Raw genomic sequence first — 57671 nt, 5'->3', positions numbered from 1 at the left:
TCCTGGTTTTATCAACCGATAATCGTGCGGTCAGCCTCCCGTAACGGCGGCCCCCCCAAAGCTGGGGACATCACTGTGGGCTTTAGGCTCGCCAAGAGCGATTAACCCTTGGGCCGCTTGCCGCCGGGACCAAGCAGTAGCTCGCTGCGTTTATTCGCATTTCTCGTCATCCGCGGTATCACCGACGGCCGGGCGGCGCGCAGGGGCATGGACCCCATCCCGATAACTCAGATTATTCAGGATCGTACTTCGGGATGGGTTGATGATGGACAAATGCCTTTGGGCGGCGGTGCTCTCGCTGGGTCTGCTGCTGCCATTCGGCGCGCAGGCTTCGCAGCGCGTGGCGCTGGTGATTGGCAACGACAACTACCCGACCATGGGCCGGCTCAGCAATGCCGGTAATGACGCGCGGGCAGTGGCGGGCAAGCTCAAGGAGCTGGATTTCAAGCTGGTGGGCGGACAGGCGCACCTGGACGTGACCCAGAGCCGCGCCAACGTGCTGATCAAACAGTTTGGCGAGGCGCTATCCCCGGGTGATGTCGCCTTCTTCTACTTTGCCGGCCACGGCGTGGGCGGCGATGACACCAACTACTTGATTCCGGTGGACGACCAGAACATCTCCTTTCTGGAAGACGTTCCGGACTTCTCCGTTGACGCGCAATCGGTGCTGCGGCGCATGGAACAGCGGGGCGACGGCATCAACATCGTCATTCTCGATGCTTGCCGAGACAAGCCGCTCCCCAGCCGCACCCGCGGCGGCATGGCGCGCGGCCTCTCCCGCATGGTGGCGCCCTCCGGCAGCTTCATCGGCTATGCCGCCAGCCCCGGGCAAAAGTCATTTGACGGCAGGGGCAGCAACGGCGTCTTCACTGAGCAGTTGCTGGGCCTGCTCGGCAAACCCGGCTACACCATGGACGATGTCTTTGCTGACCTCACCGGTGCGGTGGAACGCGTCACCAGCCGGCAGCAGACCCCGATACGCGAAAGTAACCTGCGCGGGCGGTTTATCCTGGTACCCGGGCCGCGGGACACGGCTGGCCTTGCCGCGTCGGCCCCCGACCCTGAGCAGCTGGCATTTCAAGCCGCCCAGCGTGCGGGCAGTGAGGCCGCCTGGCGGCAGCTTGTGCAGAGCTACCCCAACAGCCCCTATGCCGCGACGGCCAACATTGAGCTGGCGGCGCTGACGCGGCCAAGGCCACCGCCCGCGCAGGCCCCCTCTGGCGGCAGTGCCCCCGCACCGGTCACCAGCAGCCAATACGGCGCGGGCGGCGTGTTGCTGCGGCCTGGGAGCCTCGGCGGCCTGAGCGCCGGCACGGTGTTCCGCGACTGCGAGGATTGTCCGGAAATGGTTCGGGTGCCGACCGGCCGTTTCCAGATGGGCAGCCCCAGCCAAGAGGCTCACCGGAAAACCAACGAAGGCCCGGTGCACGAGGTGCGCATTGACTACGCGCTGGCGGTAGGCAAGTTTGAGGTGACACGGGGGCAGTGGCGGCAGTTTCTGAGTGAGAGCGGCAAGACTTATCCGAACGGGTGTTTCGTTTTTGACACCGATCAGCGCAAGTTTGTAAAGGCGAACGACAAAAGCTGGCGGGACCCGGGTTATGCGCAAGACGACAGCCATCCAGTGGTGTGCATGACTTGGCAATGGGCCAATGACTACACGGCTTGGCTCAGTGACAAGACGGGCAAGCGTTACCGGCTTCTGAGCGAAGCTGAATTTGAGTATGTCAATCGTGCCGGCACGAGCACGCCGTGGTTTTGGGGCAGTGATCCACAACAAGCCTGTCGCTATGCCAACAACGCCGACACGAAGTATGCCCAGTGGCGCGGCTTTACGACGGGCGTCAAAGATGGCGCCAAGTGTGACGACGGCTATGCCAACACCGCGCCCGTGGGGCGCTACCCACCCAACGCCTTCGGGCTTTACGACACGACCGGCAACGTCTGGGAATGGACCGAGGACTGCTGGAACGAGGGCTTTGTCGGTGCACCTACTAATGGCGCGGTGTGGGCCGCTGGTGATTGCACCCTTCGCGTGGGGCGCGGCGGCGCTTGGCGCGAAATTCCCGCGTACCTGCGGGCTGCGAGCCGTGGCCCGAACACCGCCACCTCCGGGAACTTCCATACGGGCTTTCGTCTCGCCAGGACCGATTGACCCTGTGCCCTGTGCCCTGTGGCCTTTGCCCCTTCGCCCTGTGTTTTTGCGGAGCAAAAACGCGCGCCACAGGCGCGTGCCGTGGCTTTGTGCTTCGGGGGTGCAGGGGGCGTAGCCTCCTTCGGACGCAAAAATGAGCACGCCCCTCGCCTTGCCGCTGGCTGTGGATGCCTGCCGCGAGCTGATCGTGTGGATGGTGAACGAGCTCTACCAGTTTCCGCGTTCGCAGCGTTACACCCTCGGCACTCGCATCGAGACCCTACTCCTCGAGGTGCTGGAGCGGCTGCTGCTGTCGACCTGCGCGCGCCCATCGGAACAGGCGCGGCATCTGGAACCGGCCAACGCCAAACTGGACCTGTTGCGCCACCTCTGGCGCGTGGCGCTGGAGGTCAAGGCCGTGGCCCCCAAGACGCACAGCCATGCAGCGGAGCGGCTGCTGGATATTGCCAAGCAGGTGGGCGGCTGGCGCCGCGCGCGGGGCGCCCCATGAAGCGCATTGGCGGCCTCTGGCCGCAGATCATCGCACCAGAAAATCTGGAAGCGGCCTTTCGTGCTGCCCGGCGCGGCAAGCGCAACCGCGACGCGGTGGCGCGCTTTGCGCTGAATCAGGAAGGCGAGCTGCGGCGCCTGCGCGAGCAGTTGGCGGCCGGCACCTGGCGGCCCGGTGCCTACCGCCAGTTCACGGTCTACGACCGCAAACCACGACTGATCTCGGCCGCGCCCTTTGCCGACCGCGTGGTGCACCACGCGCTGATGCGGGTGGTGGAGCCGCGTGTGACCTCAAGCCCCACTCGTGTCGAATTCAACTCGATTAGCTTCTGATGGGGGCCAAGGTGGTCTCGCGCAGGACTTATGTGCTGTACGGCACATTGCCTTGGAGGAGCTCATCCCGATAGGTGGAACAGTGCCCGAATCCCGGGTGGTCAATAGGAGCGTTTCCATGCCTTGTTTCAAGCCCGCTGCGGCCTTGGCTTCTTACAGTGTGGCGATGCTGCTGGCGGTGGCCAGCTTGGCGAGCCCGATGGCGGTTGCCAGCGAACAGCGTGCCATGACGGCGGAGCAGGTGACGATCACGTCGCTTGCGGTGCCGCAGTCGGACCTCAAAGTGGATGTATGGACCGATCGCCCCAACGGGGTCTATGCCGATGGCGATCGGGCGCGGGTGTTTCTCAAGGTGAACCAGGCGGCGCGCGTGGAACTGGTGGAAGTGAACAGCAGGGGCGTGAAGACGGTTTTATTCCCCAATGCGTGTCAGCCGAATAAAGCGCTTGGCGCCGGGCAGACGGTTGAGGTGGGCGTGGGGCAGCGTGGTTCGGCCAGTTGCCCTGGTATCCGGGTTTCCCAACCTTACGGTCTGAGCGTGCTGAAGGCTGTCGCCACTACCGATCCCAATGCTCGTTTCCAGACCGGGCGCGTGATGACGGGGGCAGCCCCCTTCGCATTGATTGGAGATAGCGCAGATGTGTATGCGCGCACGATGACGGTCATGGTCAACCAGGCGCCTCCGCAGACCAAGTGGGCGACGGCTAACGTGCACTACAGCGTGGCACCGAGTGCGTCAGCAACGGCTTCGGTCCCTTCCAGCCGAACCACCATGGCTGCAGCACCCGCGGCGGCGATTCCGGCGGCATATCCGCTGCCGGCGTTCAAGTCGGATTTCGGCCTCAACGTCCGCACGGGTGAAGCCAGCTACCGGGCTGGCGACGCCTTGACTTTTTCGGTGACCGCAGAGCGTCGTTGTGACCTGCGGGTGGTTAACGTGGATCACAATGGTGATTACAGCGTGCTATCTCCCAATGCAATGAACGAATCGCTGACCTTGCAGGCCGGCCGCGCTCAGTTCCTTCCCCGTTCCTCGGGCGATGTCCAGGTTCGGCTGTCGGGTGAGGCGGGAACCCAAACCCTGTTGGCGGTCTGCGCGCAAAATAAGAGCTTCTGGGAAGTCATGACGGGCCGGTCTGCGATCACGGAGGTCAAGCCCACGATGACGCTGGAAGAGATCCTCGCCGATCGAGTTGATGGCTTGGTGGCCCGCAAGGCCGTGACCTACCAGTTGCTGCCCTGAGAGTCTGGGCCAGCCAAAAAGGAGTGTTGACATGATGATCTGAGTCGCTGCATGGGGTGGCTGGTTTGTGCCTTTCGGGCATGTCGGCTTCAAACGCTTGTTTTGCCGGGCAAGGTCGCGTTTAATCCAGATACCGATAAAAAAATCAGGTAACAAACGTGTCAGCGACGTTAGATCGCCTGGCGGCGCACATTGCACATCTGTTAAATCAGCCTGATGGTCAGTCGGTTTGGCTCGATCCCGGCGTAATTTATGCGGACCTGCTTCACCATCTGGCCAACCGTTATGCCGGCCCTTTGCTATCGCACGCTCGCTATCAATGGCGTATGGAGGCCGACGAGGCCGCCAGCAGATACTTTGACGCCACACTCGCCAGAAAACTCAAGCTTTCGGGCAAGGTGCCCTACTCCATCGCGCATCAGGTCTTCCTTGCGCTTGTGCGTCGCCTGCCGGCGCCGGGCTGGCGGTGTGCGGAGCTTGTTCGCACCCGGCAGCCATTGTCAGACCGTGCTCAAGTGCTCATCCCGGCTGCCAGCGAGCTGGCTTTAAAGCAGCGGGTGGACAAACTTGATCGCGCCATCTCAGACGGCAACGCGGCCCGTCCGCTACGTGAACGTGACGGACTGCTCTGGATTGTGGCCGGGCATGTCCAGATGGAGTTGCCTGAAGAGATGAGCCTCTGGGATGCAATCATCACCATCCCCCCCCGGCTCACCACGTTGCAGAGTGGCGAAGAATTCAACCGATTCTGTAGCCGAGTGATCGACGCCCTGCGCACCGCAAACCGCCCGGTGCAGGAGGTGCTCGGACTAGGGCACAACCTATGCCCGTTCGACTGGCTGGACACCCTTAGCACCAACCAGGTGCGCAGCCTAAGGCGATACCTTGCTGGTCTACCCGAGGGCGCCAGCCTTGCAGACTGGAGTCAGGACACGGCACTTCAGCACTGGCAGCGTCAACCTGTGGCGGGGTTTAGTAACTTTGAAGCGTTCTGGGCCTCCGACATCGTCTGTGCGCTTCGGGAACCTCGGCAGCGGGACTATCGTGGAGAACTGGACGACCTCGACATCGGTGACGACATTGAGGACGAGCGCGAGGACGTATCCCTACTTGACGCAAGCGAATGGCAACTCCTGCTCACAGAGCGAGTCGAGCAGGGTCAACTGAGCTCAATCGAAGCGGCCATGTTGGAAAGGCTTTACGCCGGCGACAGCTTTGATGACCTTAATAACGACCCCCGTTTTGCGCTGATATTGAAAGCGAGCGGCAGCGAAGAATGGGCCGAGTCGATAAGGCTTCGTCTGCTTTCGTGATGCCCGATAGGCCTACCCAGAAAAGCAATCCTGTGCGTCACCTTCTGGCAAAAAGAGCCGTGGAACAGGTTTCGTAAGCTGCTACGGCGTCAGGATGGAGCAACTCACGCAGGGCATCATAAAACGCGCCTGTGGCGCGCGTTTTTGCTCCGCAAAAACAGGGCAAAGGGACAAAGGCCATAGGCCAAAGGGTCAATCGGTCCTGGCGAGACGGAAGCCCCGGTCGTTGAGCGCAGCCGTGGCGGAGGTCCAGTTGCGGGGCGCCGCCCGCAGGTTCGCGGGAAGAGTGACCCAGGAGCCGCCGCGCACCACGCGCCGGGTGCAGTCCCCAGCGGCCCACACCGCGCCATTCGTTGGTGCGCCCACATAGCCCTCGTTCCAGCAGTCTTCGGTCCATTCCCAGACATTGCCGGTGGTGTCGTAAAGCCCGAAGACGTTGGGCTGGTAGCGGCCCACCGGGCCGGTGTTGGCATAGCCGTCGTCACACTTGGCGCCGCCGGTCACGCCCGGCCAGCCCCGCCACTGGGCATACTGCGTGTCGGCGTTATTGGCATAGCGACACGCCTGTTGTGGATCACTGCCCCAAAACCACGGCGTGCTCGTGCCGGCACGATTGACATACTCAAATTCAGCTTCGCTCAGCAGCCGATAGCGCTTACCCGTCTTGCGACCCAGCCACTCCGCATACGCCTTGACCTCGTTCCACTTCACGCACACGACAGGGTGCTTATCGTCCTGCGCAAAGCCAGGATCGCGCCAGCTCTTGTCGTTCTGCAGCACCCACTTATTCTGGCTGGTGTCGAACACCGTGCAGCCCGTGCTGCCGCTGCGGCCGCTCTCACTCAGAAACTGCCGCCACTGCCCGCGTGTCACCTCGAACTTGCCCACCGCGAGGGCATAGTCGATCCGCACCTCGTGCATCGGGCCTTCGTTGGTTTTCCGGTCAGCCTCATGGCTGGGGCTGCCCATCTGGAAACGTCCCGTGGGCACACGCAGCATCTCGGGGCAGTCTTCGCAGTCCCGGAACACCGTGCCCGCGCTCAGGCCGCCGAGGCTCCCAGGCCGCAGCAACACGCCGCCCGCGCCATATTGGCTCTGCGTCACCGGGGCAGGCGCACTGCCGCCAGACGAGGGCGGCGGTGCGGCGGGCCGTGGGCGGGTGAGGGAGGCCAACTGGATGTCGGCCTGCCCCACAAACTGACCTTGCGGGTATTGACGCTTGTAGTCCTGAAACGCTTCTACCGATCCGGCCGCGACGGCGCTTTGCCATTAGGCGAGTTCTACCGAGCGGGGATCAAACGCTGGCACGCTCTGCGCGGTGGCGGTGCTGCCACTACCGGGCAGGAGGTAAATCTCTGATCGCAGCGATTCTTCCGTCCACGGTTCTTGGGCGTTGCGGGTGAGTTCCAGGACGCGGTTGCGAACGCGGGTGAGCAGGATGCGAAGTTCAATCCCCGGCGTTTCAAGGTGCTGCAACAGGGCGCTGGTGAAGGGGCTGTTGCGGCCGGCACCGTCTGCTGCAATGGCGCCAGGGCGGGTGGCAAAGGCAATGAGGGTGCCGCCGTCGGTGGAATCGATACGCCCTAGCCCTCGGCTGACGTTGCGTCCTTCACTGGCCCATTGATTGGCCAGTGGGTTGTCGCGGCAGGCATCCACCAGCAAGACTTTGGTCCGGGCGCCGCTGGTGGCGGCCATGACGTCGGACATGGCGATGCCCTGAAAGCGCAGCGATAAGGGGGTGTCGAGCTTTGCATCGACAGGAATGAGGTAGTTGGTCCCTTCGGCCTGGATGCCGTGACCGGCGTAGAACACCAACGCCAGTTCTGCGCCGTTGGCGGCCCCGGCGAAGCTTTGCAAACGGCTGCGCATGCTGTTGGCGTCGAGGTTGTTGCCGCTGTGAACTTCGAAGCCCAATTTACGCAAGGCAGCGCTGATGTCCGATGCGTCGTTCACTGGGTTGGTCAGCCGCTGGGTGTGCTGATAGGCGCCATTACCAATCACCAGTGCCACGCGCTGGGAGGCTTGGGCCCCAAGCGTGGCGAACGCCATGACCAGCACTGACAACACCCTGAAACGCTTCAACCCGACCATACCGATCCCCGATCACTAACGGTGCCAATTCCTGCCTGTATCGGGATGGGGGCCATCCCGATAGGTCAGCGAGCATTTTGTGCGGGGACGAGAAGCATGGTTGGCATATGGCGACGAGGGGCAAGCGGCTTTGTATTGGCACTGGGATTGGCGCTGCCGGTGCACGCCGTGGAGCGCCCGGTAGACTGCGAAAATGTCGCGGAGCGGGCTCAAGCCATCCGTCAGGCGCGCGATGTTGCGGGCCTGCAGCGGCTGGCACGGGGCGCCAGCGCCTGTGACAGCGCGGTGCTGGAATACGTGGGCCAACTGACAGCCCAGGCGATGTGGAATGCCTTGCTGGATCGCGCTGCGACAGCGACTGATCCTGCCGTTTTCGAACCTGATTTGCGGGCAATCCTGGAGTTCGGCCAAGTCTGGCAGGCGCATGAGGTGCTGGGCGACATCGCCGCCGCCCGCAAGCAGCACGCCGAGGCCACGCTTGCATACCAGTCCGCACTTACGGCGATTGACGATGAAACTTGGACCCCCCGCCCTCCTGAAGAAGCGCGCATTGCCACGCTCTTCAGAAAAGCGGAGACCCAGCGGTTGCTGGCACCGACTTACGTGGCCAATACCCGCAGCCGAAATGATCAACCGTCTGGACTGGGCGCCGCGCAGGTTTCTCGGTTTGCGGTGAAGCGCACCGCCATTCCGGTGCAGTTCGAGTTCGGGAAAGCCAACTTCACGCTGGAGGGAGAAAAAGCAGCCGATGATCTGCTGTTCATGGTGCGCGCCCAGGGGCCGAAGCGGATCACCCTGGTGGGCCACACCGACCCTGTCGGCTCCGAAGCTGCCAATCAGGTGCTCTCAGAACGGCGCGCCAAGGCGGTGGCGGACTATCTGCGCCGAAACGGCTACACCGGCGAGATCGTCACTCTGGGCAAAGGTAAGTCGCAGCCGCATGAGCCCGATGATCCCGATGCCTACACGGTACCCGAGCGACACCAAATGGACCGACGAGTGGAGCTAATTCGCTGAGATGAAAGACGTGTTCGCCCCCGCTGTCGGCGTGCTCCTGATGATGGGTCTCTTGGTGACCCCTGCCGTGCAGGCGGGCGACCTGCATGCGCTCATTGTGGGAATTGACCGTTACGCCACCCTCACGCCGCTGCGGGGTGCGGTGAATGATGCCCGTGATATCGAGCAAACCATCGCATCGTTCAAACCCAAGACGATGAAGGTATTGGTGGACGATCAGGCTCATCGCCGGGCAACCCTGTCTGCCTGGGACGAAATTGAGGCGAAGGCTAAGCCGGGCGACACCATTTTCGTTTCGTACGCAGGCCATGGGGCGCAAGTTGCCGAGGCCGTTCCAGGGCAGGAAGACGATGGCTACGACGAGATCTGGGCGCTTGGAGGCTTCTCTGACTCAGGGCCCGGAAGTTTCGAGCGCATCGTGGACGATGAGTGGGGCGAGCGGATTTCGAGGGTCAAGGGCATCAAGGTGATCATGCTGCTGGATGCCTGCCACAGCGGCACCATGACCCGCAGCGCGTACTCCGAAGCGCCTTTGTGGCCATCACGCTTTGGTGGCCGATTCGAGAAAATTGAGGACGATGCGCTGCCCCCTCCCCCACCACGGCCAGATGACCAGACGGGCGCGCGGCCCAACGAGATCTACATTGGCGGCGTGGCCGATGACCGAAAAGTGCCCGAGATCGATATTGGTGGCCAGCCCCGTGGGGCGCTGAGTTATTACTTTTCACGCGGCCTTCGGGGCCCGGCAGACCTGAATCAAGACGGCCAGATCACCTTTTCCGAACTGCAACAGTATCTGGTCGAAAACGTGCGCCAGCGCACTGAAAGCCAGCAAACACCGGTTATCCAAAGCGGTGGTTCGCCGGAGCAACCCATCTTCAGGGTTTCGCCCCTTCAGGCTTCTGCGATACCGCTGAGACCGGTTCGAGTCGCAGTGCGTGGCGCTTCAGCCAGTGAAGCTGAGCGGATGACCCAACAACTTACCCGCGTGCAATCAACCCGTTTAAGTGACGCCGAACTGGTTTGGGATCTCGGTAGGGGGAGGGTCTTATCGCAGGCCGGCGATTGGGTGGCCAACGCGCGGAGTGCCGCTGAGATGCAGGGCGAAGTGGACAAATCAACGGCCCTCATGCGTTTGCGCGCACTTGCCGAAAGCCGGCACTTTGGCGCACGCCTGGCAGGTGGGGACCACCGGCGTGGGGCTGGAGAACGGGTGACACTGACTTTTGAACCGCGAAAAGAGCCCTATCTGACCATCATCAATCTGGCCGGGACGGGTGTGGTGAACCTGCTTTACCCCATCTACACGGCTGAATCGCAGCCGCTCACACCCAATCGGCTTTTCACATTGCCTCCTTTGCGGGTGCAACCGCCATATGGCGCCGATCACGTGATCGCGATTGCCAGCCGCAATGAACCTACCCGACTTCGCGCCGCGCTAGCCGCACTGGAGGGTCATCGTGCTGCAGACCAGGCGGTCAATCTGATTGAGCAGGCCGTCACCCAGGGCGGGCAGCAAATCGCCATCGTTGGCTTGTTTACCGGGGATCAGAAATGAAAAACAGCAAGGGTCGATGGACCACCGCTATCGCCGCTCACCTGCTGATGGCCATTTCAGCATTGAATCCAGCATTGGCGGAAAATCGGGCGCTGGTTATTGCCATTGGTGACTACCGCACCGATCCGGCGATTCGCCCCCTCGGCGGCCCGACGGAGGACGCCCGCCTAGTGCACTCGATGCTCAGTGACCCCCTGCAGTACAAGGCTGAGAACATCAAAGTTCTGTTGGATGCTGAGGCCACGCGTGCGGGCATCCTGAATGCCATCGACGACTGGTTGATCAAAGGGACGCAATCCGGAGACCGCGTGTTCCTGCACTTCAGCGGGCACGGGGCGCAAACCCCCGATTTGAATGGCGATGAAGAAGATGGGCTTGATGAGGTTCTCGTTGCCTACGACGCCCGGGTCAATCGTGCAGAGCGCCGTCTCGAGAACGTCATCCTCGACGACGAAATTGAAGTCATATTGAAACGGCTTGAGGGGCGCATCGTCACGGTGGTGATTGATGCCTGCCATAGCGGAACGATTACCCGCTCGGTGCTGGGTCTCCATGACGATGAAGCCCCAACACGCACCCCAATGGGCGTTGCCTCACTGATCGAAGCCTCAGCTCGCAGTCTTGTCGTAACGGCTCACCGCGAGGAGGAGGCACTGGTCGCGGGCGGGCAGAATCAAACCGTCTGGACAGCGGTGAGTTCATTTCAGGAGGCGCTGGACGACGTGGAAACGCGGCCCCGTACGGGGCATTTCACGAACCGCTTTGTGCAGGGTGTCACCACGATGGTGGCAAACGCCAATCGTGACGGACAGATCGCGCATTCGGAGTTGCTGGCGTGGCTGCGAAGCGAAGCTCAAAGCTACTGCAAGCGCGTTCCACAGCATTGCAGAACCGGCTTGCTGCCGACGCTGGAGATCGACGCCGCTCTGCTGACGCAGCCGATACAGACCACGCTGCTAGGGCGCAAACCGATGGATCAGGACACCGTCACTGCCACAGAAATAGCCTTGACGCCCCCGACCAATACGCCGGATGAAACCACGCTCAGCGTCGTCACCGAGGTTGTGGCAAATCAACAACCATGCAGAGTCCCAGGCTGCTCACTACAGTCCGGGCAGACCGTCAGCTTTCGAACCCAAAGCAACTTTGACGGCTACCTGACCCTCCTGAATATCGACCCGGCCGGCCAGTTCATCCAGCTCTTCCCCAACAGCCTGAGCGTTGCCCGCAATCGGGAGGGACGCATCCAGCGCGACCAGCCTCTGAACGTCCCTGACGCGTACTACGGCTTCGAGTTCACTGCCGAGCCGCCTTTGGGCAACGGGCGGCTCATTGCCCTCGTGACCCAAGACCCGGTAGATCTATCGGACATCGTGGACGCGACCCGTAGCCTCAGCGTGGTGCCCGAAGAGGAGGCCACCGACATCCTCGGCAAGCTCGCGGAGCGACTTCGCAAACCGTGGACGGGCGGCGAGCTCAATCGTGAAGCTCGGTGGGCGGTTGGGGTCGTGGATTACCGGGTTGAATGAGAATTCGAGGGGCATCCAAACGGTCGCCGAAAACATGCGACCAAACCCGACCTGAATTAACGGGCAAATGTCTCGTAATTGCCTAAGGTTTTTCCCACAATGATTCCGCATTCGGGATAAGCGACCATCGCTGGCCGCACACCCATCCCGATTGAGTCCATTTAAGAACCGCAAGTTGGGGAACGAAGCCAAATGAGGCGCTTGAGCGGCATATCAGTTTTTCTGCTTCTGGCCCTGGTCGCGGGGCAGGCCACGGCTGCAAAGCGGGTGGCGCTGGTGATCGGCAACGATAGCTACCAGACCTCCCCCAAGCTGCAGAACGCGCGCAATGATGCCCGCGCGGTGGCGGGTGCGCTGTCGGAAATCGGCTTCACCCTATCGGGAGGGCAAGCCCACCTGGATGTCAGTCGCGGCGATTTGCTGCGGCTGGTGCGGGATTTCACGGGCAGCCTGTCGTCGGACGACATCGCCCTGTTCTACTTTGCCGGCCACGGCGTGGCCGGCGGCGGTGAAAACTGGCTGCTGCCGGTCAACGATGGCGAAATCCGGTTTCAGGAGGACGTGCCGGACTATGCCGTTTCGGCGCAATCCGTGCTGCAGCGGCTGGAGGTGCGGGGTGGCGGCATCAATCTGGTGATTCTGGACGCCTGCCGCAACAACCCGCTACCGGATCGCAGGCGCAGCGTCGGCGCAACGCGTGGCCTGCAGCGCATGCAGGCGCCTTTCGGCTCGTTCATCGTTTATGCCGCCGGTCTGGGCGAGGCGGCCTTGGATGGCCGGGGCAGCAACGGCCTGTTCACGCAAGAGCTGCTGACGCGGATCAGGACGCCGGGTTTGCGGGTGGACGACCTCTTCACCCAGGTGCGCAACGCCGTGCGCAGCGCCTCGGGCAGTCAGCAGACACCGTGGTCGGAGAGCTCCCTGCCCGACGTGTTCTACCTGGTACCGGGCGCCCAGCCCCCAGCGTTGGCCGCCGCACCCGCGCTTGATCCGCGACTGGCGGAAGAAGCCGCCTTCAAGGCCGCACAGGCCGCCAATAGCGTGGAAGGCTGGCAGATTTTCCAGCGTCGCTACCCCAACAGCGCCTACGCCGCCACGGCTGAGATCCAGTTGGCGGCGCTGACGCGCCCTCGGCCACAACCGCAACCAACGCAGCCCCAATCACGGCCCCAGCTTCAGACACCCTCCCAAGCCCCGGCTGTGGCCGCGACGGGCTGGGCCGCCAAGGACTGCCCGGACTGCCCCGAGATGGTCAAGATTCCGGGCCGTAACTACAGCATGGGCAAGTTTGAAGTGACCTTTGATGAATGGGACGCCTGCCATGCGGCGGGTGGGTGCAGCAAGCGTCCGGATGATGAGGGCTGGGGCCGTGGCCGTCGCCCGGTGATCAACGTGAGCTGGGAGCAGGTGACCCAGCAGTACATTCCTTGGCTGAACCACAAGACCGGCAAGACCTACCGGCTGCCGACAGAGGAGGAATGGGAGCATGCCGCGCGGGCGGGTACGACGACGGAGTACTGGTGGGGGAATGACATCGGCCGCAACCGGGCAAATTGCCTTACTTGTGGCAGTCAATGGGACTCTCTCGGAGTGGCTCCTGTGGGCAGTTTTGCCGCCAACCCCTGGGGCTTGCACGATGTGCATGGCAACGTCAGGGAGTGGACGCAAGGTTGCTCGGAGAGACACTGTGGCCGGCGCGTGATTCGCGCCGGCTCTTGGAGCGATCTACCCGCGGATCTGCGGGCTGCGAGCCGCCGCGAGAGCACCCCCAGGGCTGCGACCATGGGCTTGGGCTTTCGGCTCGCCAGGACCGATTGACCCTTTGCGCTGTTTTTGCGGAGCAAAAACGCGCGCTCGCCAGAGCGAGTGCTGTTGATCTTCGCTTCAGGGGAGGGGCCAGAACGAGGCCCAGCCCTTCCGGCTGAGCGTCAGCCCCATCCCGATATAAGACCCAGCAGATGGTTAGGCGTCGCCATCCAACCGGGAGTGCAGTACATGAAAGTGCTTGTTGGGGGGCGCAGCGCCCTGTTCGGGCGCGCTGCGGCGTTGGGGCTACTCATGGCCTGCGCAGTGCCGACGTCTCACGCGGCCATCACCATCACAGAGGTGTATCAAGCTGAGCCTGAGTTTGTGGGCAGCGCGCTGCTGGATCTGTCCCAGCGCTGGTTCGACCCTGCAGTTGCCCAGGGCAACCAGCTCTACTCCGCGCTGAGCCTGGGCGAGGCGCTGGGCATGGCGGCCCTGACCGCCCGCGGCCGCACGCAGGATGCCTTTGCGCAGTTGCTCTACAACGAGCCGCGGTGGGCGCGCGGCAGGGAGATCGACGACCTGATGTATCCGACCTCGCCGTTGCCCCCAGGGCTCAAGACGGCATACGCGTTCATCGTCGCAGAGGACCTGAAGGTGCGGACCGACATCGAAACGGCGCTCAAAACAGTCTTCGGCGCCGAGGTGATGCGCCTGGATTTTGCATCCCCCAAAGCGTTGCAAACGGTGAACACCTGGTTTTCGAAAGAGACGGCGGGTCACATGCCGGACATGCTGTCGGCGCTGCCGCAACAAGGCCGTTTCATCCTCGCCAATGCCCTGCATTTCAAGGCCGCTTGGGCGACTCCGTTTCAAGCAGGCCAAACCGCCGACGCGCCATTCAAAACGGGGCAAGGCAACACGCTCTCCGTAGCGATGATGCGCCAGACCCTGCAAGCCCCCCTGCAGGAGGTGGAAGGTTGGCGTGCAATCTCCCTCGCGTTTGAGGGAGATCGGTTCGATCTGCTGGTGGCGCTGCCGCCCGAGGGTCAGACTCTGGCCGAGGCGGCCTTCAAGGCGCCGGTTGCCCAATGGGTTCCATCTTCGACCCAGGCGTCCAAGCCGCGTTGGGTGGACCTCCAGCTTCCCCGATTTCGACTCACCCAAGGCGGCAGCGTCCGTCAGCGCACCCTGGATCTTGGCTTGGCCCCGGCGTACGAGGCGTGTGCCGATTTCAGCAATCTCAGCGACGAGAATCTGCACCTGGGTGACATCGTCCACCGGGTGATGCTCAGCGTGGACGAGCACGGCGCCGAGGCTGCGGCGGCAACGGCCGTTACCGGGTCGCCTTCGACAGCCCCTTCCAAAGAAGCGGCCATCCCGTTTGTGGTGGACCGGCCGTTCATGGTCTGGTTGATCCACCGGCCAACGGGCATCCCGGTGATGACCGGGGCGATCAACACGCTGAAATGAACAGGAATGCGGAACGGCGCACCAAAAAGACGGCCAGTCCGGAAGCCAGGTTATCGACGGGCAAGCTGGTCGCCGTTCTGTTCATGGCCTCCACGTTGGCTGCCTGCCACCCGAATGATCCACGGTTCGGATTCTTCGGTAGTAAAAAGCCAACCGAGACCGTTGTGACGATGAAGTTCAATGCGGAGATCCACCAGCCTTTCGATGAGTCGATCGTGCTGCCCGGTGCGAGAACGCCGGTCAGTTCGGTTGCGGTGGTTGACGGTGCCTTGCCCGATGGGCTCAGCCTCGATCACGATTCCCGAGGCGCGATTGCCATCACCGGGGTGCCAGCACTTAGCGGTCCATTTGATGCTGAGCTGCGCGTGGCCTGTTACGGCACCCAGCGTGCCGGTCAGCAATATCGAATTCATATCGGGATTGAGGTACGGTCTGAGGCCGTTGCGGAGCACGAGGTGAAAAAGAGCGAAGCCGCATGATGAGCATGATTGGCAAATACACCGTCCTCCGCGAGTTGGGTGCGGGAGGTTTTGGCGCGGTGTACCTGTGTGATGACCCGTTGCTTCAGGAGCAGGTGGCGGTCAAGGTCTTTCAGGTTCGGGATGCCAATGCGGCGCAACAGGCGACCTCGGCATCGGGGGATGCCAGCCGGATCTTGCGCGAGCGCTTTCTTGCCGAAGCGCGGGTCTTGCGTCGTCTGAGCGCCAATCCGCACATCGTGGAGGTCTACGACTTTGCCGAAACGGTGGACGGCACGCCGTATTACGTGATGCCGTATCTGAGCCAGACACTCGTGGACGAGATCGGCAAGGACGCGATGGACCCGGCCGTCATTGCCGACTTGCCTGCGGAGCTGCGGCCCCGCAAGCTGCCGATCAACCGGGCCAGCATCATTCTGGATCAGGTGCTGGACGCGCTGTCGGCGGTGCACAAGGCCGGCTTGATTCATCGAGACATCAAGCCCGCCAACATCCTGTTCAACGCCGATGGCGTGGTTCAGTTATGCGATTTCGGAATCGCCAAGCTGCCGGACACCGATCACAGCCAGACCAGTTCGGGCATGGCGATGGGCAGTCGCAATTACATGGCCCCCGAGCAACGCGAAAGCGCCAAGCATGTGGATGCCCGAGCGGATGTGTACGCCTTTGGCGTATTGGCGTATCGGGTCTATACCGGCGCGATGCCGGTGGGTCGCTTTGATGACCCCATCGCACTGAGCCCCGCCCTGGGCAAAGACCTGAATGAGCTGATTCTGTCCTGCCTTGATCAGAGCAAGGAGCGCCGCCCCGCGGACGCCTCGGTGCTACGGGTTCGGTTCAAGGCGGCGTTATCGGCCGCCTCTGGCGTCCCGGCAGCGGGCGCTGAGGATCACTCCGGCACCTGGGTGGAGGCTGGTCGTGGAGAAGCCAGCTACAAGGCGAGTGTCTCGCCCCTGGAGTCGCGGGTTGAGGCCCTGCTGGGGGAGCACGGAGAAATCCCGCAGGACGCCTGGCACGAGCTGAATGCGCTGGCAGCGATTGGCAGTGTCAGTGAGGGGGCCTTGCAGTCGCTGGTGGAACAGGTGGCCTCACGCCTGGGTACCCCCCTGGAAGCCAAGCGGAACTTCCTCAAGCATGTCGACAGCCTGGCGGCACGCGGGACGGATCTATCGGCACAACGACCCGCACTGCTCGCAGCCGCACAGGCCGTGGGCTGGGATGCAGCAAAGGTCGATGCCGTCATTGCCGCACGTGCACCCACACAGCCAGCGCCGACCCGTGCGCCCACCCCTTCGGCCGGTGCGGTGTCGCCCCCACCGACACACACGATCCATCCTCGTGCCCGTCCCTCAGCGCCCAGAGCCACAAACAAGCGCTCATCGGCTCGCTGGGTCATGGCCGGGCTGGTACTGGGCGTGGTGGGCCTCGCAGGTGCACTGCTAGGCCCCCCGCTTTCGACACGATGGGCAGAGCGGGCAGACGGGGCTGATCCCGCACAGGCCCAGAGCACACCGTCGGCCCCTGCCAGTCAGCTTGCAGCGGCGCCTGCACCCCAACGCCCCCCGGCGGGCAGTGACGCCCGTCCTGCCCCCGCATCAACAGCGGCAGCCCCCAGCCAGGACCGCCCTGCGGCAACGCCAGCCGAAACCCCTGAACAGCGGATCACCGCCTTGTCACGGCGGCTGGACACCCAGGTTGCCGGCTTCAAGCTGACCCGGCCAGCGGGGGACAACGCCGCCGAGACCCTGGAGCAGATCAAAGCCATCAACCCGGATCATCCCAAGGTCGGTGAAGGGACCCGTGCCATCGCAGGGAAGTACCTGGAACTGTTCGAACGCGACCTCGCCGCCAACGACCTGCCCAAGGCCGCCAGCTATATCGCCCTGGCAGAGGGGTTTACGCCAGGTTCTCAGGCTATTGAGCAGGCAAAGGCAAAGATGCAACAGGCGAACTCCGTGAATAGTCCTCGGCAACGAGATGAATTGGCTGACAAAAAACCAAGTGAACAAATTGATGCCCTTTTAGAACGCTGGTCCGCCGATGCTTCAGAAAAAGTAATAAAGAACCTTCGAAATCCTCCAAATTTAACCACCTCAGCCAGAACAACAGTTTTGGTTAAATTGACATCTTACGGTGATGTTTTATCTGCAGAAGTAGTAAGAAGCTCTGACTCGAAACCCTTCGACGAAGCTGTGTTGAATGCCATCGCCCGTTCCTCTCCGCTACCTCGCGTTCCTTTGCAATTGCACGAAAAGGCCCATCAAGGAATACCTTTAATCGTCAGTTCCAACAGATGACCATGAATGCACGTATTAAGAATATCAAAATATGCAAAATAGGGGCTCCGGCCTCATAACATTATTGGTGTTTTGACACACTCACTCTTCGGGCAAGGTGAGTTGATTTTGAGAAAATCTCCGACTGAAACTCCTCTCTTCAAAATTAATTATTGTGCAATTTATTGGTTGATGGCGGGCCAAGAGGTCAACATGCGTTTCTTCTGTTTCTAAACGCACCCGCAGATGACCTTCTTTGCGAATCTCACCTCTTAAATAAATTTCGCAGCTTTGGCCATTGAGCTTGATCGTCAAATGCGGGACCTTGCTTCGATAACTCATGATTATGCTTGTAATTTCCAAGTCGCATGAATCTCCGCCAATCTTGACTTTCACTTCATTTGCTGTGGAAATATCGTAGATTTCAACTGATAACATTTCCTTGTATTGTGTTACTCCTTGGCACAAAAAATCGGGAGCCGCTTGAGACCGCGCGGATATCAACAGCAGGGTGATCGAGATCACAAGCACTTTCATTGTCATAGCCCCTCTAAATGACGGCCTTTGAGCCGGATGGCGCTAGCGCTGAGGAATTCAAGGGCTGGACTGCATTGGCGTGAAACGCCAACGGAGCGCATCCACTCTGCTCTGAAACCACTAGAGAAATCATATCGTCCGCGTCCATCAGAATAAAGCTGCTTTGCATTGAATAAGCGCTCTGGGGACAGCAATGCTGACTACGGATTGAAGATGGCCTTCAAGGACAATGGGAATTGTATAATTGTGGAGCTGGCATTCGGGGTAATCCGCTTCCTATAGGCCAATTGGATCTGAAGGCCAACAGGGAAAAAGTTGGATCCGATCCCCAGGTTGCTCACCGAGAAAAGAGATCTGTCGTCCATTATCGACGTAGGCAGCCGATGCCTACGACATAGCGGCCTAGCGTCCTTCTAGCCGCTGCCTCGCAAGTCGTGCGGCGCTGGAGCTGGGATATCGATCAATTACCTCTCGAAGGGAGGCTTGGGACTCACGAGTTTGCTTCATTTCTTGCTGTGCTAACGCTAACTTGAATAAAGCATCCGGAGCACGCGGCGAGTCAGGATGACTATTGATCACTCGCTGGAAGGAGCCTGCCGCCGCCGCATAGTTGCTCTGAACATAGTAACTCTCCCCCGTCCAGTAAGCCGCTTGGTCCGCTAAGCGTCCGTTGGGGAAGCGCTGAAGCTGGATCTCAAAACCACGTATCGCGCCACCGTAGTCCCCAGTCTTGAGCAGCTCAAATGCGTTCAAGTAGCTGCGCTCTTCGTCAGCGGCTCGGTAACGCGGGCCGGATGATCGATCGGGATCGGCGGTTGGCTGCGCCGCAGGGGGTACTACGCTTGGCACCACTGGAACCACCGCAGGTTCCGGGCTCGCGAGTGTAGCCAACAGTTGTTGTGCTTCAGCGGCATGTCGGCCTTGTGGATAACGGCCCAGATATCCATGCAGCGAGTCGACATTTGAACGATCCACAACATTCCAATTTGCAAGGTCGGCTTCGGCCTGCTTCATCTTTGTCTTTGCCTGCTCAATAGCCTGCGAACCTGGCGTAAACCCCTCTGCCAGTGCGATATAGCTGGCGGCCTTGGGCAGGTCGTTGGCGGCGAGGTCGCGTTCGAACAGTTCCAGGTACTTCCCTGCGATGGCACGGGTCCCTTCACCGACCTTGGGATGATCCGGGTTGATGGCTTTGATCTGCTCCAGGGTCTCGGCGGCGTTGTCCCCCGCTGGCCGGGTCAGCTTGAAGCCGGCAACCTGGGTGTCCAGCCGCCGTGACAAGGCGGTGATCCGCTGTTCAGGGGTTTCGGCTGGCGTTGCCGCAGGGCGGTCCTGGCTGGGGGCTGCCGCTGTTGATGCGGGGGCAGGACGGGCGTCACTGCCCGCCGGGGGGCGTTGGGGTGCAGGCGCCGCTGCAAGCTGACTGGCAGGGGCCGACGGTGTGCTCTGGGCCTGTGCGGGATCAGCCCCGTCTGCCCGCTCTGCCCATCGTGTCGAAAGCGGGGGGCCTAGCAGTGCACCTGCGAGGCCCACCACGCCCAGTACCAGCCCGGCCATGACCCAGCGAGCCGATGAGCGCTTGTTTGTGGCTCTGGGCGCTGAGGGACGGGCACGAGGATGGATCGTGTGTGTCGGTGGGGGCGACACCGCACCGGCCGAAGGGGTGGGCGCACGGGTCGGCGCTGGCTGTGTGGGTGCACGTGCGGCAATGACGGCATCGACCTTTGCTGCATCCCAGCCCACGGCCTGTGCGGCTGCGAGCAGTGCGGGTCGTTGTGCCGATAGATCCGTCCCGCGTGCCGCCAGGCTGTCGACATGCTTGAGGAAGTTCCGCTTGGCTTCCAGGGGGGTACCCAGGCGTGAGGCCACCTGTTCCACCAGCGACTGCAAGGCCCCCTCACTGACACTGCCAATCGCTGCCAGCGCATTCAGCTCGTGCCAGGCGTCCTGCGGGATTTCTCCGTGCTCCCCCAGCAGGGCCTCAACCCGCGACTCCAGGGGCGAGACACTCGCCTTGTAGCTGGCTTCTCCACGACCAGCCTCCACCCAGGTGCCGGAGTGATCCTCAGCGCCCGCTGCCGGGACGCCAGAGGCGGCCGATAACGCCGCCTTGAACCGAACCCGTAGCACCGAGGCGTCCGCGGGGCGGCGCTCCTTGCTCTGATCAAGGCAGGACAGAATCAGCTCATTCAGGTCTTTGCCCAGGGCGGGGCTCAGTGCGATGGGGTCATCAAAGCGACCCACCGGCATCGCGCCGGTATAGACCCGATACGCCAATACGCCAAAGGCGTACACATCCGCTCGGGCATCCACATGCTTGGCGCTTTCGCGTTGCTCGGGGGCCATGTAATTGCGACTGCCCATCGCCATGCCCGAACTGGTCTGGCTGTGATCGGTGTCCGGCAGCTTGGCGATTCCGAAATCGCATAACTGAACCACGCCATCGGCGTTGAACAGGATGTTGGCGGGCTTGATGTCTCGATGAATCAAGCCGGCCTTGTGCACCGCCGACAGCGCGTCCAGCACCTGATCCAGAATGATGCTGGCCCGGTTGATCGGCAGCTTGCGGGGCCGCAGCTCCGCAGGCAAGTCGGCAATGACGGCCGGGTCCATCGCGTCCTTGCCGATCTCGTCCACGAGTGTCTGGCTCAGATACGGCATCACGTAATACGGCGTGCCGTCCACCGTTTCGGCAAAGTCGTAGACCTCCACGATGTGCGGATTGGCGCTCAGACGACGCAAGACCCGCGCTTCGGCAAGAAAGCGCTCGCGCAAGATCCGGCTGGCATCCCCCGATGCCGAGGTCGCCTGTTGCGCCGCATTGGCATCCCGAACCTGAAAGACCTTGACCGCCACCTGCTCCTGAAGCAACGGGTCATCACACAGGTACACCGCGCCAAAACCTCCCGCACCCAACTCGCGGAGTACAGCGTATTTGCCGATGCTTTTCATGCTTGTGGCGACCTGTTTTGCATGATCACGACCGTAATGTTGTCTTTGCCGCCGGCCTCAAGTGCGGCCTGCCTGAGGGCTTCAGCGGCAGTTTCGGGCTCTGGATGCTCTTGAAAAATGGCATTGATGGCTTCATCGCGAACCATCCCGGAAAGACCGTCCGAGCACAACAGCAAGATATCGTCCTCGGTCCACTGACCCCTGGTAACCGCAGGTTGTAGAGCAGCACGCATCGGTGCCACCCCGATGGCTTGGGAGAGCGTATGCCGGTCTGGATGGGTCGCGCGCTGCTCTGACGAGATGCGTCCTGCCTTGAACATTTCTTCGCTCAGTGTCTGATCAACCGATATCTGATTCAGTCCATTCGAGTTCCGGTGGTACAGGCGGCTATCTCCGACCTGATACAGCGTGTACTCAACCGAGTCAGCAATGACCAACGTCAGCGTACAGGCCATTCCCCGACAGTTTTCATCCTCTGCACTGCGCCGCACCACGTCGGTATGCAGCGTATGCACGGCCATCTGAATCAGGGCGTCCCTCAGGGGCTGCTGATCGATCATGTTGAGTTTGCGCAGCCGAATGAGTTCAGAGAAGTATTCTCTAGCAGCGGCAGAGGCAAACGCACCGTTGCCGCGCCCGCCGACACCGTCGGCCACCAGTGCCAACGTGCATTTTCCCACCACGCTCACGAGGAACGCATCTTCATTGCGCTCCCGATGGAGGCCGATATCTGAGACGGTCGCAGTCCTCATGACTCCGAACCTTCGGCAAAGGTGAGTTGTAACGCGCCAACTTTGATCTGAGCCCCTACGCGCATCGGAACCGCTCCATGCAGGGGCGCCTCGTCAACCCTGACCTCCTGACTCGCACCCTCAAACGGCGCGACTATCAGCGCTTCGTTATCAGCTTTCAGGAAAAACAGAGGCTCGGCACCTTTCATGCAGCCCAGGTCCCAGCGGCCGTCATGAATGCCAATGGCCGCTTGGCCGCGGAGGATCAACCAAAGCTGTTCCATGTCCTCGTCTAGGGTGGGCCAAGACTGACCCATATCGGAGGTATCCAACAGTTCGACCGCTCCATGCGGAAGGTTGAGCCATAACGCGCCCTTGTCATGCGGACTTTGGCGCAGCATCAGTTGGCAAATGCCCGAGCGGTTCTGTTCACGGTTGCCCCCGAGGGCCAGTGTGGCGGGCAGGGGCAGGGTACGTGTCTCGCCGGGTTGAAGAAGTTGTCGGTTCAACCAACAGCCGTTGGTGCTGTTCTGATCCTGCAGTTGAAAGCGGCCGCCTCGCCAGAGAATGCGCCCCTGCTTTCCTGCCCGGGAGATGCGTCGGTAGCCAAGGGCAATATCCGCCGGTGTGCCCTCGCTGCGTCTGCCTATTTCGACGCTGTCAAGTAATTGGATATTCAAGGTCTCTGGCCCGCCCATCACCACCGCTTTGCTGCGGATTGGTTCCAGCTGTTGCAGCGCGCTAGTGCGCAGCTTCTGCAGAACAGCATCGTACGGGGCCTCGCTCAGAATCCGCTGTGCCTTGAGCGCTTGATTGACGAATGAGAGAACGAGATACGGCTTTTGGTCCGACAGGGCACGTTCGGCCTCTGATAAACAGTGCGGCCACAGCCGGGCGCGGATGAGTGCACTGGCTTGTTGGCCCACTTCATCTGCAGCAGCACGAAGGGACGGATCAAGGCGCTTGGCATCTTCCAGTTCACAAAGGGCCTGTAGGGGCTCAGCAATCACCCGTGCCTTCGCGCCATTCAGTTTTGTTTGACCGGCTTTCCACTGCGGTAGGCTTTGCTGCATCTGTCGCGCCTGGGCATGCAGTGGGTTGAGCCGGAGCGCTTTCTGGATATTGTCCTCGACTTGATCCAAGCGGCCTGCCAGGTGGGCTTGTTTGGCGCTCACCAGATTGGCTTCGACAACGGACTGTTGTTCGCGCCATTGCGCCTTTAAGCGTCGCCAACCGGCGGGCAAGGGCAGCCCGAAATAGAAGAGTCGGTCAAGGTAAGCCAAGCCCTCTTCTGCATTCCCAGCGCGGGCTAGTTCCTCCAGCGCTTGAGCATGGTTTCGATGCATCTGACCGAAGGGGATCAACAGAAGGGCTAGCAGCATCGCTGCAAGGCCTCCAATGACCAGAGGTGAACTCCAAAGACCGCCTTCTAGGGACCCGCCCAGGTGGAGAGGGGTATTGGGGTCGAACTGCCAGCTCGCGACAGATGTTCCTCCGGTCTCATTTCCAGTAACAGGATTGAAGTAGAAGTCGACGTACGAAGCGTCCAAAAGGCTCGGACGCTGTGGCGAGGGTTTGTTGCTGGTCACATCGCTGACTGATCGGCCTACGCGCCTAAACACCTCTCTTGCCTCAAGGCCCGGCTGGCGAAGGTAGTGGGCCAGGGCGGAGGCGTAGGGGCTGTTCTTTCCATCACCATCGTAAGCCACCATTCCGGGAGCAGTTGCAAAAGCAAGCAACGAGCCTTGCGGCACGCTGTCGACTCGGGCCAGGCCTCTGACTTTGCCCCGGGTCCCTGTCTTCAGTGGATTGTTCCGACAGGCATCTAGCACCACGATGTGCAGGCCGTTACTGGCCTCACTCATTTTCTCGATGACCCAGGCGGCGTCGATGGCCTGCCGTTTCAAGTCCGCCGGGCTATTGATTCGATGGCCAATCGGCAAGAGGAAGTTCTGTTGCTCTTCCGTTTGCACCCCGTGGCCGGAGAAATAAAAGAAACCAACCGCATCGCTCCCCGCCGACGAAAGTTTTCGAGTGAAGGTTTCAAGCGCCCGCTCCATCGCACTCAAGTTCGCGTTTTGGACCTGCGTGACATCGAAACCAACCTGCTGCAGCGCAGCCCGAATCAATGCTGCGTCATGGGTTGGATTGTCGAGAGGCGCATCGGCGTATGCCCCGTTGCCGATCACCAGCGCGAGGCGCTCGGCCGCAAATGACGCAAGCGGCAAGAGTAAGCCCAACAACAACACCATTGATCGCATGGATTATTACCCTTGTCCCATTCGCTGCCGCACGCCCGTGCCGTCGGCGATCAGGCTCAACAATCCGAATACTGTACGAGTTACGGAAGCCACGCCTCGATGAGCAGTGCACAACTTGTGTCGGCATCGCCAGTGCTGGAATGGCCATCCCATAGGTGAAGCGTCGAACTGAATCCACGAGCTTCCGTTTGCGTTTCGATATTGAGCGTGGCGGGCAACTGCCTTGAGCAGAATCTCATTGGCCTGACGCAGTTCGCGAACCTCGCGCTACAGCGTCTTCAGGTGCGCCTTCTAGTCGGTGGTCGGCTCCTCCCGCTGCCCAACATCACGCTCGTGCTGCCGGACCCACACCCGCAGGGTCTCGGCCTTGCATCCCATCTTTCCAGCAATCGATTCCATCGTCGCCCACTGCGAGCTGTAGTCAGATTGATGCTCCAACACCAGCCGTACCGCTCGCTCCTTCTGCTCCGGGGAATACCGTATTCCTTTGTTCATCGCTCCATCCACTCAAGGTTTAGAGCCTCCGGGAATGATGGGGCGGTTCAATTTTTCCGAATGGCATCCTGAATCCACCCCGTAAATGATGAAACACGGGTATACACCCCTGGAATGTTGGCCAGAGCACAGCCTTTACCGTAGGCCACCACGCCGATGAGAACGCGCCCAACCACTGGCGCGTCCACGACCAACGGGCCACCGCTGTCACCCTGACAGCTATCGATTCCACCTTCGGCATAGCCAGCACAAATTGTTTTGCTAAGGTCGTTTCCGCGATACGCCCTGCTACAGTCATTCTCAGAAACGATTGGAACGGCTGCGGCCTGCAAAGTGGGGCTGCCCTCGCCCCCCTGCACCAACCGCCCCCATCCGCTCACCACGGAGCACAGGCCTGGCTTCAGATGATTACGGTCAAAGCTCGCCGTCGCCAGACCAATAACTTTGTCCTTGGATATCGGTTTCACCATTTTGGCCAGAGCGATGTCATAACCGTTATTGCCGCGGCCATTCCAGCTAGGGTGAACTACCACTTTAGAGAATTTCAACGCTTCGCCAGATTTACTCAAATCTGTTCTATTTACGACGGCATTTGCCCTCCCACCGGGAGTATATTGCGATCGGAAGTCGTAGCGCTCGCCGTTTGGGGCGTAGCCAGTAATGCAGTGAGCCGCAGTCAATAACCACTCAGGATGAATGACGGTTGCGCCGCAAAAGTGTTGACCATTGACCTGTATCGACACCTGCCACGGGTAGTCCTTGATTGATACGGATTCGCCACCAACGATTCTGGAGAGCGTCGTTTCAGGATTCAGATGATTTTTGCAAGTGCTGTTTGCATGTACGATCCCCGGCGTTATTGATAAAGCTGCAAAAAACAAGGCGATACTGGACCGCGCCAGTTTATTCGCTGAGTTCACGGTGGCACTCCCTAATTCTTACTGACGCTGAATACCGCAAAGGCCGACCAGTAGTCTCCAGTGGGCGCTCGAGTGCTTCGAGTGGCTCCTTTGCCAAGCACCAGGACGTCACCTTCATCAAACTGCGTGGCTTCTGACGTGGAGTAGTGGGCGTAAATTTGCTCGGTTGCACCCTTAGCATCGTATTGGGCGTTCACACTGAACCCACTACCAGGCTGGCCAATGCACAGAACTTCGTCGCTATTAACACGCACCGCCGGCGAACCTGCCGGGTAGATTTTCTTGAAATTTGAAAATTGTGGACCGCTTCCATCAGTGCTTCGATTCCATAGCGAGAGATATAGCGACTGACTTCCCTCTTCGGGGCCCAAGGCGCAGATCACGACTCTTTGGCCATGGCGAAGCTCGGTGAGCGCGGCTTCAACTGCGCCCTGTTCGCCGCCTGGGTCAGCAGTCACTTCAAGACTGCGACGTCGCTGTTGTCGCAACTTTTGCCTGGCCTCGGACGCGCGCGTCACACCACGCATCAGCTGGTCGTACTCCTCGCTGGACAAAATGGCCACTGCGGCATCGCGCTCGCTCCCCGCCGAGCGGGACAGGTCGATGGCATAGCTTTCAGAGGCGCTGGCAGTTCCAATAAATAGGCTGAACACGCTGCATGCTGCGATCACGATGCGCTGCATGTCACCCCCCCTGCCGAACGATTTCGACTCGGCGCTGGCGACCATCGGTGCTGACGACCTGCGGAATCAATCTTGTTTCACCAAACCCAATCGCAGCGAGTCGCGGGGCGGCCACTCCTTGTTCAATTAAGAAATTGCGAGCCGCATCTGCTCGGCGCTGTGACAGAACCAGGTTGGCCTGCTCACTGCCGACCGAATCGGTATGCCCTTCCACGACAAACGACAACCCGATGAGCTCCTGTGAATTCAGGGCCAGAGCGGTTGTTGCGAGGATGCTGCGGCCTTCTGCGCTAAGGTTTGCGGACCCGAATGCAAACGTTATGGGCAGTGCCACACTGATCTCTGCTCCTGCGGAACTGGGGGCCTGCTGCAGAACTTCGACAATCATGCCGCGCTGCACGTCGGCACCAAATTCGGTCCGGGATCGCTGGTCGTCAGCCGCTACTGCGCTAGAGAGCACCAGTGCTGCCGTGGCAATCAAAAATCTAATCATGATGAATCCTCTCAGAGGGCTGAAAACCGTGGTTCAGGGAAGCAGCGAGTAGGTCACCGCTTTGCGCCCCACCAAGCCATCACCCTTGTCATTGAGAATTTCCTCAAGGGTGAGCGTGGGTTTGGCCTCAATAATGGCCGTGCGACCGGTGACCGTTTCCCAGAAGCTCTTGTTCTGAGCACAGACTGCCAGCAGGGTCTGCGTGCCCGGCTCACCACTCAGGCGAATGGTGACGTCACCCTTGGCGCGCGGCAGAAACATCGCCTTACCCGCCTGCAATGTGATCGTCTCATCCAGTGCATTGGGATAGAGGATGCTGTAGCCACCTTTGTGATCCACATTGATAACCCGCAGGTCGCAGCGGCGCTCAGCGGTAACCGAGAAGCTCAGGGTGTCCCCCACCTTGTAAGCAGCTTCGCCCATTGCCACATTGATACCGAAGTCAGATTTGAACTGCGGCAGTGAATAGGCGGGAGCGATCGTGGCGGCGCTGGGCTGCGAGGCGACAACCGCAGCACTTTGCGGTCCTGAGACCTGCACCGTGCTGCCGCCGGGGCTGGTGATGGTGACCTGCGTCCCGCCCGTTGCGGTACTCGCTGGCGCCGACGCGGTCGCCGCAGGGGCAACGCTGTAGTGGAGGTTCGTGGTGGCCCATTTGGCCGTCGGCGCCTGCGTCACGATCACCGTCATGGTTCGCGCATAGTCACTTGCCGATCCCTGGAGTTGGGAGAAAGGTCCCGCCGCAGTGCCGGCCCGCCCGGCGTCGAACCGAACCTTGGTGTCGGTAGTGGCGACCGCCTTAAGTACGCTCAATCCGTAAGGCGCGCCCACGCGGATTCCCGGACAAATCGTATTTCCCTGCTGACCCACCCCCACTTCAACCGTCTGACCGGCTTGAATCAGGTTATTGGGTTGGCAGGCGTTCGGGAACAACACCGTCTTGACCCCGGTACTACCCACATCGAGCAACTCTACGCGTGCCGTTTGATTCACCTTCACGAAGACCCGCGCGCGCTCACCATCGGCATAAACGCCGCCGGGCCGGTCAGTCCAGAGGTCTACCGTCAAGTCTGAGGCGGGTACCGACAATGAGGTCACAGTCACCTGCTCCACGGTCATGGTGCGGTTGGGGTCCTCGGCCGCGACGGCACCACCCATCAGTAGCGTAGACACCACAAGCAACGACGCGTGACGCTTCAGCAGCGACCGTACGGGATTGGCTTCAAACATTGCGATTCTCCAGTCGTTAACCCGGCATTCCGGGCGATGCCCTCATTATCGGGATGGGGGTATGGGCGCTCATCAATCCCCCTAGCAAGAGCCTCGTAGACCGATCTGATTCAGGCCCGCAAGGCTCGTCTCTAGCCTACGACTGCAATGAATCGACGCGGCCAAGAAGACTTTGTAGCCATCCAAGCCGCAACCCATCCCGATATGGAGGGCGAGGCCACAACCAGGGTCTGCACAAAATGACATGAGCAGTTTCAGCCAAACATTAAAGACATTACTGGCCATCGCAGCCGCACGGATGGATGTTGAGAACTCGCGCCGTGGCAACAAGGCGGATGTTTTCGAGTTTCGCCTGCTGGCGGCCGCTGACCAGGCCGAGCCAGAGTTACCCGCATCGGGTTGGCTGGACTTGTCGCGGCTCTTACGCGTGACGCCCACGCTGCACGACAGAGAATTGCATTTGCAGGTCCAGGCCCAAGGATATGCAGCGCTCAGGCAGGTCTCCAAACGACATGCGCGCTTGGTGAGTGCCGATGGATTGCTTAACCTTGATTTCGGCTTCGATTCGCAAGGGGCAGGTCTGCTGGTGCTGGCCAACTCTGAAGCGGTGCGCCGGGCGCTAGGCGACTATCGAATCCTCCTCACCAAGGTTACGCCTGCATGAGGGCACTCCCGGCGCGCTCCGTCTTGATCCCCATGGTGGGGGGCGGCGGTGCCATTTGCAGAGTGGTGTGTGACGCACAAATGCCGCCACCCCATGCCGCACAATTGGACCGACGCGCTTCCGCCTTACTGGAAACGGGGCTATATGCGGCAGGACAACAGGCAATCGCTGCAACGCAGTCGCTGCACCTGCCACGCAGTGGATTACTGCCGCCACAACCCGCCGCGCTGAGCGTCCTTAATCCTGGAGATATCGGTGGTTTGGCGCCCGAGAACGCACGCAGTGCCGAGCTTGGCCTCGCATTGGCTCGACTGATGCACCTCTGCGGCAGTCCAATCTTAAGCGTCGCCGCTACTGGGATACTCGATGCCGGAAATGGGAGCGACGTGGACATCGGCCCGGTACACCATCTGGAAGAAAAGCTAAGGCTATTTGCCCAGCACTTCAGTCGGTCCGGGGCCACGGTGCCGCCGCCTCATCTATTCATCCCCAAACAGGATCCGGATGGCACGGCAACGTTAACGCGGCACGCACTTGCAGTTGCCGAATTGGAATCAAAAGGCTTAAAGGTTCACGCCGTCTCCAGCCTGCGGGAGGCGACACAACGACTTGGCTTCAACAGGCTTGCACGCGACCCAAGAGAAAACAGGCTCCGGCTTGGCCTACTGTCGATATCGGCAGCTGCACTGCTCTTCGTGTTGACGGCTGCCTGGCTGAAGCGCCCTATTTCATTGTCATTTGCCACCATTGCAACAACGCAGGGACAGATTGTGACAACTCCCGCCAGAGCGCTCACCAGTGCAGGCGGAGCGTTGGAACTGCTACCGCCGTGTACCCGCGCCTCAGCGGGCCCTGCTCACCTCGTGGGTGAACGGTTGGCGATTAAGATTGATTCTGTGGCGGAGAGTTGGCCAGCCGTCTATGGCGTCGTGGCGAGCGTGTCGCCCAATGGCGGCGCTCAGATTCAATCTCTGCCCCGCCCCCAACTCAACGATGCACAGGCCACCACGTTCTCCGTTGATTTGCTGCCCCCTGCGGAAGACAACTTGTTGGTCGTGTTAGCCCAGCGGCTGCGGCCGTGGGATGCGACTGCGCTGCAGGCTGAACTGCAGGCCGTTCTGATGCCTCTACAGGCCACCGAAAGACTCAGTGCGGCGCGAAACTGGCTGAGTCGGCAAGGCAGCGGCCACCTCGAGTATTTGTTCCGCACCCTACCCGACGGGGCCTGTTGATGAAATTTTTCCTGCAGCCACTCGCGGCGCTCACATTGGCATTGGCAACGTCGGCGACTTTCGGGGTGGACCACCCTTACGTGCTCACCTATGCCAATCAGATGCTTCAGCCGGAGCCGGGTACTCAAACACAGCGCACGCTAACCCGACTGAAAAGTCTGATCCGCCAGTCGAGCGAGCAGACGCATTGGCGGTTCGTGTTTGTGGGCCATGTTCCAGACCATTGCCCCGGCCAACGCTGTGCCGAAGCCGTGCAGCTGCGCCAGCGGGTGGAGCACATCGCCGGGCAGCTCATTGACCCGCGTGAGCCAGATGGCAGGCTGAGCTGGCGGGGCCAGAGCGGCATGCCGCTGGAACTGCTGCATACGTACATTGAGGTCGTGAATTCGGACGCCACGGCCTGCGCCAACCCGGTGTGGATCGACGACCCGCTGATGCCCCCCACCTGGCAGGGGCGCGGTAGCCGTCGACACCTGTTGAACTGGAACGCAACAGCACCTGCCAGTCCTTCCGCCCTGCTGGTCGTGGGCGAACTTGATGGCGCGCAGGCACTGATGAAAACGGCCACCGGGGAAACCAAAGCCCTTGCCGCCAACCAACCCAGCCTGCTCATGATTCGAGACCTGCCAGCCATCGTAGAAGTGGAGGCCCCAACCGAAACGCGTGCACTGGGCCACCTGCTGCACGATTGGGATGGCGAGGCCGCCGAAGCAGGGCCGGCTACCTGCTCGATTCGCATCGAGGCGTGGAACCCCTGACGGCAGTCTGTGGCAACCGCGTCGCTGACAAGGACGTTTAACAGTGGCAGCCCAACCCGCCCGCCGGAAAAACCGGCGTCAATGACGCAATTGCAAAAAGAACAAAAATCACCGCGCGACGTTCGGTTGCCCTACCGGCCGCGCGGCGCTGCATCCCTGCCCTGCTGTTCGGCCCAGCCTCCCTGCTGAACCTGGACATCGCACCCATGGACACCCGTTTTCATCACGCTGCCGGCGCCCCTTGAGCGACGGCATTCTGGAAGCACGCCGCACTACCTGCCGGCGCGGACAACGGGCGGACTGGCCACGCGCAAACCGAGGTTGTTGTTGCGGTTGCCCGCATCGTTGTGGTTGCGGTTGGCGGAACGCAGCCTTGCGGCGTTGTTGTTCCACGAGCCGCCACGGATTGCCCGGTCGGCGGCGGGGCGCGAGCCCGCTGTCCTTATCCGCGGGTCGGCGGAAAAGGTCAAGGCAAAAATGGATGCAAGCACGGGCTACGCCCCCTGCACCCCCAAAACTAAACCGCCACAGCACGCGCCTACAGGCGCGCGGCCCTTGCTCCGCAAGGACCAGAGCCAAAGGGTAAAAGGGTCAAAAAGCGGTCCTGGCCACGCGCAAACCGAGGAGGTGGGAGCGGCTGCCCGCACCGAGGCGGAAACGGTAGGCGGAACGCAGCACTGCGGCGACGTCGTACCACGAGCCGCCACGGAGCGCCCGGTCGGCGCAGTTGCCCGAGGTCCACGCGCTGGCATCGGTCGGCGCGCCTCCGTAGCTATTGTTCCAGCAGTCCTCCAACCATTCCCCGACGTTGCCGTGCACATCGTGCAGGCCCCAGGGGTTCGCGGCGTAGCTGCCCACGGGTTGGGCATTTCGGTGGCCGCTGTCATCGTAGTCGGTCTTGCTGGTATCAATCTGATTGCCCCAACTGTATTCAGTGCTGGTCCCTGCTCTTGCTGTGTACTCCCATTCCGCTTCACTCAACAGTCGATAGCGCTGCCCCGTCTTACGGCTGAGCCAGCGTACGTACTCCTGCGCGTCGTTCCAACTCACATGGATCACCGGGCGCTTGCCCCGGCCCCAGTCACCATCACTTTGGGGGTAACTACAGCCGCCTACCGCAACGCAAGCATCCCATTCGTCAAAGGTGACCTCAAACTTGCCCACGCTGAAGGCCGGGACGTTGACCGTGCGCACGGGCTTTTCATCCGGCTCACCCTCGCCGCTGAGGTCCCCCATCCGAAAGCTGCCCGCCGGAATGTGGATCATCTCCGGGCACTCCGGGCAGTCGCGGAAGGTGGAGAACGGCGCACCGCCGCTTGACGACGACGCGGCAGGCACCGCCGTGGGTGGTGGTCGGGAGGCAGGCGGTTGTGTCTGCGGTGCTGCGGTTGGGCGAGGTCTCGTCAATGCGGCAATCTGCATGTCGGCCTGCGCGGCAAAGCGGCCCTGCGGATTGTTCTGTCGATAATCCCGATAGGACTCCGCTGTGCCGATGGCCTGCGCACTCTGCCAATGGGCCAGATCCAGCGCCGACAGGTCAACGCCGGGTGCCGACGTGGGGGTCATGACGGCACCCGGCTGACCCGCCAGATACAGCTCACCGAACAACGACTCGTTGACCCAGGGAATCTGCCGGTTGCCGGTGAGTCGCGCCACTTCGGCCCGCACGCGGCCCATGGCAAGGCGAATTTCCAGCCCCGCCTGCGGCAGCACGCCCACCAGGGCAGTGGTGAAGGGGCTGTTGTTTCCCTGCCCGTCCGCGGCAATGTTGTCCGGGTCCGTCGCAAACGCAATCAGGGTGCCACCGGCATTGCTTTGCACCCGCGCCAGCCCCCGTCCGATGTCACGCGTGGCGACGGTGCGCTTCATGCGATTGGAGAACGGGTTGTCGCGGCAGGCATCCATCAAGATGACCCGCGTCTGGGCACCGCTGACGGCGTTGAGCAGGTCGTCGAGCTTGTAGGCTTCTTCAGACAGGGACAGGTCGTCCTGCAGGGCGGCGTCCACCGGGATGAGGTAGTTGGTGCCGTCCACCTGGATGCCATGGCCGGCGTAAAACACCAGCGCCACCTCGGCGCCGCCCGTGGCACGCCCAAACTCGATGACCTTTCGCCCCAGGTCCCTGCGTGAGGCATTTTTGACGGTCGTGACCGAGAAGCCCAGATCCGTGAGCACACGCGTCATCGCATCGGCGTCGCGCCCAGGATTTGGCAGTTGCGGGACGTGCTGGTACTGACCATTGCCAATCACCAGCGCCACGCGCTGCGCAGCCAAGGTCGGCATGGCCCAGAGGAGTGTAATCACCAGGCCCACTATTGTCTGCCCAATTTGCCGACCGTTCATGTACCCCTCTTCACAACGATGCATTTTGTTAAGTATCGGGATGGCCCCCGTACGTGATGTGGTGGCGGCCCATCCCGATAAATGGACACAACACAGGCAGTCACCTCAAGAGTCCCATTGGCACGCACCATGGATGAATTTTCCAGAACACCACGCGTCATGATGAACACGGCCCTCGCGACGGAAGACGCGCGAGATGCCCAGAGCCCTGTTGCCCTGCGGCTGCACGTGCGATTGCTAGCCGCAGCGGGTCAGGCGGAACCCTGCCTGCCGCACGAGGGTTGGGTGGATCAATCCCGTCTGATCAAGCTCACGCCATCATTTGCACAAGGGGAACTGCACATTGCGATTCAGGCGCAAGGTTATGAAGCCTTACAGCGACTGGCGGGCCGCGAAGCACGATTGATCAGTGCCAACGGCCTACTCGACGAAGCATTAGGCTTTGATTTGGCAGGGTCGGCACTGCTGGTGTTGCGCGACGACGTTTACGTGCAACATGCATTGACCAACTTTCAGATCGTCATCGCCTAGACCGCCTGAGCGTTTCACAGCCCGGCACAGCGGGTTTTACCTCGGCAACACGGATATCTTGGAAGGAGAAGTGGACTTACTGCAGAACGGTGCGAATTCCGTTGATTCGATGGGTGCCCTGTTCGAGGGGCGCGGCATGAATCAGATCTGATGCAGTAGTCGATTTCATCAAGCAGCCCCATCACGCGCCTCTCGCTTCGTCCAGATAGCCACAGACAACCACCATTCCCGGCAGGCCCTGCTCGATCATGATCTCGACGGGCGACCGGTTATCGAACGCCCGATTTCGGACTGTGGGCCATTGATATGCCAGTTCGCGGTTGTGTGGAAGCATCAATCGCAAGCTCTCGTGAATGGCGAACAGGTGATCGACGCGTGCCAACAGGTTCTGGTCGTCGGGAGGCGCGGCGCCTTCGCGAAACCCGACGACAGCATCACTGTCAGGCGAGAAGCCGAGCATCGCTGACTGCCTGGCGACATCAAGCCACCAGTGATAGAAAAAGGCGGCAGACCATCTTCGCCAGTTGCTTGCGCTGTTCCTCGTTCAGATACGAAGGCAAGCGTTTGAGCATCCCGAGATCGTCGTTAGATTGCAGTCCCCCTCCCCCTCATCAATGCACCCGTCTGTCTGACGCGTCGTGCGAGCCGCCTACTCCTGATGGCAAATCCTTCAGCAGCAGATCCCGCCGCCCCCGCAGCTTCGCTGTCCGCCTCACGGCATTGGCATAGCCCGCCTGCAGATGTCTGCGCAGTTCCCTCGGTGCCACCGCTTCCAAATGCAACAGCACCTGGGTATCAATCGGGCTGAACACCTTGCTGAGCTCGGGCTGTTCTTTGCGTAGCTGGGCATCGACCGACGCCACGACCGCCGGCATCTCAAATGCTGTGGGTGCCGGTACGGCGATGACGTGGAGCCGGCTGATCAGCTCAGGTCGAATCCGCTTCAACTCATTGGCGGTGAAGATGAAGCCCGCAGGGCGGACGTCCATCTCGATCTCGAGGCACTCGTCACGGAATCGTTGCGCGGTATAGGGCTCCAGAAGTCCGAGTAGTGCGGGGCCCACAGGAAAGCCACGATCACTCGACGCCTTGTCGAGTTCATCAAAGACGAACCACGGAATGCGATCCTTCGGACAGCGCGACAGGTGTTCGGCGATCACACCCGGCCGGCCGTTGGACCACTGGGCGCTTCCACCGGTAATCAGCCAGGACGCCGACATCTCGGCCAGCGATCGCACACAGGCCTCGGCCCCCAGCTCCTGGGCCAGTTCGATACAAAACATCGTCTTGCCAATGCCTGGCGGGCCAAGCAGCAACATCGGTGGCAGACGCAGCGGTACCCGCATCAAGGCACACAGACGCACCTGGTCCGACACCCAGCGGCAAACCGGGGCGAAGTTGGGGAAGCGCTGCACCAACCTGTCGACGGCATCAGCCTGTTGCCGCCGTGCCAGCGGTAACTGCCGCTCATAGCCCAGCGAGAGGCTTTCGAGGGCATAGGTGATCGCGGGATTCGAGTCCTTCATCTCTGCCTGTGCCTTCAGCCGCTCGAGTACTTGCCCCTCATCCGTCAGCTTCCACGTGCATCCATGCTGAGATTTCGGCTTCCTGGGTCGCTGGCCGGGTGGCATCGAACGAACAATGGACGCAGGGTTGACCTTGAGCTCGGACTCCGGAGGTTTGGTATCGCGCTCTGGAGGCGCGCCCGGCGAACGCACCACGTATCTGGCCGCCATTTCCGGATAGGCCTCTCGCCATTCCGGGGGCAGCTCAGAGATCCGAAGGAATAACTCACGGAGGTCCTTGCTTGGCGCGTCCAGCCGATAGAGCTCTCCCATCAACACCCAGATGGCCACGTTGGCCGACATCTTCAGTGCGCCGGGGAAGCGATTGATCTGTAGCGGCGGGTCCCCGAACTGCGCAATGCACTTGGGCAATAACCGACACACAAAGGTGTCCAGAACCATCACGCCCCGCAGGGCGGTGAAGTTTCCGTCCTTCAGGGTCATTTCCTTCAGCTCGATGCTGACGCCTGATGCATGGAGGTATTCGAGCAGCACAGGGCCCAGATCAGATGCCAGCACCTCACTGTTGGCGACACGCGGCGCGAGGTAGCCCCGAGAGATTTGCGGGACGCGGCAGAGCGCATGCAGGCGAAAGGCCAGCAACCGTGTGATCCCCGCCGGGCGCGCCTCGCAGCCGGGCACCGGCCCAAATGTGTCGAGAAGGGCGATCAATTCCTCGTCATTCATGAGGCGGCCTCCCCTTGCGAGCCTTCTTCGGCAGGCTCACATTGACGGGTGCCGGCAGTGGCGTCGGGCCCCACTGCTGATCCTCCTCATGCCCGACCTGCCAGTACACCCCGGCCACCGGATCCACTGCGGTCAAGCGGCCATTCGGGGTTTGCCAAGCGCCGGTATCGATGAACAGGTGGGAGCCGAAGCGCAGGGGTTCCCGCGTCGGCATGATCGTGTGGCCGCAGATCACGAGGTCCACACCGCGCACGGGCTTGAGGATCTTTTCGATCTCGATGCGGGACGTGCTCTTGAGGGCTCGAGAGCAGTAGTAGCGCTGTCGGCCCCACAGCAGGCTTGAGATGAGAGCGCCACTCCGGTCATCGAGTGCATCGCCCGTGGAATACTCGGAACGCTGTAGCTGCTTCCAGGTTGTTCCTGGACGCACCTCACCGTGCACCACGCCGATCTTGATTCCGCCATGAAGGTGAAGCCGGGCCGTCAAGGGAAAGCCGCTGACCAATCGCCGCAGCAGGTTGAGCTCGAGTTCCTCCAGCCCAATAGACCAGGTGCCGCCGTTGCGCATCCAGGTCAAGTCCGCGTTACTCAGGAACTCCGCGTCCAGCATCATGGCGTCGTGGTTGCCGAGCAGGCTGAAGCGCCGTTTCCCGCCGGTAACCCAGCGCAGCACCTCGGCTGATGCGGGGCCGCGATCAACCAGATCGCCCACCGCAATGAGCCAGTCGACACTGGCGTCATAACCGGCGAGGTCCATCAAGCGCATGAGCATGTCCATCTGCCCGTGCACATCGCCGACAATCAGAAAGCGTCCGCGGCTCTCCGGATCTCGATCAGAATCCTGGTGCAGTTCGATATGAAAGTCCCTGTAGATCACGGCGCCTCTCCCTTGTCGAAGGTGAAGAGACCGTCCTTCCGGAAGCCATGCACACCCTCTTTCGGATAGCCCAACTGGTTGCTGACGATGCGCACGCCGTTCTGCATCAGATCGACGTTGTAGTGGGTGTGCCCATGCACCCACATGCGCACTGGCGGGCGAATCAGGTGATCGGCGTTGGAGTGGAAGCAGGTACTACCGATCTGTCCCTTGTAGTAGGGATCTTCAGTAGCAGCAGTCGGGCCATGATGGGTGACGACCAGCAGCGGTAACCTGTCCTTCTCGGCCTGGGTGATCTGTTCGTCCAGCCACTGAGCACTATCGGCATATTCCCCTGCTGCATCCGACGGGTGGAAGCGCTCCTGTCCCCAAAGGCGGATGTAGCTATGGTCAGCAAGATTCTGCTGGGCCCATTGCTGGGCTTCGGGCACACGGTCCGCGCCCAGCAGGGCGTAGTCGGTCCACAGGGTGCAGCCGAGCACGCGGATGCCGCCGACGTCGAGGGCACCGCACTCGAGGATATGGACGTTGGTGCCCTGAGCCATCTTCATGCAGCCCGCAAGTAGCGAGTCGATGTCGTGGCGGTAGAACTCATGATTCCCCATCACATAGACAACGGGCACGTGAGGGAAGGATTCAATGGCCCACTTCACACCGGCCGTGCCAACCGCGATGTCACCGGCCAGCACCACGAGTTCTTCCTTGCCGCGCTTGGTGGCGGGCCAGAAGGGGCGTCCGAACTCGAGGTGCAGGTCAGAGTAGATGCGGATTTTCATGGCTTATCGCTCCCCATAAGGCAAGGCGCGATGGGCGCGAATTAACGGCTCGCAGGTTTCGCAGGCGGTGATGACCCATCCTCCGACCGTGATCCCACGACCTGATCCATGCACCCCGCCGCAAAGGCAGCAGGTCTCCAAGCTGGTCTCCTCTAACGAAGCGATCAGCTCAAGAAGCTTTGGCGGCTGTGTGGGGCCATCTTCGCGCTTGACCGAGAAGGAATGAAATCCAGCTCGGGTGTGCAAGTCGAGGCGCAACGGACCGCCTGCGTGATACAGGCGCAGGCCGCCATACTTTTCCTTGATCTGCACCCAGCGGCTATCGGGATTCAGGCGAGACAAACCGGCACAGGCTTCTTCGACGAGGTGGTGCCAGCCGTCAGGCCAGCTGTAGGACCAGGAATTAGGTTCAGTGAACTGATACGGGTAGGCAGCCTTGAGGGCGGCGACGTTGTCGCGCTCGCCGGCATACATGTTGCCGGGGTGTGGGGTTGGCGAGCTCATGAGCGTTTCCCCTTCTTACGTGGCTTGGTGCCTTGCTTGGCCTTCGCTCGCTTGCGCGGCGGCGGCGCCTCGGACTCCGGCGGGATGGCGTCCAAGGCACGGATCAAGGCCTGAAGCGAAAGTAATCTGCCCACACTCTCAAAGAGCTGGAGGTACATCGCCCGCACCCCCGCCTCCCAGTCGGACCAGAGTCGATGGATGGCCTGTGCATCGGACGCATCACTCTGGATCGGAAACGGCTCGGCGAACATCGGAAGAGCCAGTGTGAGGTCGACCAGCTTGCAGTCCGGATCATCGTCGGCCAACAACAGCGCCCAAAACTTTCCGTCATCAATGGTGCCGATGACGGTCAGGGTGTGACCGGGGCACGCAGCGTCTCGATGCTCGATCAAGAAGGGGATGGCACGACCGCGCTTCAGGGCGTCGAGCTGTTCAGGGGGAAAGCGATTGATGGTAGACACAGGGATACTCCGGAGAACCAATTTCAGTGGTGCCCGGGGCCGGATTCGAACCGGCAACCTGTCGCTAATCTGGCGAAGCCATTCCGATGGAAGGGGTCGGCTTATAAGGCCGCTGCTCTACCTTTGAGCTACCCGGGCGGGGTCACAGCGTGAGGACACGCATATGCCGCCGGGTATGAGGAAGGTCGCATGGATGCTGCCGCGCGCAGCCCGCTGACCAGCCATCAAGAGAACCTGATGGCGCGACGGCGAGGTGTAGTGGGTGCGGTGATCCATGGACATTAGGTTATCAGCGGGTTGAATCAGAAGTCGAGTGGGGTGGAGAATTTTGTGCTGGGCGAAGAAATACGTTGAAGATGCATGCAAAGTGTAGCTGGAAGGCCGCGGGGAAAATTTCATTGCGCCGAAACAATCTATGGCCCGATGATCCCGGCGCGCGTAAATGCGTTCCGAAGCATCTGAACGATTTCGACCAGCTCCAGCGCTTCAAGCCGATTCTTTCTGAGGAACGCGCGCCATTGCATTTGCTTTGAAGCATCGAGGGCGAAGCTATTGCTCAGGCCGACTGGCAGGACCACGGGCATCGTCATTCTCCGGCGCGCGAATGTCGCGTCGATGGCCCGCTTCATCTCACCGAGATCAAGCGTACCCTCGCGCAGTAGAATCCACAGATCGAAATAGTCCTTCATCCGGCTGTTCGCCAGGCCGAGCAGACAGATCGCATGAAACTTCTCGGCGACCACCGTATATTTCGGGTACGCGCGGAGTTGTGGTGGCGGCAGATCGCTCAGCAGCACCGGATACAGAATTGCTTCAGGTGCCGGTGTCACCGCGTCGCCGAAGCCGATGTCTACTTGCAGGGTCAGACGCGCACCATCTAGCGTTGCAGGCAGCTCGATGCGCACACCGCCGTAACCAGCCTCCTTTCGGGTTTCGTTGCCGAAGACCTGCTGCGGGTCGAACTCGATGCCATCTTCGAAAGCGATTCGGCAGATGTCCTGAAACACGGCAACCACTGAACCGATGTCGTCAGGGCCATAGCCGAGCAGATCGACATCGCGCGTAGGGCGGTGCGGGGTGTCGTACCAGAGAGTGAACAGCAGCGCGCCCTTAAGCAGAAAGTTGGGCGCGTGCGGCGAAACCGACAGGCGATAGAGCAGGCGCTCCAGGCCGTAGTGGGTCAGCACCAGGTTGAAATCCTGTTTGCGCGCATCGGCAACGTTCTTCAGCCGGGCACGGATTGAGGCGGCAAGGTTGCGACTCATGCGGTGAGCGATTCGAGATAGGGGCGCATGACATTGGCCACCCGGTTGATCGTCGCGTAGCGCGCCAGCTCGTCCATCGTGAAACGCTTCAGCCGCCAGCCTTCGTGCAGGGCTTCGAGTGCCACGTCGATGCCGATCTTGTTGCGATATTTGAAGCAGTCCGCAACCGTTTTGGCCACACAGAAAACGGGCACGGTGATGCCGTCCACCATCACCCGATCAACTCCCGCGGAAAGTGTTGATTCGGACATACGGATGACGCGCAGCGCAGGTTGATCAAGGCGCGGCGCCACGACATTGTTCGGCACCGCCAGCCAGACCTCAAACGGAGCCTGAGTGCCGATCTCATGAACGCGCAGCGCTGACAGCAGGCAAATCACACCCCGCGGAACCCGCAGGGCAACTTCCGCCAGCGAGCGATGCTCGCTTACCTGTTTGTTCGGCAGACTGTAAAGGCCACGCGCCACGCGCTGAATTTTTCCGGCAGCAACGAGCCGAGTGAGCACAACGGTGGGAAGGCCCCGGGCCTTTAGATCGCGGGCGCGCAGCAGACCTGCGCGTCGCGCTAGCTCCAGTGCTGATTTTTCGATGGTGGCATCAGGCTGCTTCATTGGGGGCTAGTCTGTTGCTTAATCAATAGTTATGTCAACAACTACATTGATTAAGAAACATGCAACTGATGCAAAGCCTCTTGCGAGCCTTTGTGGCACCCCTGCTGAGCGGTTGGCTCGTACTACAAAAGTGCAAGCTCCGCCACAACTGCTCCTATTAATTGGCGCAGACTGGTCTTGAAGGCCACATAAACACCCGCTCACCCTACGTAAGAAGCCAACAGGCGCGGACCCCATGGGTTACGGCATCGTGCTGGGACACCCCAAGCAGTCGCCCGCCACCATGAGCCAAATACCAAACAAAACTACACCTCGCGTCACTCTGGTGGTATCCCACAGGCATATGATCGTAGAGAGCTCTATCAATCCAGCAAAGTTGCGGGTACTGGAAAGAGTTTATCAGTCCCTCAGAGCTGTTTGCGAAGGGTCAAAAACATCTGTATCCGCAGGCCCCTTAACATCTAACGGTTATACGTTTGAAATACATGGTAGCGACATAAATCAAGATGATGCGAACAACTTTACGTGCCAACTACAAACGACACTTAACTGGTGCAACGCCACGACGAGATCTAAAAAAATACCGCAGCAGTCACAATCTGTAATAGACTTTTTTAAAGACTTGATAAGGGAACAGCTAGAATTAATTGTCGACGATAAAATATTTGACCTTCCTCCAACATATAAGCTCGTGGGCACTCCGAGCAGGACAGTCAATTATATAAATTTAGAAGACGAGCCCATAACGGCGATAGATCAGTCAAAAGGGACTGTCGAGCTAAAATCGGGTCATAAGCTCTATGTGCAGGACATCGCCAACTGTAAGGTGGGTCAAAAAATATCAATGACGGCCAAGAAGGTGCACACGCAGCAGATCAGCTATCTGTCAGAAGTCCCCGCCTGTGAATTAGACGCGGAGAAGCACTCACACCAGCATCACCAGCTAGATTTAGTCTACTCGATGTCAGAGACGAAACCGCACATAGAGCAAGAACCCACGACACTTGATGGAACAGACCACGTTGCAAACCAGATGGATGAGAAAGGGCTAGTGATAAATACCCTTGCGCGTCGATCTTCACAGCAACTTTTTCCAAAATCAATACCAAGTCAGCGAATACCTGTGCAGAAGCGCACAGAAATCGATCGTGATGGGCAGTACTAGGACGGTAGACAGAGGTGAATAGGGATCTAATGAGGTGACGATCCTTGCTGAACCGCGCAAGCATCACCTGATGCAATGGAGCATCAAATACTCGAGCAATCGGAGTTTTTATATCACTCCTACGACGACTAGGTCCCTGAAAAAAACGAAAGTAAGTTGGCGCACCTGCTAACTCATCAATGCCAAACACGAGCTGCTCAGTAACGCCCCGCTCAAGCCCATATGCTGGAGCCCAATGGGTTAGGCCCTCCTTTGATCGAGAGCGACGGATCAAATCATCAAAGGGAGCCAAGCCTACCGAGGATGGGAGTCCAATATCTCCCGATCCTGTGGATAAGGTAATGGGTGTCAGATTAATAGGCAAAACTCGGAGTAGACGACTAGCGAGTGACCTGAGCAATTGGCAACTTATCCAGATGGGGTCATTACGGCCGGCGCGCTGAGCGATACGGACTCGTTGCTTATCGGTAGCTACTGCGGAAACCTGCGGCAACATATTGATGATACATCTACGGCCGATGATAGATGTCAATGGTACTGCAGCAAGTTCTCGATGCGCAGTGAGATCGTGTACATAAAAGCAACTGGTCGTCGTTATGCGTGCATGACCCAGTTGGGCCGAGAGTTGACGGTATCTGCGTGCAGACTTATAAGCACAGTCGTTAACATCGCGATCAAGTTCAGTTTGCAGGAGCATCCTAGCGCGCTCCGTTGACCACTGGTGACGTAACAGATGAGGGTGCATCTTGATACCAGCACCCAACTCAAATACTTTTTGTATCAGTATGCGGAATCCATGAGGCCCGACCCCAGATCGATGGTCATCAAATGCACCGAGAGCAAGTGGGTAGCCCTTGTCAGATAGCCGAAGTTTCTCAGCTAGAATATATGCACGAACAATCTCTAACTCCATTGGCAACAGCAAATCGGATAAGGCCAGAATGCGCGTTCCGGCATTGGATTTGAGGCGCCGATAAAGACTTGGCCGGATGCGCAGGTAGGAACTTGAACCGGATAAATCAAAATCACTCAGTTGTAACCAAGATATTTCACCGATTCGCGCTCCCGTACGGCGTAATAAGATCAAAACAACTTGCGCCGCGAGGAGCTGACGTCTGGCGAGACAATGGTCGATCTCGATTAGGTCAGCAGCCATTAGGCGACTGGAGAGCCAATTCTGCGCTTGGTCATAGTCGCGGGCGCTCAACAGTGGGGATGCCGAGTACTCTACTTCAAAACCATTGCCAGAAACGGAAATGCAAACGGGCGGCAAATCAAAACAACGAGAGAGATAACGATGAAAGTCTTCAAGTGTCGAAATTGCTCGTGTCAAGGAAATATGGTCCGCCTTTGACTGGATAACCATGTCATATCCATCAAGCAGTTCATCCGCATCTAGCTCAGCAAGAGCAACCCCTGAGAAGACTGCAAGCAACTCTTGAGCAATAGTCCCTACATACGTCGCGATGGTGCTGACTGCTGGCTTCGACTTGAGTCTAGTGCCACTAACGGCCATCGATAGAGAGAATCCGATGAGCGCTGCCTCGATGGTTTGTGGCGGGCCTGCCTCAAATCCAAGAGTTTTTTGGAGACCCCTCAGGTTGTTGGCGAGATCCTCCAGCCTGATCGCTCTGCTTCGAGCACCTGGGGAGAGCTTTGACATGGCCGCCCTGAGGCGCCTGGAAACCCATCTTTGACGAGCCGAAATCTCCAGTCGCGGCTTTTTTCGAGGGTCGGCTTCACTGATAGTTTTTGAAAAATCTAGCTCCTCACCCTTTATGTCGCTCGCACTTTCAAGACGCGAAGGTAGATTTTGACGATTGGTCGCCAAATCCTGAAGATTCGCTGACGTCGAGCCCCCGCTGATTGCATGCCTCAAAAAACCGGGTAATTCCAATACGGAGGCAACGTCCACAAGAGCTCGAAGGGTCCTGGGCAGGTCGTCACATTCAGGACACAGATCTGCAGGCAATGCGCCCCTCAATCCATCATGGGCCGATATTTCTTCCCTCTGCGCTGGGATCAGATTGAGGATTAATGCCGTTGCTGATGAAACGACTTCTACCCGTCCACCGTCAAGGTCGAAGTAAAGATTGCTGTCCTTTTTGCTCAGACGCTGCGCAGCTACATCCCCCTTAGCGATGGATAGAATATGATCAACACTGATCAGACTGTTGTCCAGTATTAAAGCCAAGATTCGGAGTGCTAAAGGATGATCACGCCTCATATCTGGGTCAGTGATTGCTCCAGCCCACCAAGCGCGAATCTTTAAGATCAACTCATAGGCAGCGGCAGAATTTCTTGTGAGTGTGGTTTTTTTAGCCACCCTGGGGAACGACGGACGAGCCAATGGAGAGTAACGGTAACCTCGGTCAATTGCTTGTCGAACCAATGATGACAATAAACGATAAATCCGAAGGCACTGCATCGAGTCGTGGCTATGGTCCTGCTTGATACGCACCAACAATTTTTGCACCGCCTGATCAGCCACCCTGACGGACAAGATTATGTCTCCCGGTTTCTGACTAGGTGCCTCGAGAAGCAATCCTTTAAGTTCTGCAAACTCCTGCTGGATAACCGAGGACAACCACTCCATTGCTGCACGTTTAGAGTCTACCCTCGACTCTCCAACCACCCTGAGGGTGCACCGATTAGCGCGTCTTACCAATGATTCATGCTCAGCCTGTTCGCGCTCCCACAACATCTTTATAAAGTGATTTAAAGTTTGTTGTTTATTCTCCTCAGCCAGCCCTCGATGAACTTGAATCCCCCACAACGCTTCAACTTGTTGGAGCGTCGGCCTAACTTCATCCAAGAGTCGGGTCGGAGCCACCAAACCCGTATCACTCGCAGGGAAGCCAGAAAGGTCAAGGTGTCCTAAGTGGAAATGTACCGCAATCGGTGATGCGCCTGCACCCCGAAGAGCCATACACAGGTTGGGACGATGCCAGCTACGAGGTCCGAATAGTCCCCAACTTTCGGGGAGCGAGTTATCCCAGTCTGACAGAGATCCATTTCTCGGAGCACCGTCCGACTGCAAGTAAAAAAAAAGTGGTGCTCTACCCTCCAGCAGGAGCCCAACCCGCTTCTTCAGTAACTCAGAGGCCCATGGCAATGCAGCAAGAGCAATGCAGTGGGCACGGTAAAGCTTGATCGCCTCTGCCAACTTCGGGGTGAGCGCTACTGCTCGGTTAAGATGCGCAGCATCGACGGGTTTGTCGCTGACGACGCCAAGATTACCCATCAAATCAAACTGTAAAAGGGTCAATTCATACAGATGGAGGTTTCTTCGATGACTGCTGATCAGCGCAATATGGAGCGCCAGATAGTCAGTAAGCTTGTTGTGCAATACGATGGCGTGAGCACGATTTTCCCGGGCTAAGGTTAAAGAGCATGTGAGCCTTTGATTCAGGTTCGATATGCCATCGCTGATCCGATGAGAATCAACCAAGGTAGCCGGACCCAATCTTCCGTGGTCAGTGCGCGCGCCTTGCGAGGACGCGTCTGAGAGCGGTAAGAAGGCCCCAATTGCATTTAGATATGACCTGCGAAGCTCTTCAGGATGGGGTGAGTAGTAGTAGAGCGGCGCTGAGGTCCGGCCGAACATGTCACCACAGATCACCATGGCTGCGCACAGGTCATGACTCGACTCTTGCACCCGGCAGCTGAGCCAGCGGCGCAGGCGCGCCAGGGTCGTGCCCGCCTTTTCGGTCAACTCCTTTATTCCCTCATCGATGTCTACACCGACCGCAAGATCTAGAACACGCGCTGTCCCCGTCGGGCATATCCTCACCAACAGCTCCCGTAGTTGGGTGGGCATCGGCAAGGAAAACTGAACTGCTGTTTGTGAGTAAACCGCCTGTTGATCAACGCTGGGCTTGAAGACGCCTTCTGGCTCGATGACCGACATGAAGATCTGCTCAGCCGTAGGATCAAGGGTGAGTCTTTTCTCCGCACCGTTGGGAGGTGGTCTTCCCACGCGGGCATCAAGAACGCGCGGCCGGGAGCGCCCTGTTACAAGCGTTGCCAAGACGATGAGCGCACCCAACAATCTATTTAGAGGCGCCTCATCCAAGCTCAGGAGGTTTTGCACCTGCTGCACCACCCGCTCCACTTCCTTATGAGTGGCCACCTCGTGATGCTCTGGATCGAGGTCAAAATTACGAGTTCGTAGAGACTGCTCGAAGTAAACGGCATCGAGCGCTGCAGACGGAGGGCTTGCTCCCCGCCCCACCGGTTGGGTTGGTTCCGGAACGTCAACTGGCAGCTCAATGTCAGGCTCATCGTCACCAGGCGACCTTGGGGTCGAGGATCGAATCGGGCGGCGGCGATGCCGGAATTCTTTGGCGTCAACAGCCTTGGTCGGGAGGAAGTGCCCCCCAACCAATGGGGTTAGCCATGAGGCAAAGGCCTTACCCCAACATCGGGCTAACTGCTTTGAACCATGGAGGGCAACAAACGAGCCGAGTGCATCGATGAACGGGCCGGCGGCAAGGTGCTTCTCGAGGCCATCGCCCCGCTGGGGCGGAGTGCAGTGGACCTTCTTGGGACCACCCAGACCAGAAATTAGGTCTCCGAACAACCGTAACTGGGCCGCAGTCGGGCAGCCATCGACTGATTGAAACCGAGCGCAACTGGCCAGGAGGTACACCGCCCTCATTGGCTCAAGCTGTGACCACGAGCGCTGAATAATCAGGACAGCGAGTGGCTGGTGCGTGGCAAAGTTCTCGAGCGGTTGATGCTCAGGGTCCGCCCCCACAACATCCCTGAGAGAGCTCAGTATGCTTTCGGCCCCAGCCGGGGGGATCGAAGACTTAGAGAACAAGTGTCCGACCAGCGGCAGAAACCATGGGGCCGTGTTGCTGATCGTGAGCAGGCGTGTTGCGACCCAACGCAAGTGCTCGGGATGACCAGCGCCAGCAACAACCAATAGCTTGGTAACTACAGTGGCATGTTGCCGTTCGCCATCGGACAAGCTGCCCTCAATCGACCGTTGAAGAACGTCAAAATCGTCTGGCGCTACTGGGTTGGTGGAACGTGGCATCGGATCCAACCAGCTGCCTAGGGGAACCTAGATGGTATCAGTGCGGCCCTAAACGACAACTGTAGATTAGGACATCATTGATCAGTAGAGCGAAGGTCAAGGACTGTCGCCTGCCAACTAAGCTTTACGGCTGAACTAGATGTCCTCAATCGGCTCAAACAGTGGATTTACCTGTAAGAGCTACGTTTCATACCAGACTGAAGCGACCTTGCAAACGACGTGGCGGCTACGTTTTACCCCGCAACAGGTCCTTCACTACCGAACGCTATCACTGTTCAGACTCACTTTCACACGGCGAGCCTTGTACTGACCACCAATTTGAAAAACACCGCCCCCGGCGCCACAAGGTTCCGGGGGCTTTGTTGTTCAGCTTCTCTCGAAGCGATGGCCTCGGCGTCGTGACAAGGCGAGTTCAGGCGCGCATCGGGCTTCGCCGAACTTCATCGCGACAAGAGTGACAGCGGCCCGCAGTCAGTGATTGCGGGCCGCAGAACATCCCTAGGGCTAGTGAGCTGCAGCAGGCTCAGCAACCAGCTCGCGCGTGCCCCCCTCGTCCGCCGCCACCAACAGGTACATCACCGGCACCACGTAGAGGGTCAGCAGTGTGCCGATGGTCATGCCCGCCGCGATCACTAGGCCAATGGAGAAGCGTGCCGCAGCGCCGGGCCCCGACGCCAGCAGCAGCGGAACCATTGCCACCACCAGTGCGGCGGTGGTCATGAGGATTGGCCTCATCCGTATGCTCGCCGCCTCTTCGATGGCCGCCCGTTTACTGATGCCCTGCAGTTGCAGCTTGTTGGCAAATTCGACCACCAGAATGCCGTGCTTGGAGATCACCCCGATCAGCGTCACCAACCCGACTTGTGTGTAAATATTGAGCGTTGCGCCGGGGAAGCTGCTGAGCTGCATGCCGTTGGTGATGCTGAGAATGTTGATCACCAGCAATGCGCCACAAACAGCCATCGGCACGGTGATCAGCATGATCAATGGGTCACGGAACGACTCGAATTGCGCCGCCAACACCAGATAAATAATGACGATGGCGAATGCGAACGTCGCCACCAGCGCAGCGCCTTCCGTCTTGAACTGGCGGGAGGCACCGGAGTAGTCGATCTGGAAGCTGGCGGGCGCCACTTCGGCGGTGATGTCCTCAAGAAGTTTCAACGCCTCGCCCTGCGTCACGTCGGGTCGCGGGACGGCGATGATGGTGTTGGAGTTGAGCTGCTGGAAGTGCTCGATGGCCCTCGGCACGATCCGCTCGGTGACCTTTACCAAGGTCGAGATCGGCACCAGATCACCGTTGCGGGCGCGGGTGTAATAACCCTCCAACTGCTTGGGGTTCAGGCGCGCCTGCCGGTCCACCTGCGGAATGACACGGTACGAGCGACTCTCGTAAGAGAAACGCGCGGCCTCACCGCCGGCCAGCAGTGCCGATAGATCGGCACTGAGCTGCGACATGTCGACCCCGAGGAGCGCCGCCTTGTCGCGGTCGATTTCGACCACACCCTCGGGCCGGTCAACTTTCAGACGCGACGCCAAGTAGAAAAATCGGCTCGATTCATTGGCGCGCTGAATGATCTCGTCGCTGATTTGGGCAATGGTCTCGACACTCTCGGTCGACTTGAGAATGAACTCCACCGGATACCCCTGCCCTGGCGTCGGCAGCGCTGCAGGCTCAACGCCGACCCAGCGCATGCCGGTCACCTCTTCGAGATTGGGCGTCAGTCGCTCAAGGACCTCGGCGGTTGACACCTCGCGGGTCGTCCATGGCTTCATCATCATGCCGATGAAGCCCTGACTGGTGCCGCCCGCATCGCCAATGCTGAAGCCGAAAGAATTGTCGACATCAGGGTCGTCAAGGATGCGTTGCTGGGCGTCGGCGAAGTATTTGTTGAAATACTCTTGCGAGGCGTAGCCGTCAGTCTCGACAATGGAAAACGCAAAGCCGAAATCCTCGTTCGGCGCCAGCTCTGATGGTGTCGCGCGGAACAGGAAATAGCACGACCCGATGACGATCACCGCAAACACGGTGATGACCATCGGCGTATTCATGGCACTGTGCAGACGCCGCTTGTAGGCGCTACGCCACGACTCGAAGCGCTGGTCCAGCCAATCAGCCAGGCGGTTGGGCTCCCCCTCGGGTCCGTGTGACGGCTTGAGGATTTTGGCGCACATCATGGGGGTCAACGTCAGCGCAATCACCCCTGAGATGACCACTGCACCGGCCAGGGTGAACGCGAACTCGCTGAACAGCGTGCCGGTGATGCCGCCCAGAAATCCGATGGGGGCGAACACCGCGACCAGGGTGATGGTCATGGCGATGACGGGTCCGAGCAACTCACGCGCGCCCTGGATGGCGGCATCAAACGGTTTCATGCCCTCTTCGATATGACGATGAATGTTTTCCAGCACGATGATCGCGTCGTCGACCACCATGCCGATGGCGAGCACCATCGCCAGCAACGTCAGCAAATTGAGCGTGTAGCCCATCAGCAGCATGAAGAACAGCACACCCACCAGCGACAGGGGCACGGTGACGGCCGGAATCAGCGCACTGCGCACCGACCCCAGAAACAGGAAGATCACCACCAATACGATGACCATGGCCTCGGCCAGCGTGATCTGAACTTCGGAGATGGCATCGCGGATATACTCGGTACTGTCGTAAGAAATCGCGCCGTCCAGCCCGTCCGGCATCTGCTCGACAACACCTGGCCACAGCGCCCGGACCTCGGCAATGGTGTCCAGCACATTGGCTTCCGGGCGAGGATTGATCGCGATAAAGATTGCGGGAACGCCGCCCCAGGTGGTGATGCCGTCATAGTTCTCGGCGCCCAACTCCACGTCAGCCACATCGGAAAGCCGCACCACCGAGCCCTCATCCGACTGGACGATCAGTTCCTTGAACTGCTCTGCGGTGCGAAGGTCGGTCTGTGCTGACAGGCCGATGCGAACGAAATTGCCCTTCATCTCGCCCACCGCCGACAGCACGTTCTGCGAGCGGATGCGCTCGTACACGTCTGCCGCCGTGAGGTTGTGCGCGGACAGCCGCTCCGGCTTCAGCCAGACACGCATGGCGTAAGTACGTGCACCGAGAATGTCCGCCTTTTCGACCCCGGCAATGGTCGACAGTTGTGGCTCGACGATGCGTGTCAGGTAGTCGGTGATCTGACTGGGGCTCAGCACTTCGGAGTAAAACGACAAATACATTGCGGCCGTGCCCTGTGACTCGGCGACCTCGACCACGGGGTCTTCGGCGCCAGGCGGCAATTGGCTGCGCAGCTTGTTGACCTTGGCCGAGATTTCGGTGAGCGCCTCGTTGGGGTCCTTGTCCAGCCGCAAATAAGCGTTGATCACCGAGGTGCTCAGGCCGGTGCTCGATCCCAGGTAGTCGATCCCGTCGGCCGTGGCAATTTCGCGTTCCAGCGGGGTGGTGATGAAGCCTTCCATCAGGGCCGCGTCGGCCCCAGGGTAGGCCACGGTGACGGTCACCTGGGCGGTCTGCAGCTCGGGGTACTCACGCACCTTCAGGTCAAGGCCGGCCCGGATCCCCAACAGCAGAATCGCCAGGCTGATGACCGTGGCCAGCACAGGCCGCTTGATGAATATGTCGGTGAAATGCATAAGGACCTATCTGTCGCTAAGCAACGTGACGAGCCACCGTCGCAACCGCGACGATGGTGAAAGCCGAAGCAGTGCCAAGGCCGTTTAAATGGGCGCGGTCCACTAGCCTTGTTCCGGGTTAGGGTCAAGCTCGGCATCGGGCGACTGGTCGTAGTCGATTTTGACCGGCTGGCCGTTACGCAGCTTAAGCAGGCCCGACGTCGCGACTTCATCGCCCTCCTTCAACCCATCGACAATCGCCACGAAATCACCGCGCGCGTCGCCCACGGTGACAAAGCGCTGAACGGCCTTCTTCTCGGCCTCGCCTTCCTGCGGATCTTCGACTGGCTCGATCACATAGACCGAGGTGCCATAAGAGCTGTAGTTGATGGCCGTTCGAGGAACGGCCAGCACGTCACGGGAACCCTCCAGGCTCAGGATGACCTGCCCGAACATTCCCGGACGCAGCCGCTCATCACCGTTAGGAAACCTTGCGCGCACCAAAAAGTTGCGGGTCGCGGTTTCCACGCGCGGCTCGATGGCCAACACCTTGCCGCTGAACGTTTCTTCAGGCCAGGCGTCGACTTTGATCGCCACCTCGAAGCCGGCCTCAACATCGCCAAAGTGCTGTTCTGGAAGCGAGAAATCGAGGTCGATCGGGTCCAGTGACTGCAGGTTGACGATGGCCGTCCCCGGCGACAGGTACTGCCCGACAGCCACCCGACGCACCCCCAAACGGCCGTCAAACGGCGCGCGGATGTCCTTCTGTGCCAGCCGGGCGGCCTGCGCCACCGCCGCCGCCTTGGCCGCGTCAAACTCGGCCGTCACCGTGTCCAGTTCCGACTTCGAGATCGCTTCCTGCTGGAACAATCGCTGGCGACGCTTCAGGTTGGTCTCGGCCAGATCAGCCTGGGCGCGCAACTGCTGGAGTTCGGCGCGCTCGGCGTCAGCCTCCAGATCAATCAGCCGGTCACCGCGCTTGACCGCGTCGCCCGACTCGAAGTGGATCGCGGTGACGATACCGCCGACCTCCGCCGTCACGTCGGCGCCATTGACCGCCACCAGCGTGCCGATGGGCGTCAACTGATTGGGCCAGGTCATGGCCTCCGCCGCTGCCGCCGAGACCGTTGCCGTAGGCGTCGGCATGTTGTCGACATACTCGTTCATCATTTTGGTGCCGAACCACTTCATGCCGAACACGGCACCGAACACGATGCCGGTGAGGATGAGCATGATCAGCATGCGTTTGGTGGTCATGAGTGTTCTCTAAAGAAAGATGAAATCGTCATTGCGCAGGCTGCTCGAACAGGGTGTCGATGGCGATGAACTGCTCGACCGTTAGGGTGCCTGCCGTGGACTGCAGAACGAGGATGTTGGAGAGCAGGTCGTAGCGCGCACCGTTGAGGTCGCGCTGTACCTGCGCGGTTCGACTTTTCGCGTCAAGCACATCAGTAATGGTGCGGGTGCCTGCGTCGTAACCGGCCTCGACCGCGGCCTGTGCGGCGCGAGCCGACACCAGCGACCGACCAAAGGCTTCCGTATTGGCACGTGCCACCTCCACGTCGCGGAACTGCCGCGCGATTTCACGCTGCAGGTCCAAACGCGCCGCCCGTAGCGCGTACTTGGCCTCGTCGTGGCGTGCGGTGGCCTCACGAAAACGGCTGCTGGTGACACCACCGCCGTAGATTGGCACCGTCACTTCGATCCCGAGGCGCGCCTCGTTCTGGCGCTGGCCGATGGAATATTCGGTCGAATCGTTGTGCACCAGCGTCGCGACGAGATCAGCCATCGGCTGCGATTCAGCCTTGCGGCTGCGGGCATCGGCCGCGGTGATTTCGGCCTGTCGCTCAGCAATGACCAGCGCGCTGCTGTTTTCTTCGGCAATTTCCAGCCAACCGTCAACCGACGCCGCTCGCAGCGCAGGCATCGACGCGGCCTGCTTCAAGCTGGGCAGCGGCCGGTCAAATGGCCCCGTCAGTTCTGCAAGTGCGTCGATGGTGTCATCGACTGCGGCCTGTGCGGCAATGCGCTGCGCGCGACTCAGGTCATCACGCGCTTCAGCCTCACGCAGGTCAAGGCCGGGCACCAGTTCAGCCTCATAACGCTTGCGCGTGTCTTCGAGCGACTCGCGCACAGCGAGCCCTTCGGCCTCGACCAGTGCGAGTTGGTCCTGCGCGTTTAGGGCCTCGAGGTAGCGTCCCGCCACGCGCGCCACAAAATCGATCTGTTGCTGCCGAAACAGCGCGTCAGCCAGTGCCTCGCTGGCATTGGCCCGATCACCTCGTACGCCCCAGTCCATGCGCAGCAGGGGCTGGCGGGCTTCAAGTGATGCAGTCCACGACGGGTAGCTTTCCCGTGCCTGACCAAAGGCGAACTCGGAATCGCTGGTGGTGAGCTGTGCCCCGCCGAACGCGTCCAGCGTGGGTCGTAAAGTGCCGCGATCCTGCTCACCGAGCTCCCGATCGGCGCGCTGCGCCGCAAAGGCAGCGAGATAGGTCGGGTCACGTTCTGCCGCCCGCTGCAAGGCCTCGTAAATCGACATCGCGGCACTGGCCGGCCCAGTCAGGCTGGCCAGCAAAAGCGCCAACCCAAAGGTGCGGCCGCGCTCAGGCGTGATCGCAAAGATCATGGAATACCTCGTTCTGGATACGGTGAATCAGTGCGTCAAGGGCCACTTCGTCATGCGGGTCCACCACCGGCTTCCAGCCAAAGCCGTTGAGCATCACGTTGGTGTGCCGGCACAGCAATCGATAAGGGTCTTGGGATTGATAGGCTTCGCACACACCCTCGGCATGCACAAGATCGTGCACGCCACAGGTCAGTGCCCAAAAGCCGACGGCCAGCGACTCTTCAGTGAGGCCGCCCAGCAACAGGTCGCCACCCGCCACCGCGTCGGCAATGATGCCGTTGACGATGTCACTGATCGGCTCGGCGGTTTGCGCCATAAATTCGGCGCGCCGCGCCGGCGACGCGGCGCCCCAAACCACTTCACAGAAAGTGTATTGGGCGATACGGAAGTATTCGGGATTGCGCTGCACGAAAATGCTGTCGGCCACGGCGATGGCAAACAGCCGCTCGCGACTCGGCGCCTGCCAATCGGCCACCCGCGCAAAAAGGCTCACGTGCTCGGTGGCCGTGGCCGTGGTGAGGGCAACCAGCAAATCCTCTTTGCTGCCGAAATGCTGATACAGCGTACCGACCGAGTATTCGCAAAGCTCGGCCAGTCGCGCCATCTGAAAGCCCAACAGGCCCTCGTCGCGAATGAGGTCACGGGCGGCGTCGAGAAACACCTTTTCGCGGTCGAGAAACTCCCGCTGTCGACGCTCCTTGATCCCCATGAAGACCGCTCACCCTGACTGAACGACGCGATTCTGAACATCATTCATAAAATAATCAAGCGTTAATAAAAATGAAACAATTCAGATCAAGGGTGACTGTCTTTATGACCAGTTATCGGGTTCAAACTCACACACCGAACGCCCCAAAGCCGACTCGGGCTTCGGGGCCTGATCTTTGATGACACTGGGTACGCGGGGGTTTACGACATCCCCTGCATCGGTCTGGCGTGCGTCGCTGGTGCAGCGCTTACAACAAAGCGCGATCGCGCCGCCAGAACGAATAAATTGTTGGAAGCGCTGCACTCGTGTCCTGAGTCAGAGATTCCTTGAAGAAATCACCGAGAATTTTTTCGTGACTGGCAAGGCGCGATCAAGCGTCATTGTCGAACGATGACCATGAGGGGCAACGCGGGCCGGCGCGAAAAAGGCCGGCGAGTTCGCATGCGACTTGCTGACTCAGGACACTAGTGCCGATACCCTTTCACCCGCACCTTGAAGCTGGTCGCGGGCCCGGGCGTCGGCGCGGTCTTGGTCTTCAGCTCGTAGCCCGGCGGGTCCAGTTCCAGGTCCATCTTGTAGAACAGGCGCGCCATCGACAGCGCAATCTGGATTTCCGCGAGGCTCTTGCCGAGGCAGGTGTGCGGGCCACGACCGTAGGGTGAATAGGCGCCGGGCTTCATGTGCTCGGCGCGCTCCTTGGTGTAGCGGTCGATGTCGAACGTGAACGGGTCGGGGTAGCACTCTTCCATGAAGTGCGGCACCGAGGTGCCGACATAGAGCATCTGCCCTTCCCGAATTTGGTGCCCGGCAAACACGAAGTCCTTGTTGGCGGTGCGCATCTGTGCCACGGCAATGGGATAGAGGCGCATGGTTTCCATGATCGCGCCCTGCAGGGCCGGAATGCGTTGCAGCAGGTGGTCTTCGCTGATCTCGCCATCGGCAAACAGCGCGTCCACCTCTTCCAGCACACGCCGCTTGACCTCGGGGTGCTTGAGCACGGTGTAGGTGATGGCAGCGGTGGTGTTGGCCACGGTATCGAGGCCCGCCACGTAAGGACCGGTGATGGTCACCACCAAGTCGCTGGCGGGCATCACGTCGGGCTGGTTGACGTGGGCTTCCATGATGTTGTCGATGAGATTTTTCTGGTCGGCCGGCTTTTCACCGTCGCGGCGATAGCGCGCCAGCCAGTCGTTGATCATGTTGTTGCCCAGCTCGACGACACGCGCCTTGGCCTTCTTATACTCGGGCCGCTGCAACAGGATTTTCGGCCGCTGGCGGGTGACCAGCACGTTGAGGATGTACAGAATCGCCGTGCGGATGTCGGCCACGTATTCCAGCGGCGCGGCGCCAGTGAGGATGGTGCCGAGCTGATCGACCACCATGTACTGCATGGCGGGCAGCACGTTGACCGAGGTGCCGACCGGCCAGTCGCGCTCGAAGCAGCCGTCGGTAATGCTGACCAACTCGTTGTAGCGGCCCTTGATCGATTCCTTGGAATAGCCGTGGCGCATCACGTCGCGCAGTTGTTTGTGCGACTCGCCGTCTTCACCGGTCAGTACGCGCTTCGCGCCGTACTCGTTGACCAGGCCTTCCCAGAACTCCTTGGAGCGCAGGCAGTCCTTGCCTTCGCGGGTGCCCATGAACGTGGCCGCTTCGATGCCGCTGATCAGCACGTACTCCTTGCCAAGAATCTTGACCCGGCTGACCGGGCCGTATTCGCGGTAGCAATCGACGAAGAAGCGCGTCGGATCCTTGGCCATCTGCAGCGTATTACCCAGCAGCGGCAGGCCGCGTACCAGCGGCGGCTCTTTGGCAACGGGGGCATCAATGACAGCGCTCATCGTGCATCCTGAAATCTCGGGTGTGCTTCGAGCATACGCAGCGGGTTTTGCCGGCGACTCATGCAATCGGGCGAGTTTTGGCGTTGCTGGAGCGGCGCGCCGAAACGCACTCGGATGACAGGGGGCCGTGTGTTCAAGCGCGCAAACCAGACGCTCTGGCCGCCTTCTCCCCTCGCCCGCTTGCGGGAGAGGGTGGCCCGCAGGGCCGGGAGAGGGCGCGTCGCAGACGCGGGGAACTTAGCCGACGCTTCCTGGCCCCCTTCGGGTGCCGCCCTCTCCCCCTGCCCCTCTCCCGCAAGCGGGAGAGGGGTGCCAGCGCGCGATCATTCGCCAGCCTAAATTCGCTGGGGAATGAGGGCATCCACCAACCCCCACTCCAAGGCCGTCGCGGCGTTGATGCGCTGGCCGCTGAGCACCCACCACGCGGTGTGCTGGCGGCCGATGCGGCGGCTGATGCTGACGCAGCCACCCGCACCGGGAATCAGGCCCATGGCCCGTTCCGGCAACTGAAACCACGCGTCTCGGCGCGCCTCGACACGCCCGGCAAATGCCGGAAACTCGATGCCCGAGCCGATGCAGGCACCGTGCACCATCACCGTGACCCGGTCGGCCATCTGCGCCAGCCGTCGCCCCGGCAACGCGACGCTGCGCACCAGGTGCGCGGTGGCCGGGTCTGGCGCGGTGCCAAACTCGCTGAGTTCACCGCCGGTGGAAAAGCACCGCCCGCGACCGGCGATGCGCACTGCCGGGCGCGCCGGGTCCGCCAGCAGCCGCTCCAGCTCGGTGAGCAGCGCGTCGCGCATCTCCACCGACATGGCATTGCGGTGTGATGGCCGGTTCAGCCACAGCGTGCAGCCGGCATCGTCCGCTTCGAGCACCACCGCCGGCCCGGAATCCACGGCCGGCGGCGGCGCCGACGCAGGTCGACTCGCCAACCAGCGCCGATGCTCGGGCCCTGCCTGCAAGGTCGAATACGCCAGCGATTCCGCAAACAACGCGGCGGGCAGATCCAGCGTTTCGATCTGCCGCAACACTTGCACCAGCACCAGTGCCGCCAATGGCGTTGCCGCAATGCCCTGCGCCAGCCGCGTGGCCTCGGCAACGGTGCCGACCCGCACATCGACCGCTTCAGACAGAGCGGCCTGCGCCGTGCCAACGCCAATCACCGGACAGCCAAGCTGGCGCAGCCATGGCAGCACGGCCGGGTGCATCGTATCGGTCATTCCGACGTCGAGGTCCACCAGCAGCGCCGGATGGCCGTCGAGCACCGACAGCCGCTCGCCCGCCATCGCCATGGCCTGCAGGGCGTCACCGGACATCAGCATCATGGTCAGCCGCCGCGCCCGGTCATCTGCGCGCTGACCGCCCACAGGCGCCGGGCCGCGTCGTCGTCCTGCGCCCAGCGTTTCGGTTTGACCACCTTGCGGTCCACGCCGTATTGCCCGGTAACGCCTTCCACCTCGGGCGACAACGCAAAGTGGATGGACGCCGTCGCGCCCTTACCCGGACTGCGGAAAAAGGGTTTGAGCATCGCCATCACCAGTCGTGCGTAGCCGCCGTTCTGTGACGCCAGCCCGGTACCGACGGCGCCCGGGTGCACGCAGTTGGCGGTCACGCCGGTGCCTTGCAACTGGCGCGCCAGTTCGCGCGTCCAGAGGATGTTGCAAAGCTTGGATTGGCTGTACACCGCCAGCGTGCGGTAGCGGCGGGTCCGGTATTCAAGGTCGTCAAAATCGACGCCCTTGACGAACGCGTGGGCATTGGAGGCGACGCTGACAATGCGCGCCGGGGCGCTGGCGACGAGCCGTTCGCGCAGGCGCTCGGTGAGCAGAAAATAGGCCAGATGGTTGACCGCAAAGGTTTCCTCGATGCCGTCCTCGGTCTCGCGCCAGGTGTCGTTGACGATGCCGGCATTGTTGATCAGCAGGTGCAGCGGCAGGCCGGTGGCGAGAAAGGCATCGGCCACGGCGTGCACGTCGGCCTGGCGCGACAGATCGCCGAGCAGCACGTAGACCCGCTCGTGCCCGGCGTGGGCCACCAGTTCACGATGCAGCGCCTCGCCCTTGGCGGGGTTGCGGCACACCAGGTACACCGTCATGCCGCTGGCCGCCACGGCGCGCGCAGTTTCGCGGCCAATGCCGCTGGTGGCACCGGTGATCAGGGCAACACGGGCTGCGGATGACATGAGATCGCTCCAATGAATAGAGCAGGCACTTCAGCACAGAAACCCAACCGAGAAGTCGACCGAATGGTGGAGCCGGACCACGGAAGCCAAAACGCGAACAGCTTTCAACGCAAAGGCGCAAAGAAACCAAGGGTCAGTTCTTCGCCCCGCAAAAACCCATATTTCATCTTTGCGTCCTTGCTTTTTCCCTTTGCGCCTTTGCGTTGAAAGCCTTTGA

Annotated in this window: 45 protein-coding genes, 1 tRNA gene and 1 pseudogene (1 of these 47 cut by a window edge); 17 read left to right on the top strand and 30 right to left on the bottom strand. The window is 60.5% G+C overall.

What is annotated here, in order from left to right; translation table 11 throughout:
• The 6 genes from U741_RS18500 to U741_RS0111945 form a co-directional block, all read left to right on the top strand.
• Positions 1-105, top strand: the 3' portion of a protein-coding gene (locus tag U741_RS18500) for an SUMF1/EgtB/PvdO family nonheme iron enzyme (protein WP_084154835.1). It extends 1650 nt beyond the left edge of the window; only the last 105 of its 1755 coding nucleotides appear in the window; its start codon lies beyond the left edge, outside the window; the stop codon is at positions 103-105.
• Between the two features lie 157 nt (positions 106-262).
• Positions 263-2155, top strand: coding sequence for an SUMF1/EgtB/PvdO family nonheme iron enzyme (locus tag U741_RS18495; RefSeq protein WP_084154834.1), 1893 nt, complete (start codon positions 263-265; stop codon positions 2153-2155).
• A 133-nt stretch (positions 2156-2288) separates the two neighbouring features.
• The gene (locus tag U741_RS0111960) at positions 2289-2645 is read left to right on the top strand and encodes a four helix bundle protein (RefSeq protein WP_052378753.1); all 357 of its coding nucleotides are present in this window, start codon (positions 2289-2291) and stop codon (positions 2643-2645) included.
• Positions 2642-2977: a hypothetical protein gene (locus tag U741_RS0111955; RefSeq protein WP_043110582.1), complete on the top strand. Its 336-nt coding sequence runs from the start codon at positions 2642-2644 to the stop codon at positions 2975-2977. Before U741_RS0111960 ends, U741_RS0111955 begins: the two co-directional genes overlap by 4 nt.
• Before the next feature lie 118 nt (positions 2978-3095).
• Entirely contained in the window at positions 3096-4220 is a 1125-nt protein-coding gene (locus U741_RS0111950; protein ID WP_084154833.1) for a DUF4384 domain-containing protein, read from the top strand.
• Between the two features lie 158 nt (positions 4221-4378).
• Positions 4379-5533 carry a hypothetical protein gene (locus U741_RS0111945; RefSeq protein ID WP_152551595.1) on the top strand — a complete coding sequence of 385 codons (1155 nt, stop codon included), beginning with the start codon at positions 4379-4381 and terminating at the stop codon, positions 5531-5533.
• A 192-nt stretch (positions 5534-5725) separates the two neighbouring features.
• On the opposite strand, the gene U741_RS0111940 is transcribed toward U741_RS0111945, so the two are convergent.
• Positions 5726-6637 carry a formylglycine-generating enzyme family protein gene (locus U741_RS0111940; protein ID WP_029890694.1) on the bottom strand — a complete coding sequence of 304 codons (912 nt, stop codon included), beginning with the start codon at positions 6635-6637 and terminating at the stop codon, positions 5726-5728.
• A gap of 165 nt (positions 6638-6802) precedes the next feature.
• On the bottom strand, positions 6803-7624 hold the full coding sequence (locus U741_RS0111935; RefSeq protein WP_052378751.1) for a caspase family protein: 822 nt from the start codon (positions 7622-7624) through the stop codon (positions 6803-6805).
• 147 nt (positions 7625-7771) lie between these two features.
• Between U741_RS0111935 and U741_RS0111930 the strand changes: the two genes are divergently transcribed.
• The 7 genes from U741_RS0111930 (at position 7772) to U741_RS18485 (ending at position 17723) form a co-directional block, all read left to right on the top strand.
• Positions 7772-8641 (top strand): OmpA family protein, encoded by an 870-nt coding sequence (locus U741_RS0111930; RefSeq protein ID WP_029890692.1) that lies wholly within the window; start codon positions 7772-7774, stop codon positions 8639-8641.
• 1 nt (position 8642) lies between these two features.
• Entirely contained in the window at positions 8643-10199 is a 1557-nt protein-coding gene (locus U741_RS0111925) for a caspase family protein (protein ID WP_029890691.1), read from the top strand.
• Positions 10196-11728, top strand: coding sequence for a caspase family protein (locus U741_RS0111920; RefSeq protein ID WP_029890690.1), 1533 nt, complete (start codon positions 10196-10198; stop codon positions 11726-11728). The genes U741_RS0111925 and U741_RS0111920 overlap by 4 nt, the downstream gene beginning before the upstream one ends.
• A gap of 201 nt (positions 11729-11929) precedes the next feature.
• Complete coding sequence (locus U741_RS18490) at positions 11930-13546, top strand: SUMF1/EgtB/PvdO family nonheme iron enzyme (RefSeq protein WP_161776211.1); 1617 nt, start codon at positions 11930-11932, stop codon at positions 13544-13546.
• A gap of 177 nt (positions 13547-13723) precedes the next feature.
• Entirely contained in the window at positions 13724-14947 is a 1224-nt protein-coding gene (locus tag U741_RS0111910) for a serpin family protein (RefSeq protein WP_029890688.1), read from the top strand.
• Positions 14944-15426 (top strand): Ig domain-containing protein, encoded by a 483-nt coding sequence (locus U741_RS0111905; RefSeq protein WP_029890687.1) that lies wholly within the window; start codon positions 14944-14946, stop codon positions 15424-15426. Before U741_RS0111910 ends, U741_RS0111905 begins: the two co-directional genes overlap by 4 nt.
• The gene (locus U741_RS18485) at positions 15423-17723 is read left to right on the top strand and encodes a TonB family protein (protein ID WP_084154831.1); all 2301 of its coding nucleotides are present in this window, start codon (positions 15423-15425) and stop codon (positions 17721-17723) included. The genes U741_RS0111905 and U741_RS18485 overlap by 4 nt, the downstream gene beginning before the upstream one ends.
• Before the next feature lie 81 nt (positions 17724-17804).
• Here U741_RS18485 and U741_RS19260 read toward each other — a convergent pair whose 3' ends face one another.
• From U741_RS19260 to U741_RS0111865, 9 genes and pseudogenes are all read right to left on the bottom strand, one after another.
• Positions 17805-18239, bottom strand: coding sequence for a hypothetical protein (locus tag U741_RS19260; protein ID WP_152551593.1), 435 nt, complete (start codon positions 18237-18239; stop codon positions 17805-17807).
• A gap of 402 nt (positions 18240-18641) precedes the next feature.
• Positions 18642-21191, bottom strand: coding sequence for a tol-pal system protein YbgF (ybgF, locus tag U741_RS18480; protein WP_052378748.1), 2550 nt, complete (start codon positions 21189-21191; stop codon positions 18642-18644).
• Positions 21188-21943 (bottom strand): PP2C family protein-serine/threonine phosphatase, encoded by a 756-nt coding sequence (locus U741_RS0111890; protein WP_029890684.1) that lies wholly within the window; start codon positions 21941-21943, stop codon positions 21188-21190. Before U741_RS0111890 ends, ybgF begins: the two co-directional genes overlap by 4 nt.
• A complete protein-coding gene (locus U741_RS18475) occupies positions 21940-24183 on the bottom strand; it encodes a caspase family protein (protein WP_084154830.1) in 2244 nt (747 codons plus the stop codon). The genes U741_RS0111890 and U741_RS18475 overlap by 4 nt, the downstream gene beginning before the upstream one ends.
• A gap of 270 nt (positions 24184-24453) precedes the next feature.
• Positions 24454-24678, bottom strand: a pseudogene (locus tag U741_RS17860) (transposase); the annotation flags it as partial.
• Between the two features lie 47 nt (positions 24679-24725).
• Positions 24726-25598, bottom strand: coding sequence for a serine protease (locus U741_RS19000; protein WP_084154828.1), 873 nt, complete (start codon positions 25596-25598; stop codon positions 24726-24728).
• 11 nt (positions 25599-25609) lie between these two features.
• Positions 25610-26281: a hypothetical protein gene (locus U741_RS0111875; protein WP_152551592.1), complete on the bottom strand. Its 672-nt coding sequence runs from the start codon at positions 26279-26281 to the stop codon at positions 25610-25612.
• 1 nt (position 26282) lies between these two features.
• Complete coding sequence (locus U741_RS17855) at positions 26283-26774, bottom strand: OmpA family protein (RefSeq protein WP_052378746.1); 492 nt, start codon at positions 26772-26774, stop codon at positions 26283-26285.
• Between the two features lie 33 nt (positions 26775-26807).
• Positions 26808-28004 carry a DUF4384 domain-containing protein gene (locus U741_RS0111865; RefSeq protein WP_029890680.1) on the bottom strand — a complete coding sequence of 399 codons (1197 nt, stop codon included), beginning with the start codon at positions 28002-28004 and terminating at the stop codon, positions 26808-26810.
• A 244-nt stretch (positions 28005-28248) separates the two neighbouring features.
• Between U741_RS0111865 and U741_RS0111860 the strand changes: the two genes are divergently transcribed.
• The 3 genes from U741_RS0111860 to U741_RS0111850 all read left to right on the top strand — a co-directional run bounded on the left by U741_RS0111860 (position 28249) and on the right by U741_RS0111850 (position 30658).
• Entirely contained in the window at positions 28249-28668 is a 420-nt protein-coding gene (locus U741_RS0111860; RefSeq protein WP_152551591.1) for a hypothetical protein, read from the top strand.
• Between the two features lie 386 nt (positions 28669-29054).
• The gene (locus U741_RS19255) at positions 29055-29900 is read left to right on the top strand and encodes a hypothetical protein (RefSeq protein ID WP_161776202.1); all 846 of its coding nucleotides are present in this window, start codon (positions 29055-29057) and stop codon (positions 29898-29900) included.
• Positions 29900-30658 (top strand): hypothetical protein, encoded by a 759-nt coding sequence (locus U741_RS0111850; RefSeq protein WP_029890677.1) that lies wholly within the window; start codon positions 29900-29902, stop codon positions 30656-30658. The genes U741_RS19255 and U741_RS0111850 overlap by 1 nt, the downstream gene beginning before the upstream one ends.
• Positions 30659-30930: 272 nt before the next feature.
• Here the strand turns inward: U741_RS0111850 and U741_RS20010 are convergent, their stop codons facing one another.
• Together U741_RS20010 and U741_RS0111845 are read right to left on the bottom strand one after the other, a co-directional pair.
• A complete protein-coding gene (locus tag U741_RS20010) occupies positions 30931-31149 on the bottom strand; it encodes an SUMF1/EgtB/PvdO family nonheme iron enzyme (RefSeq protein ID WP_366504290.1) in 219 nt (72 codons plus the stop codon).
• A 100-nt stretch (positions 31150-31249) separates the two neighbouring features.
• Positions 31250-32962 (bottom strand): SUMF1/EgtB/PvdO family nonheme iron enzyme, encoded by a 1713-nt coding sequence (locus U741_RS0111845; RefSeq protein ID WP_161776200.1) that lies wholly within the window; start codon positions 32960-32962, stop codon positions 31250-31252.
• 168 nt (positions 32963-33130) lie between these two features.
• On the opposite strand from U741_RS0111845, the gene U741_RS0111840 reads away from it, so the two are divergent.
• A complete protein-coding gene (locus U741_RS0111840) occupies positions 33131-33532 on the top strand; it encodes a hypothetical protein (protein ID WP_152551589.1) in 402 nt (133 codons plus the stop codon).
• A 181-nt stretch (positions 33533-33713) separates the two neighbouring features.
• Here the strand turns inward: U741_RS0111840 and U741_RS17850 are convergent, their stop codons facing one another.
• From U741_RS17850 to U741_RS0111740, 17 genes are all read right to left on the bottom strand, one after another.
• Positions 33714-33992, bottom strand: coding sequence for a DUF2384 domain-containing protein (locus U741_RS17850; RefSeq protein ID WP_052378745.1), 279 nt, complete (start codon positions 33990-33992; stop codon positions 33714-33716).
• Between the two features lie 151 nt (positions 33993-34143).
• Entirely contained in the window at positions 34144-35784 is a 1641-nt protein-coding gene (locus tag U741_RS18470) for an AAA family ATPase (protein WP_052378744.1), read from the bottom strand.
• Positions 35777-36661: a metallophosphoesterase gene (locus U741_RS0111825; protein WP_029890673.1), complete on the bottom strand. Its 885-nt coding sequence runs from the start codon at positions 36659-36661 to the stop codon at positions 35777-35779. The genes U741_RS18470 and U741_RS0111825 overlap by 8 nt, the downstream gene beginning before the upstream one ends.
• The gene (locus U741_RS0111820) at positions 36658-37437 is read right to left on the bottom strand and encodes a metallophosphoesterase (protein ID WP_052378743.1); all 780 of its coding nucleotides are present in this window, start codon (positions 37435-37437) and stop codon (positions 36658-36660) included. Before U741_RS0111820 ends, U741_RS0111825 begins: the two co-directional genes overlap by 4 nt.
• 3 nt (positions 37438-37440) lie before the next feature.
• Positions 37441-37941, bottom strand: coding sequence for a hypothetical protein (locus U741_RS18465; protein WP_152551588.1), 501 nt, complete (start codon positions 37939-37941; stop codon positions 37441-37443).
• On the bottom strand, positions 37938-38402 hold the full coding sequence (locus tag U741_RS18460) for a hypothetical protein (protein ID WP_029890670.1): 465 nt from the start codon (positions 38400-38402) through the stop codon (positions 37938-37940). The genes U741_RS18465 and U741_RS18460 overlap by 4 nt, the downstream gene beginning before the upstream one ends.
• A 27-nt stretch (positions 38403-38429) precedes the next feature.
• Positions 38430-38540: transfer RNA gene (locus U741_RS0111805), tRNA-Ile, on the bottom strand.
• Positions 38541-38815: 275 nt separating this feature from the next.
• On the bottom strand, positions 38816-39667 hold the full coding sequence (locus U741_RS0111800) for a nucleotidyl transferase AbiEii/AbiGii toxin family protein (protein ID WP_029890669.1): 852 nt from the start codon (positions 39665-39667) through the stop codon (positions 38816-38818).
• Entirely contained in the window at positions 39664-40278 is a 615-nt protein-coding gene (locus U741_RS0111795; RefSeq protein WP_029890668.1) for a type IV toxin-antitoxin system AbiEi family antitoxin domain-containing protein, read from the bottom strand. The genes U741_RS0111800 and U741_RS0111795 overlap by 4 nt, the downstream gene beginning before the upstream one ends.
• Before the next feature lie 875 nt (positions 40279-41153).
• The gene (locus tag U741_RS19250; RefSeq protein WP_152551587.1) at positions 41154-45575 is read right to left on the bottom strand and encodes a site-specific integrase; all 4422 of its coding nucleotides are present in this window, start codon (positions 45573-45575) and stop codon (positions 41154-41156) included.
• A 1416-nt stretch (positions 45576-46991) separates the two neighbouring features.
• Positions 46992-50111 (bottom strand): efflux RND transporter permease subunit, encoded by a 3120-nt coding sequence (locus tag U741_RS0111770; protein WP_029890666.1) that lies wholly within the window; start codon positions 50109-50111, stop codon positions 46992-46994.
• Positions 50112-50213: 102 nt separating this feature from the next.
• Positions 50214-51347, bottom strand: a complete 1134-nt coding sequence (locus tag U741_RS0111765) for an efflux RND transporter periplasmic adaptor subunit (protein ID WP_029890665.1) — start codon at positions 51345-51347, stop codon at positions 50214-50216.
• A 28-nt stretch (positions 51348-51375) separates the two neighbouring features.
• On the bottom strand, positions 51376-52719 hold the full coding sequence (locus U741_RS0111760) for a TolC family protein (protein WP_029890664.1): 1344 nt from the start codon (positions 52717-52719) through the stop codon (positions 51376-51378).
• A complete protein-coding gene (locus U741_RS0111755; protein ID WP_029890663.1) occupies positions 52697-53428 on the bottom strand; it encodes a TetR/AcrR family transcriptional regulator in 732 nt (243 codons plus the stop codon). Before U741_RS0111755 ends, U741_RS0111760 begins: the two co-directional genes overlap by 23 nt.
• A 464-nt stretch (positions 53429-53892) precedes the next feature.
• Entirely contained in the window at positions 53893-55269 is a 1377-nt protein-coding gene (locus U741_RS0111750) for a cytochrome P450 (RefSeq protein WP_029890662.1), read from the bottom strand.
• Positions 55270-55604: 335 nt separating this feature from the next.
• Positions 55605-56597: an enoyl-CoA hydratase/isomerase family protein gene (locus U741_RS0111745; protein ID WP_029890661.1), complete on the bottom strand. Its 993-nt coding sequence runs from the start codon at positions 56595-56597 to the stop codon at positions 55605-55607.
• Positions 56598-56599: 2 nt separating this feature from the next.
• Positions 56600-57454: an SDR family oxidoreductase gene (locus U741_RS0111740; RefSeq protein WP_029890660.1), complete on the bottom strand. Its 855-nt coding sequence runs from the start codon at positions 57452-57454 to the stop codon at positions 56600-56602.
• Positions 57455-57671: the final 217 nt, after the last annotated feature.

This window comes from Polycyclovorans algicola TG408 (assembly GCF_000711245.1).
Taxonomy (GTDB): domain Bacteria; phylum Pseudomonadota; class Gammaproteobacteria; order Nevskiales; family Nevskiaceae; genus Polycyclovorans; species Polycyclovorans algicola.
Note: the sequence above shows the minus strand (reverse complement) of the source record. Positions and strands in the feature narration are given on the sequence as shown.

Bases quoted from the DNA above. Each gene is read 5' to 3' on its own strand.
- U741_RS0111860 (WP_152551591.1), top strand. From the start codon at position 28,249: ATGAGCAGTTTCAGCCAAACATTAAAGACATTACTGGCCATCGCAGCC.
- U741_RS0111950 (WP_084154833.1), top strand. From the start codon at position 3,096: ATGCCTTGTTTCAAGCCCGCTGCGGCCTTGGCTTCTTACAGTGTGGCG.
- U741_RS0111765 (WP_029890665.1), bottom strand. From the start codon at position 51,347: ATGACCACCAAACGCATGCTGATCATGCTCATCCTCACCGGCATCGTG.
- U741_RS0111865 (WP_029890680.1), bottom strand. From the start codon at position 28,004: ATGTTTGAAGCCAATCCCGTACGGTCGCTGCTGAAGCGTCACGCGTCG.
- U741_RS0111925 (WP_029890691.1), top strand. From the start codon at position 8,643: ATGAAAGACGTGTTCGCCCCCGCTGTCGGCGTGCTCCTGATGATGGGT.
- U741_RS0111935 (WP_052378751.1), bottom strand. From the start codon at position 7,624: ATGGTCGGGTTGAAGCGTTTCAGGGTGTTGTCAGTGCTGGTCATGGCG.
- U741_RS0111760 (WP_029890664.1), bottom strand. From the start codon at position 52,719: ATGATCTTTGCGATCACGCCTGAGCGCGGCCGCACCTTTGGGTTGGCG.
- U741_RS18485 (WP_084154831.1), top strand. From the start codon at position 15,423: ATGATGAGCATGATTGGCAAATACACCGTCCTCCGCGAGTTGGGTGCG.
- U741_RS0111820 (WP_052378743.1), bottom strand. From the start codon at position 37,437: ATGAAAATCCGCATCTACTCTGACCTGCACCTCGAGTTCGGACGCCCC.
- U741_RS0111910 (WP_029890688.1), top strand. From the start codon at position 13,724: ATGAAAGTGCTTGTTGGGGGGCGCAGCGCCCTGTTCGGGCGCGCTGCG.
- U741_RS0111875 (WP_152551592.1), bottom strand. From the start codon at position 26,281: ATGCAGCGCATCGTGATCGCAGCATGCAGCGTGTTCAGCCTATTTATT.
- U741_RS0111905 (WP_029890687.1), top strand. From the start codon at position 14,944: ATGAACAGGAATGCGGAACGGCGCACCAAAAAGACGGCCAGTCCGGAA.
- U741_RS0111850 (WP_029890677.1), top strand. From the start codon at position 29,900: ATGAAATTTTTCCTGCAGCCACTCGCGGCGCTCACATTGGCATTGGCA.
- U741_RS0111800 (WP_029890669.1), bottom strand. From the start codon at position 39,667: ATGAGTCGCAACCTTGCCGCCTCAATCCGTGCCCGGCTGAAGAACGTT.
- U741_RS0111750 (WP_029890662.1), bottom strand. From the start codon at position 55,269: ATGAGCGCTGTCATTGATGCCCCCGTTGCCAAAGAGCCGCCGCTGGTA.
- U741_RS0111920 (WP_029890690.1), top strand. From the start codon at position 10,196: ATGAAAAACAGCAAGGGTCGATGGACCACCGCTATCGCCGCTCACCTG.
- U741_RS0111955 (WP_043110582.1), top strand. From the start codon at position 2,642: ATGAAGCGCATTGGCGGCCTCTGGCCGCAGATCATCGCACCAGAAAAT.
- U741_RS18465 (WP_152551588.1), bottom strand. From the start codon at position 37,941: ATGAGCTCGCCAACCCCACACCCCGGCAACATGTATGCCGGCGAGCGC.
- U741_RS17855 (WP_052378746.1), bottom strand. From the start codon at position 26,774: ATGATTAGATTTTTGATTGCCACGGCAGCACTGGTGCTCTCTAGCGCA.
- U741_RS19260 (WP_152551593.1), bottom strand. From the start codon at position 18,239: ATGAAAGTGCTTGTGATCTCGATCACCCTGCTGTTGATATCCGCGCGG.
- U741_RS0111795 (WP_029890668.1), bottom strand. From the start codon at position 40,278: ATGAAGCAGCCTGATGCCACCATCGAAAAATCAGCACTGGAGCTAGCG.
- U741_RS0111890 (WP_029890684.1), bottom strand. From the start codon at position 21,943: ATGAGGACTGCGACCGTCTCAGATATCGGCCTCCATCGGGAGCGCAAT.
- U741_RS0111960 (WP_052378753.1), top strand. From the start codon at position 2,289: ATGAGCACGCCCCTCGCCTTGCCGCTGGCTGTGGATGCCTGCCGCGAG.
- U741_RS18470 (WP_052378744.1), bottom strand. From the start codon at position 35,784: ATGAATGACGAGGAATTGATCGCCCTTCTCGACACATTTGGGCCGGTG.
- U741_RS0111745 (WP_029890661.1), bottom strand. From the start codon at position 56,597: ATGATGCTGATGTCCGGTGACGCCCTGCAGGCCATGGCGATGGCGGGC.
- U741_RS0111840 (WP_152551589.1), top strand. From the start codon at position 33,131: ATGGATGAATTTTCCAGAACACCACGCGTCATGATGAACACGGCCCTC.
- U741_RS18475 (WP_084154830.1), bottom strand. From the start codon at position 24,183: ATGCGATCAATGGTGTTGTTGTTGGGCTTACTCTTGCCGCTTGCGTCA.
- U741_RS18495 (WP_084154834.1), top strand. From the start codon at position 263: ATGATGGACAAATGCCTTTGGGCGGCGGTGCTCTCGCTGGGTCTGCTG.
- U741_RS0111740 (WP_029890660.1), bottom strand. From the start codon at position 57,454: ATGTCATCCGCAGCCCGTGTTGCCCTGATCACCGGTGCCACCAGCGGC.
- U741_RS17850 (WP_052378745.1), bottom strand. From the start codon at position 33,992: ATGCTCGGCTTCTCGCCTGACAGTGATGCTGTCGTCGGGTTTCGCGAA.
- ybgF (WP_052378748.1), bottom strand. From the start codon at position 21,191: ATGAAAAGCATCGGCAAATACGCTGTACTCCGCGAGTTGGGTGCGGGA.
- U741_RS0111770 (WP_029890666.1), bottom strand. From the start codon at position 50,111: ATGCATTTCACCGACATATTCATCAAGCGGCCTGTGCTGGCCACGGTC.
- U741_RS0111755 (WP_029890663.1), bottom strand. From the start codon at position 53,428: ATGGGGATCAAGGAGCGTCGACAGCGGGAGTTTCTCGACCGCGAAAAG.